A 57,671-nucleotide genomic window follows, 5' to 3' on the forward strand; every position below is an offset into this window, starting at 1 on the left:
AGCACGGCCCGGTCGGCCCACCCGTGTACGTGCGTGAACGTGCCTGTACGTGTGGGGCGCACGGAGGACACCCACACCGCTCACCGCCCGCGAGCACTTGCCCGCCGCTGCCCACTCCCGCCACCGCCGAAACCTAGGCTGCCGGGGTTGAGCAAACCTGCGCCGGGGCGAACGTCCGAGGTACTCATGATTTCGACATCGAGCCGTGAAACCGTGCGGGACAGTCTGCCTCTCGTCGGACATTCCATTCACGAGATAGCGAAAGTCTTCTACACCACGCTCTTCGACGAGAATCCCGTTCTGATCGAACGACTCTTCAACCGGGCGAATCAGAGAACAGGCGAACAGCAGGCCGCCCTGGCCAACGGTCTCGCGGGATTCGCCGCGCTGGTCGTCCACCGTCCGTACATCGAGATCAACACGGTACTGGCGCGCATCGCCCACAAGCACGCCTCGGTCGGCGTCCGGCCCGACCAGTACCAACTGGTCCACGACCACCTGATGTCGGCGTTCTCCAAGGTGCTCGGGCCGGCCGCGTCCGAGAAACTGCTCGCGGGATGGAGCGAGCTCTACTGGCTCGTCGCACGCGCCCTCATCGCGAAAGAGGCCGAACTCTACCGGCGGTTCGACATCGAGCCCGGGAAGAACTGGCGCAAGTGGCTGGTCGTCCAGCGGGTGCAGGAGACCAGGAACGTCGTCTCCCTGCTGCTGGAACCGGCCGACACATGGCCCGCGGACCCGTTCCAGGCCGGCCAGTACGTGAGCGTCGCCGTCCCCGTGGGCGAATGGTCCTTCCAGATCCGGCAGTTCAGCATCTCCTCCGCCCCCGGAGGCGACCGACTGCGCATCACGGTCGAACGCGCCGGGGTCCCCGGCCGGCCCGCGGGGCAGGTGTCGGCCCACCTCCACGATGACGTCACCCTCGGCAGCGTCCTGCTGCTCTCACCGCCGTTCGGTGAAGTCGTCCTCGACGACTCGACCAGCCCCCTCCTGTTCATGTCCTCCGGAGTGGGCGTGGCGCCGTTGATCGGCATGCTGCGCCACCTCGTCAACACCGGCGACCAACGGCAGGTCACCTACGTCCACTTGGACTCACGTACCGAAGATCATCCTCTCCGGTTCGAGCTCGAGGAACTGATCGCCGCACTGCCGCACGCTCGCCGCGTGCTGGCCTACCACGACACGACACGAGCCCCCGCGGGCTCCCTCCCGCTCCCGCTGGACTTCGAGTCCCTCGCCCTGCCGCGCAACGCGCGCGCCTACCTGTGCGGACCCTCCTCCCGCATGCGCCAGTGGCGGGCCTCCCTCGTCAAGGCGGGCCTCGACCCCGTCGCGATCCGCTACGAGGTGTTCGGCCCGGACCTCTGGCGTACCTACAGCTAGAGATCCGGGCCGGGGCGCACCGCGGTCAGGCCGGGTGCAGTTCCAGCACGGTGATGCTGTGGGCGGGGAAGTTCCAGGTGAAGTTCCCGGTGCCCACGGAGGTGCTCGCCTGGTCGATCTGGACGGCGTTCGGCGACGTCCGGGTGTTGTACGACTGGTAGCTGGATCCGGCCAGCGTCCAGGAGTCCACCGAACCGGTGTGGGCGTACGCGCTGCCGGCGGTGACGGTGGCGGACACGTCGTTCGTGGGGTCGCGGTTGATGACGGTGATGAGCACGTTGCCGGCGGCGTCCTTGGAGCCGAGCGGCACCAGCGAGGTGAGGGTCGCGCCGTTGGACAGAGTCCGGGACGGGTTGTTCGTCACGGAGTTCTTGATCCGGTCCTGGCCGGCCATCTTCGACATGAGCTGGATCGCCAGGGCCGCCGGCTCGGTGACCGGGCCCTGGGTCGCGGTCACCGGACCGCCGAACAGAACGTTGTTCAGGTGCGAGACCTGCAAGTCCTTTGGCGGCGCGGAGAACGTGTAGTCGATCAGGGCATGCCGCTCCGCCCCCACCACGTGAGACGCCGTCTGGGCCAGGATCCAGTTGCGCAACTGCTGGGCGTTCAGCAGGGCCTGGGACATCCACATCAGCGAGTTGGGGTACTGGGTGTTGCCGCCGAAGCTCCCGTACTCGCTCAGCAGCAGCGAGACCTGGGCGGCCCGGGAACCCGCGTACGTGGCCATGTCGGAGTGGACGGTCGAGACCGTCGTCGCCTGCGCGGCCGGCGTGTTCATCAGCTGGCCCATGTAGTCGTCGGCGTCGGTGTAGGTCTTCGGGTCCGACACGTACGGGTGGACGACCACGCAGTCGTACGGGTGGCTGGATCCCATGACCTGGAAGAACGGCTTGGTGTCCAGGGAGGAGCAGACCGGCAGGCCGAGTGCCACCTGCTTGATGGCCGCGTAGAAGTCGACGAAGCCCTCGTGCGGCCCCGACTGGTAGGTGGAGGTGAGCACGGCCCCGGACGGCGGCTTGTTCCCGTGGGTTCCGTCGCCGAAGGTCACCTTGCCGGTGGCGGGGTTCAGTGCGTACGCGTTGACGGCGCCCACCGAGGACAGGTCGCCGACCTGTGTCCAGGCGACACCGTTGACGTACACGGTCGTGGCCGAGCCGACCACGGGGGCGTACCGGATGACGTACGACTGGTCCGCCGCTCCCGTGCCGACCCCCGCGGAGTCGCGCCAGTCGTCGGGCTGGGACAGCCGCTGCCCGGTGAACGACGTCGTCCCGCCGAACGCGTACAGGCAGGCCACCTTGTCCACGGACGCGCAAGAGGAGTCGGTGTACGAGACGGGAGTGCCGCCCATCCAGTAGGTCTGGCCCTGGTAGTAGGGCTCGTTGCTGATCTCCGCGTAGGAGATCGGATAGGGCGCGGTGTGCCCGTTGTCGGCGCGGGTCTGCGCCCAGTCGGTGCCGCCGTCCGTGTTCACGCCCGGGGTGCCGGTCATGTACGACACGAAGTCGGCCGCCTTCTGAGCGGTCTCGGTGACGAAGTTCAGCATGAGGTCGCCGGTGGTGCCGGTATCGTCGAGCAGCTTGCCGTACTCGTCCGGGCCGAACGTGCTGTCCAGCGGAAGGGGGGCGCTCGTCTGCCCGTTGACCTGGTTGGAGCGGGTGGACTGGGCGCCGATCGCCTTGTCGAACTGGAAGGTGTTGGCCATCGTGCCGCCCGGATAGCGGATCATGGACAGCTTGTTCTGCTCGATGGCGCTCTCGACACTGGGGTACGTCAGTCCCGTCGCCGGGTCCGAGGCGCCGCTGCCGTTCAGGCCGTACCGGTGGTTCGCGCCGAACAGCAGCGGGCTGATGTCCTGGCCGGTGATGTTCGACGGGTCGACGGCGACCGTCACGGTGGTCGCCGACGCGGGCGGCGTGGCGGCGGCGAACGCCATGAGCGCCAGCACGGGCACCATGACACCGAGCCGCCACCCTCTCCTTCTCCTGGCCATGCTCACTCCTTCTTCCCTGTGCCTCGCGCGGCGGGACCGGCGAGAGTGTGGTCACCGGACGGAATGCCGGCCGGTGCGGCGCCGGGGGACGCGGCGATCTGGTAGAGGCCGCCGCTGCGCAGACCCGTGAGGTCGAGACAGACCAGGGGGAAACCGGCGGCGCGGACGGCTTCGAGTACCTCGTCGCGGCAGGCCATGAGGTCCGCGAAACGGCTCTCGGGCACCTCCACCCGGGCGACGGTCCCGTGATGGCGGACCCGCACCGCCGTGAACCCCAGGTCGTGCAGGGCGGCTTCGGCCGTCTCCACCTGGCGGAGCTTGTCCGCGGTGACCTCCGAACCGTGCGGGATGCGGGACGCGAGGCAGGGCGCTGCGGGCTTGAGCGCGTTGGGCAGTCCCAGCGCGGCAGCGAGCCCGCGGACGTCCGCCTTGCGGAAGCCGGCGTCGGCCAGCGGGCGCAGGACGCCGTGCCGGGCCGCCGCCGCACTGCCGGGGCGGTCGCCGCGGGCGACGTCGTCGGCGGTCTCGCCGTAGGCGACGGCGTCCAGCCGGTACCGCGTGAGGAGGGTGTCGTCGACGGTCTGGAACAGGGTGTCCTTGCAGTGGAAGCAGCGGTCCAGCCCGTTGCGGCGGTAGGCGGGGCGGTCCATCTCGCCGGTGGCGATCTCCACCAGTTCGACACCGAGGGAGGCGGCCAGTTCGCGGGCCCCGGTGAGTTCGCGGGCCGCGAGACTCGCCGACACACCGGTGACGGCCACGACGTGGGAGGGGCCGAGCGCCCGCGCGGCCACGGCGAGCAGCACGGTGGAGTCGACCCCGCCGGAGAAGGCGACGCCGACGCGCCGCGCACCCGCGAACACGCGGGCCGCATCCGACTCCAGGCGCCGCAGGCGCGCGTCGCCCGGCTCGGCGGTGAGCACGCCGCTCAGGGTCTTCGTAGCGGTGGTGGCGGTGGCGGTCGCCATGTGCGCCTCCCTCTGTGGTGTCGGGCGGGTCAGGTGGTGGCGCGGCGGGCGCGCAGCGTGTCGATGAGGACCGAGGTGTCCAGGGCGCCCGTCTCCGCGGTGTGGGCCGCCGCGGTCAACGCGAGGACGGTGTGCGTGACTTCGGCGGGAGCGGACAGCGCCGTGGCCAGGGCGGCGCCGAGCCGGACGTCCTTGTGCAGCAGGGCCAGGGAGAAGGTGGGCTCGTGCTCACCGCGGACCATGCGCGGGCCGACGTCGTTGAACAGCGGCGACACGGTGGCCGCGCCGGATCCCCTGACCACGTCGACGAAGCGGTCCGCGGGCATCCCGGCCCGCTCGGCGAGATCGATCACTTCGGCGGTCACGGTGTTGATCGCGCCGAACATCAGGTTGTTGAGGATCTTGACGAGGGAACCGGTGCCGACCGGCCCGACCGGCTCCACCGCCTTCGCGATCGTCCCTACGGCAAGGCCGGCGACGGCGGCCACGTCCTCGTCCGAGCCACCCGCCGGGAGGGTCCAGCCCCCGCATCCCGACGGCCGGCCGAGCACGGGGGCGTCGACGAACCGGGCCCCCGCCGCGGCCAGTTGTGCACCGGCCCGACGGGAGGTGGCCGGCTCGACGGTGGACAGGTCGACGACGAGCCGGCCCGCGGCGGCCGGCACCAGTTCGGCCACGACCGACAGCACGTCCGCGGGTTCGGGCAGCGACAGCAGGACGATGTCGGCCGCGCGGGCGACGGCGGCCGAGCCGCTCACCACCGTGACGCGGTCGCCCGCGGCCCGCGAGCGGGCGGCCTCGTCGATGTCGTGGCCGACGACGGCGATACCGGAGGCCGTGAGCGCCGCGGCGGCACGGCCTCCCATGGTGCCGAGACCGATCACTCCGACGGTCACGTTCGGCGGGGCGGTCGCGGGCGCTACGGGCGTGCTCATGAGAGGGGCTCCACTTCGCTGGCAGGGTCAGGACGGTTCTCGGTGGCCCAGTAGGCCGCGGCGGCGCGGGCCAGGACGTGCTTGGCGGGCTGTCCCGTGGCGCGTGCGACGGCCGCCACGTCCTCCCATTCCGGCTGGGCGTTCACGGTCCGGCCCTCCCAGCGGGCGGTCTTGATCCGCACGGGCCGTCCGTCGACGTGGACCTCCGTGAACCCGCGGTCCAGCGCGTGCTTGGCGACCGGATGCTCCCGGACGCCGATCGCCGAGGTCTGCGTGAAGATCACCCGGCGGACCGCGTCGGCGTGCCCGGCCGGTGTCAGGACGCGCAGCGTGTGCGCGGGCCGGCCCTTCTTCATGAGGATCGGGACGGTCCAGGCGTCGTCGGCGCCGACGGCGAGCAGCGCGGCCAGCACGCCGGGCCACAGGCGCGGATCGAGGTCGTCGACGTTCGTCTCGACCACGACGTCGGGACCACCGTCGCCGGCGACCGCCGCCGTGACGCCGGCCGGTTCGCCGAGCAGCAGCCGTACGAAGTTCGGCCCGCCGGGCAGATCCCGGTCCCCGGCACCGCTGCCGCAGGTGGCGACGCGCATCGCGGGCTGCGGGCCCCAGCCGGTGCCGAGCGTGGCGGCCAGGGCCGCGCCGGTCGGCGTGGTGAGTTCCACCTCCGCGGGGCCGCCGTGGGTGGGACGTCCGGCGAGCAGGGCGACCACCGCGGGGCCGGGCACGGGCAGGCGGCCGTGCGCGGCCGGTACGGAGCCACCGCCCAGCGCCACCGGCGAGACGGTGAGCCCGGTGAGGTCCAGGTGGGCGAAGCCGGCGCAGACGCCGACGATGTCGGCGATGGCGTCGAGGGCGCCGACCTCGTGGAAGTGGACGTCCTCCGGGCGGGTGCCGTGCGCGGACGCCTCGGCGTCCGCGAGTGCGGCGAACGTGCGCAGCGCCGTCTCCCGGCCCGCGAAACGGGCCCCCTCCAGCAGCGACCTGATGTCGCGCCAGGTGCGGTGGGTTGCCGCCTCCACGCCGTCGACGTGCACCTTCGTCGCGGCGAGACCCGCGCGGGTGACGTGTTCCGCGCGCAGCACCACCGGTGCGGGCGCCACCTCGTCGACCGCGGCCTGAAGCCGGGCGAGCGGAACACCGGCGTCCACGAGCGCCCCGAGGAGCATGTCGCCGCTGACACCGCTCGCGCAGTGCAGCCACCCGATCATCTCCGGCTCCCGGCGGCCCGCCGGGCCACGCGCGCGGCGTGCACGCCCGCCCCGTAGCCGTTGTCGACGTTGACCACGACGATCCCCGGGGCGCAGGAGTTGAGCATCGCGAGCAGCGCGGCCTTCCCGCCGGCGCCGCTGCCGTACCCGGTCGACGTCGGAACGGCGACCAGCGGCACCCCGGTGAGTCCGCCGACGACACTCGGCAGGGCGCCCTCCATGCCGGCGACGACGACCAGCGCGTCGGCGGCCTCCAGGCGATCCGTGACGGCCAGCAGCCGGTGCAGTCCGGCGACCCCGACGTCCCGGATCACCTCGACACCGGCGCCGTGCACCGCGGCGGGTCCGTCGGCGGTGCCTGCCGAGACCACCACGACCCGGCCGTGCGGCTCGGGCAGCGGGCCGAGCCGGGCGCACCGCGCCTCCCGGTCCAGCACGGCGTCCGGCAGTTCCGCCTCGACCCGGGCCAGCGCGGCGGCGTCGAGGCGGGTCGCCAGTACGGCCCGGTCGGCGTGGTGGGCGGCGAGCGCGCGCAGCGCGCCCGTCACCTGCTCGGGAGTCTTGCCCTGCCCGTAGACCACCTCCGGGTCCCCGGTACGGCGCCTGCGGTCCAGGTCGAGGCGTGCGTAGCCGAGGTCGAGGGCCGGCGCCCCGCCGTCCGGCACGGCCTCGTGCGCGTTCCCGGTCATCGTCCGGCCGCCGACACGTGGTAGGCGGGCCTGGACAGTTCGGGTACGACGAGGACGCGGGCGTCCCGGCCGGCGCGTTCGCGGGCCTCGGCGAGCGCGTGCTCGACGGACGCGGCCGGTATGCCGCCCATACCGCGGGCGTATCCGGGTTTGCGCGCGCCGGCGATGTAGACGGCGTCGGCCGACGTGCGGGTCAGCCCTCCGACGTACAGCATCGAGAACGCGTGGAAGGGATGGTAGGCGTGGTGCCGGCGGTACCGGGTCGATCCACTCGTGGTCGGTGCACAGCTCCTCTTCGAGCCGGACCATGTCGGAGGGGTGGTGCACGGTCTGCAGACCCTCGTAGGCGGCCCGGTACGAGGGGAACTCCCGCTCGTTGAACCAGCCGTCGCACACCGCGGCGGCGACGACGACCGGGCGGGGCACGAGCGCGTTCTTGGCGCGGGCTATGGACGAGCCGATCGCCTGCATCATCAGCACCGGGTTGGAACCCATGCCCGGGCCGTAGTGGAAGTCGCGCGGCATGCCCAGCAGCAGGATGTCCGCGGGCGGTCCGGGCAGGGTCACCTGGGTGCGTTCGGTGGCCAGCGGCCAGGCCGCGCCCTCGACCGCCGAGATGGCGCCCGCGTAGACGCCGAGCTGGCGCGACTCGCTGTCCAGGACGGCGTCGACCGCGAAGAACGGGCGGGGCATCGCCCACTCCATGCGCTTGCCGATGGAGGCCAGTTGGTGCCGGAAGTGGCTGTGGGTCGAGATCGGCAGGAAGTCCTCGCGGTACAGGCTGCTCGGTGAGTGGTGCCCGCGGATGGAACGCCAGGTCGTCAGGCCCGTGGCGGGCATCTTGTAGCCGCCGCTGAAACCGCCGTACGGGTTCCCCGCGGTGTGCCCGATCAGGACGGTGAGGTCGGACTCCACGAGCCGGCGGTTCATCTGGACGACGTCGCCGAGGCTGGAGTCGTCCAGGGTGACGATGCCGTCGGGGTCCTCCGCGTCGTGGTTGACGACCTGGCCGGGCCGCAGCCGGGCGAGGTTCTCGGCGCCGAGGTACGCCTCGAACTCCGCGCGGTGGTTCTTGCGGTGCAGGCCGATCGCGCACACCAGGGTGATGTCGCCGAGCGCGACCCCCGCGTGGGTCAGCTCCTCCAGCAGGACCCGCAGGGCGACCCTGCGGTGGGCCGTCGCGTGCGCCCCGCCCTTGACCCGGTCGGGGAAGGCGATGGTGACGGTCGAACCGGGTCCCACCTGCTCGCCGAGGGGCGGGCAGCCCAGCGGTGCGCGGATCGCGTCGCGGGTGGCCCCCAACGGGTCCGCCAGCGGCGGTGGTTCGTGGTGAGCACGGCCGGCGCGGACGACGACCGAGTTCTCCGGCAGGTCGACGTCGACATGGCCGTCACCGTATTCGAGGGACACCGCGGGCATGGGCCTGCTCCTTTCCGGCGGTCGCGGGCGTCAGCACGCGGAAGACGGGGGTGACTCGGGAGGTGGAGGTGGAGGTGACCTGGGAGGCGGGGGGCCGGCCGAGGACACCGGGGGCGCCGCGCACACCGGGTTCGCAGGCCAGGAGGCGGCCGGCCCAGGGCTGTGCGCGGCGGCCCGCCTCGTCCAGCCGGTTGCTCGCGGTGGTGACGAACAGCGTCCGCAACCCCTCCCCGCCGAACGCGCAGCTCGTCGGGTACTGGACGGGCAGGCGGAGTTCACCGGTCCGGCTGCCGTCGGGGCCGTAGCGGCGAACGGCCCAGCCACCGAACAGACACACCCACACGTGCCCTTCGGCGTCGACGGTGATGCCGTCCGGGTTGCCCGCACCGGCCTCGATCCGCGCCAGTACCGACTCGGCGGTGATGTCGCCGTGCGCGTCGACCTCGTACCCGCGCACCTGCCGTGTCGATGTGTCGACGTGGTAGAAGCGGGTCCCCTCGGGGCTCCACGCGATCCCGTTCGACAGTCCCAGCCCGCGGACCAGTTCCACGGGCTCGCCACCCGCCGGATCGACCCGCCACAGTCCGGCCGGGCCGCCCTCGTGACCGGGCAGCACCATCGTGCCGATCAGCAGGCGGCCCTGCTGGTCCCAGGCGCCGTCGTTCAGGCGCATGTTCGCGCGGTGCGGGAACGACACCCACGGCCGGGGCGGTGCGCCGTCCGCCGGCAGGAACAGCAGGTCGTCACCGCGGGCGAGTACGGCACCCGAGGGCAGGGGCAGGTACAGGGCGAGCGGCGCCCCGAGGTCGCGGCTGACGGTCCGGCCCGTTCCCGGCGTGGTGCGGTGCAGGACGCCGCGCGGGATGTCCACCCAGGAGACGGTGTCCGTCTCCGGGTCCCAGACGGGCCCTTCGCCGAGGCCGGCGACGACGTGCGAGACCGGTGTGACGATCATGCCGGTGCCTGCGCCCTCCGGACGGCGGCGATCCAGGCCCGGGCCGAGACGCGCAACGCGCCGAGGTCACCGGTCTCCAGGGTGTCCGCGTGCAGGGGAGCGCCGATGCCGAGCGCCGCCGCACCGGCGGCGAGCCACGGCCCGACGTCGGCGAGCCGCACACCGCCCACCGGGACCAGCCGCAGCGACGGCAGCGGCACCGTCAGCGAGGCGAGGTAGCGGGGGCCGAGGGCGTCGGCCGGGAACAGCTTGAGCAGCCGGGCACCCAGGGCGACGGCGTGCAGGGCCTCGGTCGGGGTGGACACGCCGGGCAGGACCGGAAGGCCGTGCGCGCGTCCGTGACGCAGCGCGTCCGGGCAGAGCGCCGGGCTGACCAGCAGCCGGGCGCCGGCGTCGATGGCACGACGGGCGTCGCCCGCGTCCAGGACGGTGCCCGCGCCGACCACCACCGAGTCGCCGAGGCGCGTTGCGGCCTCGGTCACGGCGGACAGGACCCCGGGCGTGGTCAGCGGGAACTCGATCGCGCGTATCCCCTCCTCCGCGAGGACCTCGGCGGCGTCCGCCAGGTGCGCGGGGGTCGTGGCCCGCAGGATCGCGACCACCGGCAGGTCGGCCAGCGCCGCCTCGAACGCGCTCTCGTCGGGACTCACAGGTGCTCCTTGCTCAATGCCGGTATGGGCAGCGGCACGGGGCCGCCCGCCGTGAGTTCGCCGGCGAAGTGGCACGCGGCCGCGTGACCGGCGGCCGTGAGGGACAGCGCCGGCCGCTGTTCGCGGCAGACGGTCCGCTCGGGGTGGACCGCGGGCCCGATCGGGCAGCGGGTGTGGAACCGGCACCCTGGGGGCGGTGCGGTCGGGGCCGACACGTCGCCGGTCAGGACGATCCGCTCCCGGCTGCGTTCCACGGCCGGGTCGGGTTCCGGGACCGCCGACAGCAGGCTGACGGTGTAGGGGTGCTGGGGGCGTGCGGTCACCTGCTCGGCGGGGCCCTCCTCGACGATCTGGCCGAGGTACATCACCGCGATGCGGTCGGAGAGGTGACGGACCGTCGCCAGGTCGTGGCCGATGAACAGGTACGTCAGACCGAGGCGTCGCTGCAGATCGGCGAGCAGGTTCACGACCTGGGCCTGGAGCGACACGTCCAGGGCGCTGACCGCCTCGTCGCAGACGATCAGCTCGGGCCCCACCGCGAGGGCGCGGGCGATGACGACGCGCTGACGCTGTCCGCCGGAGAACTCGTGCGGGTAGCGTTCCGCGACCGAGGGGTCCAGGCCGACGAGGTCCAGCAGTTCGGCCACCGCCGCGTCCAGTCCGCTCGCGTCGGCCCGGTGGTGCAGCCGCAGGGGCTCGGCCAGCGCCTGACCGACCGTCATGCGCGGATTCAGCGAACTGTAGGGGTCCTGGAACACGATCTGGACCTTGCGGCGCAGCGTACGCAGTTCCGCCCGACCGGCCCGGCTCTCGTCGCGGTCCGCGTAGCGCAGGGTTCCGGCGGTCGGGCGCTCGATGCCGAGCACGACCTTTCCGAGGGTGGACTTGCCGCAGCCGGACTCGCCGACCAGGCCGACCGTCTCACCGCGCCTGAGCCGGAGATCGATGCCGTCCAGCGCGCCGACGGCGGGGCTGCGGCGGGTCCGTCCGGGGAAGGTCTTCCCGACGCCTGCCAGGCTCAACAGCACCTCACCGCCATGGCTGTCGCCGTCGCCGTCCGTGCGGGCCGGGACGGGGTGGCGCTCCGCGGCCGGCGCGTGCCCCCCGTCCCCGTCGCCGTCGACGCCGTCGCGGGGGACCAGCCTGCCGCCGGTGCTGCGCCAGCAGTCCCAGGTCCGGTCCTGGCCGCTGGACCGGGGCGGGCGCTGGGTGGCGCAGATGTCGTCGGCGTGCGCGCAGCGGTCCGCGAACGCGCAGCCGGGAGACGGCAGGAGCAGGTCCGGCGGCCGGCCCGGGATCGGGACGAGCGGGATGTCGCGCCGGGCGCGCAGCCGGGGCGTGGCGGCGAGCAGGTCCCGGGTGTACGGGTGCCGCGGCTCGGCGAACAGCGCGTCGACCGGGCCCTGTTCGACGATCCGGCCGCCGTACATGACGGCGGCACGGTCGCAGATCCGGGCGACGACACCGAGGTTGTGGGTGATCAGGACGATCGCCGTGCCCAGTTCCCGGTTGAGGGAGGCGAGCAGGTCCAGCACCTGGGCCTGGACCGTGACGTCCAGCGCGGTGGTCGGTTCGTCGGCGATCAGCACGTCGGGCTCGTTGGCGATGGCCATGGCGATCACCACGCGCTGCCGCATGCCCCCGGAGAACGCGTGCGGATAGTCCGCGAGCCGGGCGTCCGGATCGGGGATGCCGACCATCGCCATCAGGTCGCGGGCCCGCGCGGTGGCCTGCGCGCCGGTGAACTTGCCGTGCGCGAGCATGCCCTCGACGAGCTGGTCGCGGATGCGCATCACCGGGTTGAGGCTCGACATGGGGTCCTGGAACACCATGCCGATGCCGGCGCCGCGGACCTGCCGCATCGCGGCCTCGTCCAGCGAGGTCAGGTCCCTGCCGTGGTAGAGCACCTGGCCGGACTCGACGCGGCCCGGCCGGCGGACCATCCCCATCAGGCTCATGGCGGTGACGCTCTTGCCCGAACCGGACTCGCCCACGATGGCGAGGGTCTCGCCGGCGTCGACGCGGAAGCTGACGTCCTCGACGGCGTGGACCACGCCGCGGTCGGTGTGGAAGCGGGTGACGAGGTTGCGGACGTCCAGGACGGGCGCGGGGCGGCCGCTCTCGGGGTTCGGGGGCGGTGGTGCGGACACGGGGACTCCTTGGAAGGGCGTGGTCAGCGACGCAGGAGGCTCGCGGTGAGCCCGTCGGCGATGAGCTGGAACCCCAGGACGAGCAAGGTGACGGCGGCCATGGGGCCGATGGCGTACCACGGGTTCTGGGCGAGGAAGTTCACGCTGCCCTGGAGCAGGGAACCCAGGGACGGATCGGGCGGGCGGATGCCGATGCCGACGTAGCTCATGCCGCCCTCGATGAACACCGCCGTGGACATCGACAGGGTGAACTGGACGATGAGCGGGGCCAGGCTGTTGGGCAGGATGTGACGGACCAGCACCCGGGCCGGCGAGGCGCCGACGACGGCGGCGGCGATGACGTACTCCCGTTGCCGCTGGCCCATCACCGCGGTGCGGATCAGCCGGCCGAAGAGGGGGATGTTCACCAGCGCGATCGTCAGCATGACCGCGGTGCGGCCCGAGCCGATGATCGAGGCGACCGTGATGCCGGCGATGAGCGCGGTGAACGACAGCATCACGTCGAACAGCCGCTGTACGGCGGTCTCCAGCCAGCGGGCCAGGCCGCTGGCCAGCCCGATCGCGATCCCGGCCAGCGCTCCGGCCGGGACCGCCACGGCGGCGGCGAACACGTCCTGGCGCAGTCCGTACAGGACCCGGGAGAGCAGGTCCCGGCCGTATTCGTCGGTGCCGAGCAGATGCGCGGCGGACGGCCCGGCCAGCGCGTCCGGGCCCTGGAGGGTGGGCGAGGAGGGTGCCAGCAGCGGCGCCAGGAGCCCCGCGGACAGCAGCAGGATCACCAGGGCCAGCCCGATGGTCAGGCCGGGGCGGCGCAGCAGCGGCCCGCGGGCCCGCACGGGGGGTGTGGCGGTGGCCACGGGGGCGGGGGCGGCGACGGTCATGCGCGGTCCAATCTCAGGCGCGGGTCGATGGCCGCGTGCACCAGGTCGGTGAGGGTCTGCAGGACCACGAAGACACCGACGGCGATCAGGAGCAGGTCCTGTACGACGATCAGGTCGCTGCTCTTGACCGAGTCCACGATCAGCTGACCCACGCCGGGCCAGGCGAAGATCGCCTCCACGACGATGGCGCCGCCGAGCATCTGCCCGATCTGGATGCCGAGGACGGTGACGACCGGGGGCAGGGCGTTGGGCAGCGCGTGGCGGAGCACGATCCGGCGTTCGCTGAGGCCCTTGGCCGTGCCGGTCCGGATGAACTCCTCGTCGTAGACCTGCCGGACGGAGGTGGCCAGGAACCGGGCGATCACGGCGGCGGCGGGGAGCGCCAGGGTGAGCGCCGGCATGGCGAGGTACTGCAGGCCGATCACCGGATCGCTGAGCAGGGACTGGTGGCCGCCGGCCGGGAGGAGACGGACGGTGACGGCGAACAGCAGGATCATCAGCACGCCGCTCACGTACGGCGGGACGGCGAACGCCAGCGCGGTCAGCGCACCGGTGACGGTCCGCGCCCTCTTGCTGCGCGAGGTGCCGAGGACCAGTCCGGCGCCGGCGCCCAGGAGCACGGCCAGGACGACCGCTCCGACGGCCAGGGCCACGGTGTTGCCCAGGCCGTTGCCGATCAGTGTCGCGATCGGCAGCCCGCGGACGTAGGAGTTGCCGAGGTCACCGCTGAGCACACCGCCGAGCCAGGTCAGGTACTGCTGCGGCAGCGGGGCGTCGAGGCCGAGCTGCTGCCGCACGGCCGCGATCGTGGCGGGCGAGGCGTCGGGGCCCGCCGCGACGGCCGCGGGATCGCCGGGAGCCAGGTGCAGCACTCCGAAGACGACGATCGACGCGATGCAGAGCACCAGGACCGCGGAGGGGACCCGGCGCAGCGCGTAGCGCAGCATCAGTTCTCCTCAGGCCAGGTAGGCGTTGTCGAGGTCGAGGTAGTCGTACATCGTCCAGGCGACGCCCTTGAGCTTGTCGGCGACCGCGTACGTGTGCGTGCTGTTGACCAGGTCGATGACGAACTGCTCCTCCAGCAGCAGCTCGGTGAGCTGCTTGTAGGTGCCGGGGAGGCTGCCGGGGCCGCCGGTCCAGGCGGCGTCGGCCAGGCGGGTGTAGGTGTGGCTGCTGAAGTTCGAGGCGTTCTGCTGCGCGTTGAACGGGAACGCGCCCTTGGCGAGGGTCGCGGGCGAGAGCTGGCCGAAGCCGTGCCCGTTGACGAACAGGCCGGGGAGCTTTCCGCTGACGAACAGCTTCTGGTAGTCGGCGGCCAGCTTGGGCTGCAGCGTGGCCTTGAGCCCCGCGTCGGCGAGGTTCGACTGGACGATCTGGGCGACGGCCGTGTTCGTGGCCAGGGAGTTGCTGTAGTAGACGTCGATCTTCGTGCCGGTCGCGCCGGCCGAGCGCAGCATCCGCTTGGCCTTGGCCGGGTCGTAGCTGTAGGTGGCGGCCTGCTTCTTGTCCCAGGCCGGGGATCCGAACGACCACGGCACGCTGGAGGTGCGGCCGATGCCGCCGAGCGCCTGCTTCAGGATGCGGTCGCGGTCGATGGCCCAGGCGATCGCCAGGCGGACCTCGGGCTGGTCCAGCGGCTTGACCTGGACGTTGGCGCCGACGTAGTAGGTGAGGTCGTAGGCGTCGGACTGCAGGAGCCGGAAGCCCGCGTGGTCCCGGATGCCCGCGGCGTCCAGCGGCGAGAGGTCGAGGGCGAGCTGTGCCTGCCCGGAGCGCAGCGCCGCGACGGCGGAGGACGACTGGCTGACGATGCTGATCTCGATGCCGTCGAGGTAGGGCCGGGACGGCTTCCAGTACTTGTCGTTGCGCTTGAGGGAGATGGCGGAGCCGGGCGTGTAGGACGCCACCTTGAAGGGACCGGTGCCGATGATCTTCTGGCCCGTGGCCAGGTCGTCGATCGTCTCCTTGTCGAGGATGATCATCATCTCGAGCATGTCCCAGACGTTGTTCACCGCCTTGCCGAACACGACGGTGACCTCGTGGTCGCCCGTCTTCGTGGCGGAGGTGACCTGCATGGCGGTCGCCTTCATCTGCGTCGCCGTCGTGTCCTTCGCGTAGTACTTCAGGACGAAGACGACGTCCTCCGGCGTGAAGGGACGTCCGGTGTGGAAGGTGACGTCGTCCCTCAGCTGGAAGACGTACGTCTTCCTGTCCGCCGACACCGTCCAGCTCTTGGCCAGCTGCGGCTGCGGCTGCAGCGACGTGTGGTCGAGCGAGACCAGGGTGTTGAAGACCGTCCGGTTGACGGAGAAGTTCGGGTTGTTCTGGGACGGCAGGGACAGGGGCAGGATGTCCGCGCTCTGCACCATGTGCAGGGTGCCGCCGGATCTTGGCCGCCCGCTGCCGGTGGAGGTGCTGTCTCCGGCCGCGCTGCGGCAGGCCGGCAGGAAGACGCCCGCGCCGACGACCAGACCGCCCCCGAGGAGGGCGCGGCGGGAGGGGCGGGGCAGCCGGGACGGTTGCTGATCGTTCACTGTGACTCCAAGGGGGTGGTGGACCATACGAGCCGTGCGCTGGTTCGGGAGAAGTCGAGGCTGATGCCTAAACCCGGGCCCTCCGGGACAGTGAGGTGCGCGTCCTCGACCCACTCTGCGGGACGCACGGTGGAGGGTCGCCAGGGAACTTCCCCAGTCGCGACCTCCAAGCTGATCGCGCTGGGGCAGGCGAGGAAGAGGTGGGCGCCGGCGGCGGTGCCGACCGGCCCGGTGGGGTTGTGCGGCGCGACGCGGACGTCCGGCACCGCGGCGAGCATGGCCGCCGCGCGGGTGATGCCGCCGGCGTGCTTGACGTCGGGCATGACCACGTCGATCACGCCGGCCGTGACGGCCGGGTGGATCTGGCGGGCGTCGTGGGCGAACTCCCCGCCCGCCAGGATCATGTCGCCCGCCGAGCGGCGCAGCCAGGACAGGCCCTCGACGTCCTCGATGTCCGTGGCGTCCTCCAGCCAGCAGACGTTCAGGTCCCGCAGGGCGGGGAGGATCCGCCCGACCTCCTCCAGCGGCAGCCGCTCGTGGCAGTCGACCATGAGGGAGATTCCCTCACCGACCGCCTCGCGCAGCGCCGTGAGACGGGCCAGACCCACCTCGGCGAGCGGCCGTCCTTCGGCCGGTACGTCGAACGGTGCGAACTTGATCGCGGTGTGGCCGTTCTTTACGGCTTCGAGCGCCGCGCGGGCCACGTCGCCCGGTTCGCGGCCGCCGACGAACCTGTTGATGTTGGCGTACACCGGGACGCGCCGGCGGGCCCGGCCACCGAGCCACCGCCACACCGGCATGCCGTGGCCGCGGGCGGCGAGGTCGCACAGGGCCTGTTCGACGCCGCCCACGACCGTGCGTCCCCAACGCGTCGGGGGCACGAGCCCCAGGGCCTTGTCGGCCCAGCGCCGTACGTCGTCGGGCTCGGTGAGCGGTTCGGCGACCGCGGTGCCGATGAAGTCCTCCAGCATGTCCAGCGCCGCGACGGCCTCCGGCAGCGGCCCGCTGTCCGACATCTCACCCAGGCCGGTCCGGCCATTCGGGGTGGTGATCCGGACCACGCGCCACTGCGTGCGGTCGCTGACCGCATAGGTGAACAGCTCGAGCGCGGTGCCCATTTGTCCTGCCGTTTCCGTTTGGCTAATTGGTTTTCACACAGTAGAAACTAACTAGGTCCAGGCGTCAACCCCGGACGGGGATGAACTTCACCGGCCGCGCGAGGCGGTCGCGCTCAGGGCGCGACCACCTCGCGGTGGCCCCGGCTCAGGTACCGCCGAGGTTGATCTCGTCGGCCGTGGTGAACTGCTGTCCCAGGACCTCGGACAGGGCCCTGAGGCGTACGTAGCGGCCGGTGGTGGGCGGGAAGGACGCCGTCTTCTCCGCCGTCGAGTTGCCCCAGGTCCCGGTGGCGACCGGGCTGCCCCAGTTCACGCCGTCGGTACTGACGTAGACCTCGTAGTTCGCGATCATGCCGTTGCTGTTGCCGTCCTGACGCGGCAGGTAGGACAGGGACGTCAGGGTGTGGCTCGTGCCGAGGTCGAGCTGGATCTCGTGCGGCAGCGGGTCGGCGCCGCCGCTCCACTTGGTGATCCAGCGGGTGTTGAGGTCGCCGTCGAGGACGTTGCTGCCGGCCCCGTTCGCGGCCACGGTCTCGGTGCTGTCGACGTACTTCACGCTCCACCCGGTGCGGTCGAGCCGGTGGGTCTCGGTCCCGGTCAGCTGGAAGGCGGTGACCGAGTGGGCTGGGAAGGTGTACGTGAGTCCGCCGGGGCCCACCGGCGTGGTGCTCTTGGTCAGGGTGACGGCGTCGGGGTCGGCGGGGGTGTTGACCGAGGTGGTGGCGGCTCCGTCGACCGTCCACACGGCGGCCGTGCCGGTGGAGGCGAAGTGAGCCGGAGTGACCTGTGCCTGCCGGTCGACGGTGTCACGGTTGATGACCGTGAGGAACAGATGACCGGAGCCGTCCTTGGTGGCGATGGTCTTCAGGCTGCCGTAGTTGCCGGCGTAGCCCGCCTTCACCGGGTTGCCGGTGATGCTGCTGGAGACCACGGTGGAGCCCGTCATATGGGTGAACAGCGTGAGGACGTGGGCGGAGGCGGAGTTGACGAAGTCGGGACTGCCGCCGCCGAACAGCGACTGGGCGGCGCCGCCGAGCCCGCCGACCCCCGGTGGCCCGGCGGTGAACTGGTAGTCGACCAGGCAGTGCCGCTCGGCCACCGGGATCCCGAGGCGTATCCAGTTCGCCATGTCGTTCGCCTCGACCAGCCCCTGGTCCAGTGAGGCGAGGTAGTTCCCGTCGTCCCCGGTGTAACCGCCGAGATACATGCCGTACTCGGACAGCATGACCGTCGGGTTGCCCGGGTAGCCGGCGATGGTGTTCTGCAGGGTGGCGACGGAGTTCTGCGTGTCGGACTGGGACATGGCGATGTCGTGGGCCTGGTTGGCGTTCGCGGTGTCGTCGAATTGCACGTACGGGTGGTCCTGGACGCAGTCCGTGGTCACCGTGGGAAGGACGAAGTCCGAGCAGACCTTGATGGTCGGGTCGACCGCACGCATCGCGTCGCGGAAGGCCGTGTAGCCGTCGTGCGGGCCGGAGGTGTAAGTGAGGGTGATCGCCTTGCCGTTCGGCGGAACGGCCCCGTGCACGCCGTCGCCGAACGTGACCTTTCCGGTGGCCGGATCGATGGTGTACACCGTGTCGGTGGCCCCCGCCGAGCTCAGGCCGGAGACCTGGGTCCAGGCCGTGCCGCCGACGTACACCGTCTGGCCGGGGGCCACCGCCGGATAGTAGGCGTAGAACGACTGGTTCGCCGCGCCGGTGCTCAGGCTGCCGGCGGTCGTACGGTCGCACTTGCCGCCCATGGGCTGCTTGGTGAAGCTGACGGTGCCGCCGGTCGCGTACTTGTCGTTGCCGCCGCCCGCCCCGCTCAGCCAGTAGTCGCCGTTCGCGTACCCGTTGAGCTCGTTGCCGACCTCCCAGTACTTCACGTGGTAGGGAGCGGCGTGCCCGTTGGCCTTTCGCAGGGAGCCCCAGTAATTGCTGCCGTCCGACGGGGCGTTCATGTACGCCACCCAGTCGGCGGCCTCCTGCGCCGAGCCGTCCCCGAAGTTGACCACGATGCTCGTGCTCGCGCCGATCGACTCGGCGAACCGGGCGGCCTCGTCGACGCCGTAGTGGCTGTCCAGGACCATCCCCGAGCCGCCGTGGGTCTGGCAACCGCGGCTGCCGATGGGGCCGATGGCGTCCTTCCAGTGGAACAGGGAACCGATGATGCCGCCGGGATACCTGAGCATGCTGATCCCGGCGTCCTGGGCCAGCGAGGACAGCGCGGGGTAGACCTGGCCGGTGCTCGGGTCGGACCCGCCGAACTGGTCAAATCCGAACCGGGTGTTGGCACCGAACAGCGAGGGGCTGACCGAACCCGAGGTGGTGGTGGGATCCACCGTGATGGTGGCCATCGAGGCCGCGCGTGCCGGTCCGGCCGGAGCGAGCAGAGCCGTCATCGCGGCGACTGCCATGGCCACCACGAAGGCCACGACGGTACGTGGGCACAGGCGCCCGGGGGGAGAAGAAGTCACGCGGATACCTCCGTCCAGCCCCCACGAAGACGATCACCATGGGGCTGAGGATGTCTAAATTCCCAGTGGGAACTATTGGGCGGCCAGACGCTAGCGCCGTGCTTCCTTGCATGACAAGCGTTCTACGGCTTCTTTCGCGAGACACGGGGTGGCGGGGGAAGGTCTTGTGTGCACTGTCCCCGGAGGGTTAACTTGCAATAGGTAACAAAGTCGACAGCCCGCCCCGCCCCGCGACGAAAGTGTGAGATGACCCCGACCCGCGAGCGCCCGGACAACGGCGCCGACCTGGTCTGCGTCGGCGAGACGCTCGCCGTCATGGACGCCACTGACCCGGGCCCCCTACGGCATTCCCGCTCCTTCTGCCTGCGTCTCGCGGGCGCCGAGTTCAACGTGGCGATCGGCGCGGCCAGGCTGGGCACGCGCACCGCCTACATCGGCCGGATCGGCGACGACGAACCCGGCCGGCTCGTACGCGAGGTGCTGCTCGCCGAAGGCGTCGACGCACGCGGCCTGACCGTCCACCCCGACCTTCCCACCAGCCTGATGGTCAAGGAACACCGGATGCCGGGCGTCGTCGGGGTCACGTACTACCGGCGCGGCAACGCGGGATCGACTCTGACCCCGGCGGACCTCGACCCCGCGCTGCTGCGCGATGCCGCCGTCCTGCACCTGTCCGGCATCACTCCGGCGTTGTCGGCGAGCGCCCGCGCCACGGTCTTCGCGGCCGCGGAAGAAGCCCGGGCGGCCCGTACGCTCGTGTCCCTCGACCTCAACTACCGCGGCCGGCTGTGGCCCCAGGACGAGGCCGCCGCGGTCCTGCGCGACCTCGCCGCCCACGCGGACGTGGTGTTCTCCACCACGGAGGAGGCCGCCCTGCTGTGCCCCGCGACCACCCCCCGGGACGCCGCCCACCGACTCGCCGCCCTGGGGCCCCGCGAGGTCGTGGTGAAGAGGGGCGCCGAGGGAGCCGTCGCCCTGGTGGACGGAGTCTGCCTGGACCAGGGCGCCTTCCCTGTCCGGGAGGTCGACCCCACCGGCGCCGGTGACGCCTTCGTGGCCGGATACCTGGCCGAACGCATCGCGGGAGGCGGGGCCGCGGACCGCCTCGACCTGGCCGCCCGCCTCGGAGCCTTCGCCGTGACCCAGCCGGGTGACTGGGAGGGCCTGCCGCGGCGAAGCGACCTCGGCCTGGTCGAGCACCGGGCCGGCACGGTCCTGCGGTAGGCCCGACGCCGTCCGATCCGGCGGCCGGGCCAAGTTACGATCGGGAAACAAGGGATGGCGCCCCGCAGGCCGAGCGGTCCGCCCGGTGCGGGAGAGGGCGGAGGCACATGAACGGCGGCGGAGCGGCCAGGACCTTCGACGTCTCCCGGCAGAACGTCGCGTTCATCGTGCGCGCGGTTCTGGAGGGCGGCCCGCTGCCCCGCGCCCGTATCTCGGAGCGCACGGGCCTCTCGGCGGCGGCCGTGACCCGGCTGTCGGCGCGGCTGGTGCAGGCGGGCCTGCTGCGGGAGCTGCCGTCCGTCCTGGGGGCGGCCGACGCGGGCCGGCCCAGGGTGCCGCTGGACCTGGACGTCGCGACCCGTCTCACCGTCGGTGTGCACGTCGGTCTGCTCCGCACGTCGGTCGGTCTGGTCAACCTGCGCGGGAACGTGGTGGCCCGGACGGTGCTGCCGCACGGTTCCACCGACCCGGAGGTGATGGCGGACCAGGCCGTGTCCGGTGTCGAGGAGCTCATCGCGGCCGAGGCGAAGGGCCGTACCGTACTCGGCGTCGGCGCGAGCATGGGCGGCTGGATCGACACCGACGGGGGCCGGGTGGTGGAGCACGCCGCCCTCGGCTGGCGGGACGTGCCGTTCCGGGACCTGCTGGCCCGACGGCTGGACGTGCCCCTGCTGTTCGACGACACGGTCCGCGGCATGGCGGTGGCCGAATGCACCTTCGGTGCGGGCACGTCCGTCCACAGCGTCGCCCAGCTGTTCGTCGGCAACGTGGTCGGGGCGGCGATCATGATCGACCGCCGCGTCCACCGCGGCCCCCGGTCGGCCGCGGGCTGGCTGACGCACCTGCCGCTGTACGGCGCCACGGGCGGCGCCTGCACCTGCGGCCGCCGTGGGTGCGTGCAGAGCGTCGTCAGCGACGCGGGCATGCTCGACCGGGCCCGGGAGCGCGGGGTCGCCGCGCCCGGCGAGCAACTGGAAGACCTCATCGACCGCTCGCGCGGCGGCGACAAGGCGGCGGCACGGGTGCTCCGAGAGCGCTCCCGGCACGTGGGACAGGTCGCGGCCCTGCTCCTCGACGTGATCAACCCCGACATCGTGGTCCTCGCCGGAGGCCCGCTGGCCACCCCCGAACACCTGCCCGCCGCCCAGCGCGAGCTCGGCAAATGGAGCCGCCTGGAAGCCGGCGCCGCACCGCGGCTCGTGCCCTCGGCGCTCGGCGAGCACGCCCAGGTCCTGGCGTCGGCGGCGGTCTTCCTGGAGGCCTACTTCGCGGACCCGCTGTCCTACGAGGACACCGACGCCATTTTGCAGGGGCCGCCCGGGTGACCGAGGGGTGACGAACCGGACCATACGGCCCCGCCCCCTTGCCTAGTTGGTTTTCGCACAGTAGAAATTAACTAGTGCCATCGGTCCCACCAGAACCGGCGGCCACCCGATCACACACCTGGACTCAGAGATGACTACGCAGCCGAACGGCGGCCCCCGCAGCGGTCAGCAGCTGGAGAGCCTGCGCCGACGCAACGCGGCGGCCGTCCTGGGCGCGGTGCGGACCCGCGGGCCACTGGCCCGGTCGGAGATCGCCGACACGACCGGACTCAGCCCCACCGCCGTCACCAAGATCAGCGCGGCCCTGGTGCAGGCGGGCTACATCACCGAGTCCACCAGGCCCGCCGAAGGGGAGCGCGAACCCGGCAGGCCCCGGGTGCCGGTCGAACTCGACCTGTCCCGGCACCGGTTCATCGGCGTCCACATCGGCCTGCAACGCGTCACCGTGGGCCTGCTGAACCTCGCCGGCGAGGTCGTGGACCTCAAGGCCCGCGACCACCTCGCCGCACCGCCCGCCGGCGTCCTCGATCTGGCCAGGAGACTCGTGGCCGACGTCCTGACCGGGACCGGCGGCACACCAGTGCTCGGGTACAGCGCCTGCTGCGGCGGCTGGGTGTCCCCGGACGACGGCGTCGTCCGCGAGTTCACCGGCCTCGGCTGGCACGACGTACCCCTCCGCAAGGCCCTCACCATCCCCGGCCTCCCCGTACCGTCGGTCGACTCCTCGGTGCGCGCCCTGGCCCTCGCGGAAAGCAGACTCGGCGCGGCCCGGGACGCCGGCAACGTGCTCTACCTCTTCGCCGGCAACGTCATGGGCTCGGCGCACGTCCTGCACGGCCAGATCGCCCGGGGCCGCGACTCCGCGGCCGGCGCCATCGACCACCTGACCGTCGGCGGCGCGCACGGAATCACCTGCGTCTGCGGCCGCACGGACTGCCTCGCCGCGACCGGGAGCGACCTGGCGGTCACCACCGCCGCCACGGACCTGGACCTGCTGCCCCCCGACGCCCACATCGAGGACGTCGTCGCCCTCTCGCAGGGCAGCGGCGAACGCGCCGCACAGGCAGCCCGCCTCCTGGCACGGCGGGCCGCGCACGTGGGCACGGCACTCGGCATGCTCCTCGACCTCTACGACCCCGACATCGCCGTGGTCGGCGGCGGCGTCCGGCTCGCCATCGAGCACTTCCCGGAAGTCGTCACCGCCGCCCGCGCCCGCTGCGCCTCCCCGCACACGGAGACCCCCGTGGTGCCCTCCGCGCTGGTCGGGCCCTCCGCACTGGCGCAGGGCGCCGCGGTGCCGGCACTGGACGCCTTCTTCGACGACCCACTCGGCGCCGCGGCTGTGGCGCCATGAGCGGCATCACCCTGGGAGCAGCCACGGGAGCCGGGCACCGTGCCGCCGACACCCCGCCCGAGACCGGCACGGGGACCGACCACGGGACCGAACCGGACTACCGGTTCTCCCTGGCCAACGAACGAACCGCCCTGGCATGGTTCCGCACCGCGCTGGCACTCCTGGCAGGCTGCGTGGGCCTGTTCCAGTTCTCCCCGGAGGGCGCCGTCCCCGCCCTGCGCACCGCGCTGAGCACCCTCCTGGCAGCACTGAGCATGGCCGCCTCGACGGGCGGCATGCTCAGGTGGCGCCAGGTCCAGGCGGCCATGCGCCGAGGCGGCCCGCTACCGCCGTCCGGCGCTCTCCTCCTGCTGATCCAGGCCACGGGACTCATCGCGGTCGCCCTCGCCGTCGTTCTGCTCACGGTGACCGCTTGACGCCGCCGGGCCTGCAACACGAGCGGACCTCACTGGCCTGGCGGCGCACCGCGCTGGCGGCGCTGGTGAACGGCCTGCTGCTGTTCCTCCACCCCGCCGCCACCACCGCCCTCTCCCAGTGGCGCGTCCTGCCGGCCGCGCTGGCGGCGACGGCCTTCGGTATCAGCCGCTGCCGGGCCCGCGCCCTGCGCGACCGGCCCGAGCACGCCGCCGCCGTCCCGGCCCGGACCGTGATCGCGGTGGGCACCGCGCACACGGTCCTCGCCGCGACGGTCCTGACCCTGCTCCTGCTCGGCTGACCCACACATCCGTCCTGTGAACAAGGACCAGAAGAACGACCTGAAGAAGGAGACGACCATGAGCGTTCGCCGGACAGTCGGCCTGGTGCTCGGCGGCGGAAACGGCATCGGCCGCGCGTGCTGCGAGCGGTTCGCGGCGGCGGGAGGTGCCGTTGCGGTGGCCGACCTCGACGGCACGGCGGCCGCGGAGACCGCCCGGCGCGTCGAGGCGGCCGGCGGCGAGGCGATGGTACTCACCGTCGACGCGACCGACCCCGAGGCCGTACGGCACGCAGTCGACGAGACGGAGGGCCGCTTCGGCGCCCTGACCGCCGCCGTCCACACCGTCTACCGCGACTCTCCCGCCCCGGTGACCGAACTGACCCCGGCCGCCTGGGAATCCACCCTCGCCGTCGGCCTGACCTCCGCCTACGCACTCGCCCGTGCCGCGGTGCCCGCCCTGTCCGCGACCGGCGGCTCCCTCACGTTCGTCTCCTCCATCCAGGCGTCGTTCGGGTTCCCCGCCATGTCGGCCTACTCGGCGGCCAAGGCAGGCGTCCTCGGCCTCACCCGCCAACTGGCCGTCGAGTACGGCCCCTCCGGCGTCCGGGTGAACGCCGTCCTGCCGGCCCTCGTCCTCAACGACCGCAACCGCGCCTCCTGGACGGCCGAACCGGGTCTGCTGGACCGCCAGGCCAGACTCTTCCCGCTGCGCAGGGTCGGCGAACCGGACGACGTCGCCCGGGTCGTGGCCTTCCTCGCCTCCGACGACGCCCGCTTCGTCACCGGCGTCGCCCTCCCCGTCGACGGCGGCATGTCCGCCCTCTCACCGGCCGCCGCCCACTTCGAGGAGGCACTGGAACACCGCACGACGACCTGACACCTCACCACGCGCCGTCACGCCGGCGAGGACAGCCCGTCGAGCAGGCTGCGGCGGGCGGAGTCGACGTGCTCCTCGGCACGCCGGGCGAGCGTCTCGCGGTCGTCGGAGCGCAGGAGCGCCGCCAGTTCGCGGTGCTCGTCCACGACGCGGGCGCGGTAGTGCTCGTGTCCGAGGGCGATACGGCGCAGCTGGAACAGGTGGACCTGCGAGCGCACGGCGTGCCAGGCGGCGGTGAGTCTGCGGTTGCCCGCGGCGTCGTAGATCCGGTCGTGGAAGGCGAGGTCCAGGGCGAGCAGCCGGGCGCCGGAAACGTCGTCGGCCGCGGCGCCGCCGATCTCGTCCGCCATCGCGCCGACGAGGGAGTCGAGTTCGTCCAACTGGCTCTCGGCAGAGCTCCGTTGGGCGCTGGTCGCGGCAAGGCGGTCCAGTGCGGCGCGCAGGGTGTAGACCTCCTCGATGTCCTCGACGGTGACGTCGATGACGGTGGTGCCGCGGTGCCAGACGCTGCGGACGAGCCCCTCGCGCTGGAGGAGCGCGAGCCCTTCCCGCACCGATCCGCGGCTGACCCCCAGCGAGCCGGCGAGTTCCACCTCCCGCAACTGCGAGCCGGGCGGGAAGTGGCCGCTGAAGATCGCCTCGCGCAGGAGATCGGCGGCTTCCTGCGCCAGCCCTCGGCGGCTGGCCTTCGGGAGCGGGGGCGGGTGCAGCACTGGATCGGCACTCATGTCTCAATGTTGACATTCGACATCGCAGGCGGCAAGGTCGGAAACGCCCCAGCCGAAGGAGCGCCCCCCATGTCCGTGCGTCCCGCCGTGCACCTGGCCGTACCGGTCGACGACCTCGCCACCGCACGCCACTTCTACGGAACCGTCCTCGGACTGAGCGAGGGACGCTCCACCGACCACTGGGTCGACTGGGACCTGCACGGTCACCAGCTGGTCACCCACGTGGTCCCCGGCGGCCCCGTACCCGCCGGAACCAGCGAGGTCGACGGACACGCGGTACCCGTCCCGCACTTCGGCCTGCTGCTGTCGACCGAGGACTTCCACACCCTCGCCGGCCGACTCCGCGCGGCGGGCGCCGAGTTCGTCGTAGAGCCGTACCGCCGTTTCCCCGGCGAGCCGGCGGAGCAGTGGACGATGTTCCTCCACGACCCGGCCGGCAACGCGCTGGAGTTCAAGGCGTTCCGTGACGAGTCCCAGGTGTTCGCGCGATGAGGCGCGTGCTGGTCACCGGGGCGTCGCGCGGCATCGGCCGGGCCGTGGCCCTGGCGTTCGCCGAGCGCGGCGACCGTGTGGGAGTGCACTACGCGGCCGGCCGCGCCGACGCCGAGGAGACCCTGCGGCGCCTGCCCGGCTCCGGCCACGCCCTGCTCGCCGCCGACCTCGCCGACCCGCGGGCGGCCCAGGACCTCGTCGAAGGCGCCGTACAGCGGCTCGGCGGGATCGACGTCCTGGTCAACAACGCGGCCACCGCACCGTCCGACGGCACCCGACACCGCGTGACCGACGTGTCCTACGCGGACTGGCAGCGCCACTGGCACCGCATGGTCGACGTCAACCTGCTCGGCGCGGCGAACGTGACCTACTGCGTCGCCCGGCACATCGTCGAGCGCGGCGGCACCGGCAGCATCGTCAACATCGGCTCCCGCGGCGCCTTCCGGGGCGAGCCCGACTTCCCGGCCTACGGCGCCACCAAGGCGGCCCTGCACGCCTTCGGGCAGTCCATGGCCGTCGCCCTGGCACCGCACGGCATCGCGGTGACCTCCGTGGCACCCGGCTTCATCGCGACCGAACGACAGGCACCCAAGCTGGCCGGCCGGGACGGCGGGACCCTGCGCGGCCAAAGCCCCTTCGGCCGCGTCGGCACCCCCGAGGAAGTCGCCGCCGCCGTCCTCTACCTGGCCTCACCGGAAGCCGCCTGGTCCTCCGGAACGGTCCTCGACCTCAACGGCGCCTCCCACCTGCGCACCTGACGGACGACACACACATCTCCGGCACACCGCTCACCATCCGCGATCACTCGCCCGGCCCCTCTCGCTCCTGCCCGGACCGGTACCTAGGCTGCCGGAAACGACGAAGACGAGGCCCACGTCGTACGACCGTGGGCCACTTCCGCGCGCGGGTGCCCCGGCACCGTCGGCGCGTCGTCGTCCCTTCCCGGGAGTTCCCTCCCGAACCGATCGTCCCCGTCACCATCCCCGCATCCCTGGAGCACCACCATGTCCCGTCACGCCGAAGCGCCGTACGGATTCGACCCGCAGGGCCGCCCGTACTCCGACAAGTCGAAGATCGTCGCAGGGGTCCTGCAGATCCTGCTCGGATTCCTTGGCGCGGGCCGCTTCTACGTCGGCTCCGTGGGCGTCGGCATCGCCCAGCTCCTCACCTTCGGCGGCCTGGGCGTATGGGCCCTGATCGACGGCATCCTCTTCCTGGTCAGCAAGGACCGCACCGACAGGTCGGGCCGCATCCTGCACGGCTGAGGCCACGGCCGAATCCCCTTGGGGCGCACCGCCACGAGCCGGTCACCGGGCAGGGCTGATGGGCCACTCCCGGGTGATGACCGGAAAGACGACGCGCTTCCGCAGCCGGATGCCGAGCACTTTCGCGGGCGACCCGGCGAAGACGGAGGTCTCCAGCGTCACGCCGCCGTACAGCCGTGGGTCTCCGGTCGGTTGGCCGCCGTCCTTGGTGGCCGGCCGGAGGCCGGCGGCCGTGATGCGCAGATACGGCCCGGCGAACGCGTCGACGCCCACGGCGTCGTAGAGCGCGACACTCAGCTCGGGGCCGAGCATCAGCCGAAGCGCTCCCTCACCGGAGACCTTGGCCGTGCCGCCCGGCAGGGGCCCGGCGTCGACGCCGTTGTCGGGCTGCCAGCCGGCCGCCCTCGTGTACCGGGTGCCGGCGCGCACGGTCCCCCCGCCGGCCTCCTGGACGTCCATCGTCATCCGGCCGTCCACCCGCACCTCCAGGACCAGCCTCAGTTTCAGCGCGATGACCACCGGGACCGTGCCGGCTATGACGACGGGGTAGGCCGCCAGCATCGCGATGGGGACACGGAAGCGCAGACGAGGGCCGGCCACGGGCCCCTTGACGTGCCAGCCCGCCTTGTACCGGCCGGTCACCCTGACGGCGGCGGTGGCGGCAGCCGGGTCGGCCGATCCGTGCCCGTCGTAGGAGAAGGCCACCTCGGGGGCCATGTCCAGGAAGCCCTCGACCTTCGTCTCCCGGGCGAGGCCCCGTCTGCCGCCGAACATGGGCAGGTCGGCGGCGAAACCGATGTGCAGCCTGCGTCCGCTGTTCCGGCGGTCGAGGGAGAGGGAGCCGACCGAGGGGCGCGCGTCCGGAAGCGGCTTCACCCGCCACGACGCCGCCGTCACCGCACTCTTGCCGCCGGCCTTCGAACCACCGAACCGATCGTGGAGGCCGGCCGGAGCCGTGTGGATCGCGGCTTTGCCCGTATTGCAGGATCGGGTGTGGACCTTCGGCATGCCAGGGGTTTGGACCGTCGGCGGGCCGGCGCCGTGCGCACTGATGCTCAGGACCGCGCGTCCGGTCTTAGTGTCGTGGGCGGCCCCCTGGGCGCAGCTCGTGAGGAACAGGACGGAAACGCAGACGGTCAGGAGCCGGCTGCGGCGTGGGGCCCGCTTCAAGGGAAACCTCGTCGGTTGGGCGAAGGAGACGTCCGTCGGTACCGGGCGTCCGTCGCTCTCGTGGTCGGCCGGGACCGAGCCTGACAGAGGCGGGGAAGGCGATCCTGCCTGGATGTTCCGGCCAAGGGGCAGCCATGTCTGCCCCCGCGGAACGCGGCGCCCCCCGTCCGGCCCGCGAACGAACGGACCGGACGGGGGGCGCGTCGGCCTACGGAAGCTACCGAACTACGGAAGCTACCGAAGCTACGGAAGCCACGGGAAAGCTACGGAAGAACCCACATCTGGTTCTTGCCGCCGTTGCAGTCCCAGATGTCCGCCTGCCGGCCGTTGGTGGCGAACGCCGGGTCGTCGAGGCAGCGGCCGGAGCCGACGCCGACCACCTGCTGCTTGCCGGAGTCGTACGTCCACTTCTGGTTGGAACCGCCGTTGCAGCTGTACACCTCCACCAGGCTGCCGTTGGCGGTGCCCCTCTTGGCGACGTCCAGACACAGACCCTGGTTCTTGATCGTCTGGCCGGCCGAGTCGTAGGTCCACCGCTGCTGCGACGACGACGCGTCACACGGGACGAGCGCCACCTTCGGACCGGAGCCGGACACACCGAGGCAGTAGTCCGCGGAGTACCCGTTCGCCACGGACAGACCGGAGGTGATGAGACCACCCGAACCGCCGCCGGACGTCGTCGCCTTGCTGACCGTGTCCGACGCCGCCGACGTGTTCCCGGCCGCGTCCCGTGCCTTCACGTAGTACTGGTACGTCGTGGACGCCGTGAGTCCCCCGTCGGTGTACGAGGTCCCCGCGGCCGTGCCCACCTTCTGACCGCCGCGGTAGACGTCGTAGCCGGTCACCGCGACGTTGTCCGTCGACGCCTGCCACGCCAGGGAGACGCTGCTGCCCGTCGCGCCCGTCGCCTTCAGCCCCGTCGGCGTGCTCGGTGCCTGCGTGTCGTTGCCGTTGCCACCGGGGCAGGTCCTGCGGACGTAGCCGCTCGTGCCGGGCGTGACGACGTCGGTGTCGCGCTCGACGATGCTGGCCTGACCGTTGTACTGGCAGTCGTAGTCCAGTCCTCCGTCGGTGTACTCGATGAAGATGACGTGGTTGCCGAAGTACTGGATGTACTGGTCGCATTCGGGCGGGCTCTGGACGCCGCACTCCTCCGCGATGGCGAAGTCGAGGCCGTTCGCGACCCGGTTGGGGGCCAGTTCGACGGTGTTCTTCTGTGCGACGGCGAGGCCCTTGCCGTGGCCGTAGGCCGACAGCATCTTGATGTACGTCTGGGCCTGACTGTCCGTCAGGTGACCGTTGCTGCGGGTGTAGCTGTCGTAGTTGTCGAGTTCGAGGGCGTCGAACCCCTTCGTCGCGCACTGGTCGATGTGCTTCTCGATCCTGGTGGCGATCGCGGTGCGGTTCGCCGCGGTGCTGATGTCCAGGAGCGCCTCGTTCCAGTCGGGGTCCATCAGCACGGAGCCGCCGTCATGGACCAGGAGGTCCTGCGGCCAGCTGCTCGGGGTGTCCTCGGCCGCGCTGGGGTCCTGCGTCTGGAACGCGTTGATGTAGCAGATGTTGTACGCGCCGTTCGCCGGCGAGTCGTTGTGGTCGCGGCTGACGACGGTGACACCGGCCGGCAGTGTGTAGCCGCCGCCGATCTGGTAGTCGAACCCCGCTGCCGCCGGCGGCGGAACGGGGGAGGCAGCGGCCTGTGCGGTAGGACCGAGGAGGGCGAGAGGGAGGGCCGCGGCCGCGGCGGCCACCATGGCGAGGCCGGTACGGAACCGGCCTCTGGGCAGACAGCTCATGGATGAGCTCCTTGCTACGGGGGCACGTCTCCGCCTCGGCTCCTTCAGGGCCTGGCGACTTGGTCCGGGCTGGGACAACAGCGGTCTGATACCGGCTGAGCGTGCCTCTCACGCGGGTGCACCGACCTCGCGTGCCACCGGAGTAAACCGGTGAGATCAAGCCACGTCAAGGTGATGGTTCTTCCTCGTTCTTCCCGCCCTTTCCCGCGAAGCGCTGAAGTCATCTGGTCCAACCAGTTGACCAGTTGCTCGGCGCGGTCCACCCTCATCACCATGACCGGGCGACCACAACTGCGGCGTGCGGCGGTCTCCGACCAGCTCTTCGCGCTGCTGCGGGACCGCATCCTCGGCGGCGAACTGCCGCCGGGCTCCGCGCTCACCGCCGAACGGGACCTGTCCACCGAGTTCGGAGTGAACCGTCACGCCGTAAGGGAGGCCGTGAAACGGCTCCAGCAGGCCCGGCTGGTCGACGTCAGCCACGGCGGCCGCACGCTCGTCCTGGACTGGCGGCGCACCGCCGGTCTCGATCTGGCCGTGGGCATCGCCACCGCGGACACCGGACCCTCGCCGAAGGACCTCGCCCGGGACGCCCTGGAGATGCGGGCCTGCGTCGGTGCGGACGCGGCCCGCCTGTGCGCGGTGCGCTGTTCCGAGGAGGACGCCGAGGACATCGTCAGGGCCGCGGAGAGGTACGCGGACAGCGGGCCCGACCTGACCGGCCTCGACGCCGCGGACGTCGCCTGGTGGCGGCTGATCGTGGAGGGCTCGGGGAACCTGGCCTATCTGCTCGCGTTCAACAGCCTGGTGGGCGGAGCCCTTCCTGTCGCCGACGTCCCCGACGACCTGCGGGCCGCCGAACTCCTCGACGTCGAGGCCCATGTGCGGCTCGCGGCGCACATCGCGGCCCGCGAGGCTCGCGCCGCCGAGGACCTGGCACGCGAGCTGCTGTCACGCAGCGTACCGGCGACGGCGACATCCCCGGCGGCGCCGACGACGGCGACTTCGACGACGCCGCCGACTTCGACGGCAAAGACGACCGAGAGGACGGTGCGCTGACGTGCTCCCCGCCGTGTTCTACGCGATACCCGCGTTCGTGCTCCTGGTCGTCGTCGAGGCGCTGTCGTACCGCTTCCTGCCGGACGACGACGAGCGCGGCTACGAACTGCGCGACACCGCGACCAGCATGTCCATGGGCGCCGGCAGCCAGGTCATCGCCCTGCCGTGGAAGGCGGTGACGATCCTGCTGTACGCGGCCCTGTTCGCCGTCGCCCCCTGGCAGCTGTCGCCGTCCTCACCGTGGACGTGGGTGCTGCTGTTCTTCGCCGACGACCTGGCGTACTACGCCTTCCACCGCGCCCACCACCGGGTACGGGTGCTGTGGGCGAGCCACGTCGTGCATCACTCCAGCGTCCGCTTCAACCTCTCCACCGCGCTGCGCCAGAGCTGGACACCGATGACGGGCCTGCCGTTCTGGCTGCCGCTGGCCCTGCTCGGCGTCCCGCCGTGGATGATCCTGCTGGAGCAGTCGGTCAGCCTGGTCTACCAGTTCTTCCTGCACACCGAACGGGTCGACAAGCTGTGGCGGCCGGTGGAGTGGGTCTTCAACACGCCCTCCCACCACCGCGTCCACCACGGCTCCAACAACGTGTACCTGGACCGCAACTACGGCGGCATCCTCATCGTCTGGGACCGGCTGTTCGGCACGTTCCAGCCCGAGGGGGAGCGGGTGGTCTTCGGGCTGACGAAGAACATCGGCACCTACAACCCGCTGCGCGTCGCCTTCCACGAGTACGCGGCCGCCTGGTGCGACGTCCGCGCGGCCCGCCGCTGGCGCGACCGCGCCGGGTACGTGTTCGGACCGCCGGGCTGGTCGCCGGGCACGGAGGGCTGACCAGCCGAGACTGGAGCAGCACACCGAACCATGGCCGCCGGACCTAACGAGCCGGCGGCCGCCCCGTGCTCTCGCGTTCGACGAGCACCGTCGCCAGCTCGATGCGGCGCATACCGCCGGTCAGGACGTTGTCCACGCCCTGCATCACGATGCGGGCGGCCATGGCGGCCATGTCACTCAGCGGCTGGCGGACGGTGGTCAGCGGCGGCGACGCCCAGGAGGCGATGGGAAGGTCGTCGAAACCGACGATGCTGAGGTCCCGCCCGACCTGCAACTCGGCGCTGCGTGCGGCGTCGTACGCGCCCAGTGCCTGCAGGTCGCTGCTGGCGAAGACGGCGGTGGGCGGCTCGGGCAGCGCGAACAGGTGGCGGGCGCCGTCGAAACCGGTCCCGTGGTGGAAGTCGCCGCGAACCTCCAGCACCGGGTCGACGTCGATCCCGGCGCTCTCCAGCGCCGCGCGGTAGCCGTCGAGGCGGGCGCGGGCGCTGAGCACGTCCTCGGGGCCGGTGATGATCCCGATCCTGCGGTGGCCGAGTTCGATCAGGTGCTGGGTCGCGGCCAGCCCGCCGTGCCAGTTGGTCGCGCCGACGGAGGGGATCGTGGGGTCGGGGTTGCCCACGGGATCGACGACGACCAGCGGGACGCCGAGTTCCTGGACCTTGCGCCGCTGGCCCTTGGTCAGGGCGGTCACGGCGAGGATCACTCCGTCGCTGCCGCGCCGGGTGAGGTTGTCCAGCCAGCGCAGGGTGTCGGCGGGCCGGCCGTGCACGGCGGAGACGACGAGGCCGCTGCCGTGCTGGGCGGCGGTCTCCTCCGCCCCGCGGATCACCTCCACCGCCCAGGGACTGTCGAGTTCGTTGAGGACGAGGTCGACCAGTCCGACGGTGCGGGTGGGGCGGCTGCGCCGGCGCAGGTAGTTGTGGCTCTCCAGCAGCGCCTCGACCTTCTGGCGCGTGCCGTCGGCGACATGGGCGTGGCCGTTGAGGACCTTGGAGACGGTGGCCACCGACACTCCCGCCTCGCGGGCGATCTCCGCGATCGTCACGCGGCCACGGGCGTCGGCCCGCTCGGACACTGTGGGGCGGTCGCTGTCGACCACGGTCACCTCGCTGCTGTCGGACGGTCGCGGACAGCGTAAAGGACGCCGCCGGAGCGCTTTCTGTTTCCGGCCCCTCTCACCCCGGTTCCCAGGGCTCCGCCAGGCCCGCCCTCCGAAGCCACGCCCGGTCCAGCGCCCGTGACCGCACCGTTACCTGCTGCCGCGTTGACGTCGATGAGGTTAAACCCTACGTTCCTCCACCAGAAACTATCGAAACTTTCGGTCAATCGGAGCCGTGGACTTTCGGCTCCCGGAGGAGCGTGTTCCACGATGAACCGTGCCCTGACCCTCAGATTCACCACCGCGCTGGCGACCGCGACCGCCCTGGCGGCCACGGCCACCGCCTGCGGCAGCAGCGGCCCCGGCGCCAGCGGCGGCGGCTCCGGCAAGGTGACGGTGTGGGCCTTGCAGGACACCGCGCTGAACCCGGTGCAGCGGAAGACCGTCAGCGCCTTCAACGCCTCCTCCGAGGACGCCGAGGCGTCGATCCAGTTCTTCGTCAACGACCCCTACAAGCAGAAACTGCAGACCGCACTCGGCTCGCCCAACGCCCCGGACGTCTTCCTCAACTGGGGCGGCGGCAACCTGACGACCTACGTCAGGTCCGGCAACGTCGCCGATCTCGGCACCGACCTCGACGCGTCCTTCAAGAACAAGTTCCTGCCCAGCGTCATGGCCGGGGGCACCATCGACGGCAAGACCTACGGCGTGCCGATGGAGGGCGTCCAGCCGGTCGCTCTCTTCTACAACAAGGACGTCTTCGCCAGGGCCGGCATCACCGAACCCCCCGCCACCTGGCCGGACCTGCTCCACGACATCGACAGGATGAAGGCCGAGCACATCACGCCGATCGCACTCGCCGGCTCACAGGCCTGGACCGAGCTGATGTGGCTCGAATACCTGCTGGACCGGGTGGGCGGCCCGCAGGTATTCGCCGGCATCCAGGCCGGCAAGCCCGGCGCCTGGAAGGACCCGGCGGTGACCACCGCCCTCACCATGATCCGCGCCCTGGTCGACCGCGGCGCCTTCGGCACCAACTACGGCTCCGTCGGCCAGGACTCGGGCGGCGCGGACGCCCTGCTGTCGAAGGGCAGGGCCGGCATGGAGCTGATGGGCTCGTGGGAGTACGCCGGCCAGCTCGCCACCGCCCCGGACTTCGTCAAGAAGGGCAAGCTCGGCTGGACCACGTTCCCCACCGTCCCGAAGGGCAAGGGCGACGCGAAAAACATCGTCGGCAACCCCTGCAACTTCTTCTCCGTCACCGCCAAGTCGAAGAACAGGGCCGCGGCCGTCGACTTCATCACCAGGACCGTCACCCAGCCGTCCTACGTCAGGAACCTGATCGACATCGGCCAGGTCCCGGCCATCGCCGGCATAGAGGACCAGCTGAAGTCCGGACCGAACGCGGACTACACCACCTTCGTCTACGGCCTGGTCGAGCACGCCCCGAACTTCACCCAGTCCTGGGACCAGGCACTGGCCCCCGCCACCGCGCAGAAGCTGCTCACCGAACTCCAGAAGGTCTTCAACAAGCAGGCCACCCCCCAGCAGTTCGTCTCCGCCATGGACGCCGAGTGAGCACCGCGCTCCGACGCGGCGACGGACGGCCCGGAGCCCTCTGGGCCGTCCCCGCCCTCCTCTACTTCACCCTGTTCGCCGTAGCCCCCATGGCCCTAGTCGTCGTCCTCAGCTTCTGCCGGTGGAACGGCCTGGGCAGCCCGCACTGGGCCGGTACGGCCAACTGGACGCGCCTGCTGCACGATCCGGACCTCGGCCAGTCCCTGCGCCTGTCCCTGCTCCTGACGGTGGTGAACTGGGCCGTGCAGAACCTGATCTGCCTGCCGCTGGGCGTCTGGTGCGCCGGCCACCAGCGCGGCCGGGCCGTACTGAGCACCCTGTTCTTCGTCCCCCTGCTGATGTCCAGCGCCGCGGTCGCGCTGCTGTTCGCCGCGCTGCTGGACCCCAACTTCGGTCTCGCGCACACCATCGGCCCCTGGCTCGGCGTCGACGACGGCAACTTCATCGGCGACCCCCACCTGGCGCTGTGGACCGTCACCGCCGTAGTCACCTGGCAGTTCGTGCCGTTCCACACCCTGCTCTACCAGGCAGCGGCCCGCCAGGTACCCGCCCAGCTCTACGAGGCCGCCACCATCGACGGCGCCGGACGATGGAGGCAGTTCCTCTCCGTCACCCTGCCCCAGCTGCGCCACACCGTCGTCACCTCCTCGGTGCTCATGCTGGTCGGCTCCCTCACCTACTTCGACATCGTGCTGATCCTCACCAACGGCGGCCCCGGAACCTCCACCCGCATCCTGCCCCTGCACATGTACCTGACCGGCTTCAGCAGCTTCGACATGGGCTACGCGGCCGTCCTCGCCGTCCTCCTGCTCGTCGCCGGCACCACCCTGTCCCTGCTGGTCGTCCGCGTCACCGGCTTTTGGCGCATGACCAGCCGGCGGGAAGGACTGTGATGAGCGCCAAGACCCTCGCCGCCACCGGACAGGCCACCGGGACCGGCTCCCGAGGCGGCCCGCGCGCAGCGGCACCCCGACCGCGCCTCCCGCTCGCCCGCCCCCCCGGCCGCAGCCGCCTGCACGGGCGCCCGGACTGGCTCGGCGGCCTCGGAGCCGCCGCCTGGCTGGTGATCGTGGCGGTGCCCCTGTACTACGTCCTGGCCTCCAGCCTGCGCGAGAAGAGCGACTACCTGGACGCGGGACCGCTGTCCGTACCGCACCACGTGGTGCTGTCCAACTACCGCACGGTCCTGGACTCCGGCTTCGCCGGCTACCTGTGGAACAGCGTCCTGGTCACGGCGGCCACCGTCGCGCTGGTGCTCGCCCTGGCGCTCCCGGCGGCGTACGCCGTCGTCCGCAGCCGCAGCCGGTTCGTCACGGCCGGCTTCTCAGTGATGCTGATGGGCCTGGCGATCCCCGCGCAGGCCACCATCGTGCCGGTCTACCTGCTGATCACCCGGCTGCACGCCTACGACACGCTCACCGCGGTCGTCCTGCCGACCGCCGCGTTCTCCCTGCCGATGGCGATCCTCGTCCTCACCTCCACCATGCGGGACATCCCCGGCGAGCTGTACGAGGCGATGACCGTGGACGGCGCGAACGCCACCCACGTCCTGCGCTCCCTGGTGCTGCCCCTGACCCGGCCCGGCCTGGTCACCGTCGGCATCTACACCGCGCTCGGTGCCTGGAACGGCTTCATCTTCCCGCTGGTCCTCACTCAGAGCGAGGCCCACCGCACCGTGACCCTGGGCCTGTGGAACTACCAGGGCCAGCAGGGAGGCATTAACGTCCCCGCCACCATGGCCGCCGTCGTCCTGTCCCTGCTGCCGCTGCTCGCCGCCTACCTCGTCGGCCGCCGCCACCTGCTCAGCGGACTGACCGCCGGCTTCGGCAAGTAACCCCCGCCACTCGGAAAGGCACCCATGACCACCGGAGCCACCACGGCCGCCACCGCCTCCTCAGTACCCCCGGCGCACCGGTCCGGGACGATCACCAACCCCGTCCTGCCCGGCTTCCACCCCGACCCGTCGATCCTGCGCGTCGGCGACGACTACTACCTCGCCACCTCCACCTTCGAATGGCACCCCGGCGTGCGCGTCCACCACTCACGCGACCTGGTCCACTGGCGCCCCCTGCCCGGAGCACTGGACGAACGCCGGCTGCTGGACCTGTCCGGCGTCCCGGACTCCGGCGGCGTGTGGGCGCCCTGCCTGTCGTCCGCACACGGCCTGTTCCACCTGGTCTTCACCCGCGTGGACAACCACCACGGCGGCTGGTGGGACGCCCAGAACTACGTCACCACCGCCCCCACCGCCTCCGGCCCCTGGTCCGACCCGGTGCCCGTGCACGCCCGCGGCTTCGACCCCTCCCTCTTCCACGACGAGGACGGCGTCTGCTGGATGCTGTCGCTGACCGGGGACTGGCGCCCGCGCCGCGACCCCTTCGCCGGCATCCAGGCCCAGCGCTGGGACTGCGCCGCGGGCCGGCTCACCGGCGAGGTCCACATGCTGTTCCACGGCACCGGCGCGGGCGTCACCGAGGGCCCCCACCTGTACCGCCGCCACGGCCACTACTACCTGATGACCGCGGAGGGCGGCACCTCCTGGGACCACCAGGTCACCGTCGCCCGCTCGCCCACCCTGCTCGGCCCCTACGAACCCGACCCCGACGGACCCACCCTCACCTCGCGCCACCATCCCGACCTGACCCTGCAGAAGGCGGGACACGGCAGCCTGGTCCGGACACAGACCGGCGAGTGGTACCTGGCCCACCTCACCGGCCGCCCCGACACCCCGCTCGGCCGGTGCGTCCTCGGCAGGGAGACCGCCCTCCAGCGCGTGGAATGGTCCGAGGACGGCTGGCCCCGGGTGGCGGGCGGCATCCCCGCCGAGCAGACACCCGCGCCCCGGCTGCCCGCACACCCCTTCCCCGAGGAGCCCGCCCGCGACGACTTCGACGGCGACAGGCTCGGCCCCCACTGGGCCACCCTGCGCCGCCCCGCCACACCGGACTGGGCCGACCTCACCGCCCGCCCCTCCCACCTGCGCGTCCACGGCGGCCAGTCACCACGCGGCCTGCGCACCCCCAGCCTGGTCGCCCGCCGCGCCGGCTCCTTCCACTGCTCCCTTCAAGCGCCGGTCGACTTCGACCCCACCGACACGCAGCAACTCGCCGGCCTCACCGCCTACTACGACACCCGCAACTGGCACTACGCCTACATCAGCCGAGACGACGACGGCAGCAGAGTGCTGTCGGTCCTCACCTGCGACGATGGCAACCGGGTGGAGGGCGCCACGGTCCAACTGCCCGACACCGGGCCCGTCGAACTGCGGGTGACCCTCGACCTGCCGTACGTCGTCTTCCACCACCGCCCGCCAGGAGGCGAGTGGACGGCACTCGGGGCACCGCTGGACGCGACGATCCTGTCCGACGAGCACGCCGGCGAGAAGCAGCCCCCCGAAGGCCGCGCCGCCAGCCCCGCCTTCACCGGGACCTTCCTCGGCCTCTGGGTCCAGGACATCGCCGCCGACGGCGCCTATGCCGACTTCGACCACGCCACCTACCGCGAGCACTGACCCGCCGTCAGGAGACGCCGAGCTCCACCGCCTGCCGGTAGTAGTCGGCGAGGCGGTGCCGCCCGGTGGCCGGGGAGACCACGTCGTGGGTGAGCACGGTGAGCGGGAACTCGATGACCGCGTGGACGCGGGACGGCGTCAGCAGACGCATCAGGGCCAGCCCCGCTGTGAGAAGCCCAGCCGGAACGTGGGTGATACGCGGGGCGGTGCCCAGGGCCCGGAAGGCCTCCTGGGCGATCTGCTCGTGCGTGAGGACGTCGGGACCGCCGACCTCGACCTCGCCCTCACCGCCGTCGCCGGTGAGGGCGTCGGCCGCCGCCGCGGCGACATCGGCGCCGTCGACGGGGTTGATACGGAAGCCGCCGTCACCGAACACGAAGACGCGGCCCTTGCGCGCCATGTCGAGGTACTCGTCGAAGTCGGAGAAGAACCCGTTCGGGAACAGGATGGTGTGCGCCACACCGGACCTGCGCAGCTCCTGCTCGAATGCCCGCTTGGCACGCACGAGTTGCAGCTTCTCCAGAGCCGGTGCGCGGACCACGGAGGAGTACACGAACGCGTCGGCCCCGGCCCGCTCGGCCTCCTCCAGGAGGTTGCAGTTGGCGCCGTAGTCCACGTCCCAGCAGCTCTGCCCGCTCTTCTTCCCCACGAGCCCGATGGTGCTCACGACCGCGTCCATGCCGTCGCAGCAGCCCGAGAGCGCGGCCCGGTCGGTCGCATCGGCGGTGAACACGTCGTCCACGGCGTCGCGGACCGGCTCCAGCCGGCCGGGGTCGCGGACCAGCGCCCGCACGTGGTGTCCGCGGTTCTTCAGTTCCCGGACGACGTGCCGTCCCAGATAGCCGGTCGAACCGGCGACGAGAACCCTCATTGTCCCGTGCCCTTCGTGTCGTTGGACGATGGATGCCGCAGCCGCCGCGGGTCGGGACTCGTGCTCACGTACGCTCGCCGAGCAGCTCGCCGACCGCGGCCAGCGCCTCGTCGACGGGCAGCGACGCGTCCAGCACCTGGTGCAGCACGATCCCGTCCAGCAGCGCGGTGACGACGACGGCCGCGCCGGTACGCCTCGCCCCGGACCACGACGGGTAGAGCTCCGCGAGCCGCTCACCGATCCGCACCCGCGCCTGACGGAGCCCGTCTCGCAGGACCTCGCCCAGCACGGGGTCGCGCAGGGCGCCCGCCATCAGTTCCACCGCCAGGCGCAGCGTGCGGCCCTCGCCCGTCGTGGCCGGCACCAGCTCGCGGAGCGTCTCCAGGGCGGCGTGCGGCTCCGGCGCCTCCAGCAGGGCGTCGAGGACCGGCGTGATGACCTCGTCCCCGGCCTTCCGCGCGATGGCCTCATGCAGGCCGGCCAGGCCGCCGAAGTGGTAGTGGATCAGCCCGACCTGTGCCCCGGCCCGCTCCGCCACCGCCCGCGTGGTCACCGCGGGCCACCCACCCTCGGCCAGCAGCGCGACGCCCGCATCCGTCAACTGCTCACGGCGGCGCAGCCCACGCCCCGAAGTTGCACGACCGACCAAATTAGTCACACGACCAAAATAGCGCCCGTTCCTCGGAAGCTCAATGATTCGGAAGCTCAGTGAGCTCTTTCAGAGTGGCCACTGATCGGGTGGCTGGCCGGCGTCCCGCAACGCACGAAGCTCCTGTGCCGTTGAGAGAGGTGTTCGACGTCTCAACTCATCAGCGCAGGAGCCTCGTTGGTTCCCTATCCTGCCTCACTCGACGTGCCTCACGCCCTGGTCGAGTGGGTAACCATGCTCATCGTCACCCGTGAGGGTGACCGCCGCTGCAAGCTCCGGCCGCACCAGCGTGCTCTCGTCGCCCTGATCTACCTCCGCCGACACGACCCGCTCACGCAGATCGCCGCCGGGTTCGGAATATCCGTCGGCACCGCCCACGCCTACGTCACCGCCTTCGTCGGCCACCTCGCACGCCGGGCGCCCGGCCTACTGCGGGTCCTGCGGGAAGCCGATCCCGATCACGTCCTGCTCGACGGAACGCTCGCCGAGTGCGACCGGGTCGGCGACAGCCGGGCCGACTTCTCCCAAAAGCACCGCCGACACGGCGTGAACGTGCAGGTCATCGCCGATCCCGCGGGCAACCTGCTGTGGATCTCGCCCGCTCTGCCCGGCCGCACCCACGACCTGACCGCAGCCCGCACCCACCGCATCATCCGGATCTGCGAACGCCAAGGCGTGCCCGTCCTCGCCGACCGCGCCTACATCGGCGCCGGCTCCTGGGTGACCACACCGATCAGACGCCTTCCGCACCAAGACCTCACCGCGACCCAGCGAACGATCAACCGGGCCCTGTCGGCGGCACGCGCACCCGTCGAACGAAGCATCGCGCGACTGAAGTCATGGCGCATCTTCCGCAGAGCTCGCTGAGTCCCAACCGGATGACCGCCATCGCAGCCGCCGTCCTCACCCTGGAGAGGCAACGCTGAAAGAGCTCAGTGATTCTCAAAAGCTCAGCGATCAGGTGGGAGGGCTGCCGCCCGGCGCGGGTGGAACCACAGGCGTCTGCGTCCTGTGCACGTGATCCCGCAGCTGTCTGCGGTTGGCCAGGCCGAGCTTGGCGTAGACGTGGCCGAGGTGGTACTCGACCGTCTTCGAGCTCACGAAGAGTTCGCCCGCGATCTCCCTGTTGGTGAGCCCGCGGGCGACGAGCAGGGCGATGTCACGCTCCCGTTGGGTCAGCGTCACCTGAATGATCTCCTTGTCCGGCTGCTGGCTGCTCGAAGCCGCGGGGAGATCGCGAGCACATCGTTCGAGGAAGGGTGCCGCCTGCAGGCCTTCGAGCCGGGCCCGGGCACGGTCGAGCCACGGCCCCGGGTCCACCATCGAGTTCTGGGCGATCAGGCATCTGCCGTAAGCGTGGTCCAGCATGGCCCGGTGGAGGGGGATTTCATCAGGAGGCGGACCCGAGTCGAGTCCTTGCTCGTAGGTGGAGCGCGCGAGGGTGAGGTCGCCTCTCTTCTCGGCGAAGAGACCGGTGAGCCAGTACACCGCGGTGCGGAGGCTGGCATCCTCCTGGGAGGCGGCCCGCAGGCGGGTAAGGGCGTCCTCCGCCTCGTCAGGTGAAGCGGCATGAATGCTCGCTTCGGCGTACAGAGGAAGCCAGAACGATTCCGTGTAGCGGGGCCAGCCCTTCGACGATTGCGTCAAAGACCTGACAGAGGCGAGCATTTCATGGTGGTCACCTCGCGCCTGGGCGAGGACGGCGCGACTGATCGCACAGAACGTGGGCCCCTGTTCACCTCCCACGAAGAGAGCCCACTTTTCCCCGGCCCGCAGACTCTCCTGCGCCTTGGCCCACTCACCGCGCCCGGCGGCCAGCCACGTGGCGACCGCGTACTCCACGGGGTACACGAAGACCTGCCCTTCGTCGCTCATGGTGACGTCCAGGCCACGTTCCACGTGGATGAGCGCACTGTCCCAGTCACCCAGCAGGTAATGCGCCAGGGCCATCACCACATAGGCGGTGTCAGGGAAGACGGATTCTCCGGAACGAGCGAACGCCAAGGCGGTGCGACTGTCCTCGATGGCCGCCCTGAGCGCGCCCGCCTGCAGATCGAAGAGGCCGCGGAAGGTGTAGAAGAAGCCGTGAACAGGACGGCCCGGCTCCGCGGTCAGGAGGACTGGAGGGACAACACCCTCGATTTCCCGCAGCCCTGCCTTCGGGCCATGGCTGAGCGCCAGACTCACACTCAGGTGTGCCCGCGCGATGGCCACGTCGGGGGCATGGGCCACGACCTCTCGCGCGGCTTCGGCACCCTCCTCGGGTCGTCCCAGCAGGTAGTGCACAGGACTGTGCGCGGTCCGCGCACCCAACCTGGCCCACATGTCCTGCTCTACGACACTGAGCGCGACCGCCTCCGCGAGGTGGGCGTCCGCCTCAGCGAGCGGCCCGCGCAACAGCGCATCCAGTCCGAGCGCCAGGCTACGCCGTGCGGACGGTGCGCATGCTCGAACGCGCGGCATGAGGGAAGTCGCCAGATGGTGTTGCAGGGACATCTCCAGACGCGCCGCCGCGTCAATGACATAGCGCTCGCGGCCGGCAGGGGATTCCTCGAGATCCGACGCCCACAAGAGGAGCGTCGCGGCTCGATGGGCCGCCCCGGCCGCATATTCCTCCTCAGCGGCCGCAGCCAGTTCCGCGGCCAGAGCTGAATCGGTTGTCTCGGCGGCTGCGACTCGGTGACTCCAGGCTGATCTTCTGTCGAGCAGACGCGCGGCCGCGGTATGGAGTTTCCAGAGTTCCTCCGGTGATGTCGCCTCGATCACCGCATGCCTTTTGAGGGCGTGCGGGATCTCGACCGGCTGTGAGGGGGCGTTGGGGCGCCAGCGCAGTAGTCCGCTTTCCAGGGCGGGTCCGATGTCGGAGGTCTCCACCTGCGCGATCCGGCCCACCAGCAGGAGGGGAGCGGAGGTCTCAAGGATGGCTGCTGCCTGAACCAGCAACCGGGATGGCTCCGGGAGCGCATGGAGTTGCGACCGGACCGCCGCGGCGAAGGAAGGGGGCACGGGAAGGGCTGCGCCGGCATATCCCGTCAGTTCGGTCTCGGACATCTCCGCCACAACAGTGCGTACATACAGGGGATTTCCACCGGTGTGCTGGTGCAGTCGGTCCGCGACAGCGCGTTGGACACGGCGCCCGCTGACCTGCTCGACGAGTTCGGCGACCTGCGTGGCGTCCAGTCCACGCAGGGCCAGCCGAGAGTGGTTGGGGCCGCTCTTGATGATCCGCTGCAGCCGGTCTTCGGAGTACGAAGTGGGCTCGGTGCCGGGCGGGCGCATGGTGAGCACGGTCAGCAGACAGTCCACTTCGATGCGGCGCAGAACGAATCCCCACGCCTGAAGGGAAGCCGCGTCCACCCAGTGCAGGTCCTCGATGACCACGACAAGGGGGCCGGCGGCCTGGAGAACACTCACCATTTCCAGCAATTGCTGGCCCACCTGGTACGGCGGAGCCGTCGCCGGGGTGGGCTCCTTGAGCAGAGGAAAATCCTCCAGAATATCCGCGGAAATGGATGAGATAAGCTGCTGAACAACTCCGAAGGGAATGTCCTGCTCGGACAGGTCCGACTGGGCCCGCATAATCGTAAAACGGTCTGCATCCAACCCGCACAACCAGTTCCGCACCAGCGTGGTCTTGCCGACGCCGGCTTCCCCCTCGATCGTCACCACCCAGGGGTGTCCGTCTCGGGCTTCCCGGGCACAGGTTTGCAGGTGAGCGACCTCCGGCTCACGCCCCACAAACGCATCCTGATCACGCATTGTAATCATCCTACCGGTCAGCCCTGAATTGCTGCTCACGATATACCGAATGTGCGGCAGAAGTCCCCACGACTGCACTGAACATGCCTATTTTCACTGCTGTTCATACACGAGGGGCGGCAGGCTGCGTAACTCAGTGCCGGCGGGAAATGCAGGGGGGCTCACCATTCACCGTGCAGGAGCCCGTCGGCCGGACGCCGGAAACGCCGGAGGGGCGCCGCCCCCAGGGGGAGGGACGGCGCCCCGGATCGGGCCCGGCGTCAGTGCGTGTAGGTGACGGCCGTGCTGTAGGTGGTGCCGCCGTTGAACTCGGCCTGCTGGGTGGAGGCCGAGCTGCCGAGGGCGGAGAGCGGAATGGTCCAGGTGAACGTCAGACCGTTCGCCGACTGGTTCGGGCTGGTGCTCTGCAAATCCCAGCCCCAGCCGCTGCTGTTGCTCTTCCAGAGCGTGTTGTTCTCGATCATGTAGTCGGCGCCCAGCGGGGTCGCGGAGCCCGACGGGAGCTGGTAGCCGGTCGAGGCGTTGTTGTCGCTGTTGATGAACACGTGGTAGAAGCTCTGCGAGCTGCTGAAGGTGGCCTTGTAGACGACGTTGCTGCCGCTCACGCAGGCCGAGTAGTTGGTGATGCCGCCGGAGCCGGCCACCGTGGTGCAGCCGCCCCCACCGCCGCCTCCGCCGCCGGCCGCCGCCTTGGCCAGCTCGTCGGTCCAGTAGCTGCCGGTGGGCAGCGTGTCCCAGGGGTTGTCGGTGCTCGGGTTGTTGTAGATGTCGTTCGTCACGTACACGTAGCCCGCGTTGCGCTGCTTGCTGAGCGCTATCGCGTTCTCCATCTGCGACTGGCTGCCGGTGGAGTACACCAGGTGCAGGAACTTGTTCGGGTTGGAGTACGACTGCTCCCACGACGGCGGCGAGTAGGAGAGGTAGCTGGAGTAGCTGCCCTCGAAGGTGACGAGGACGTCGGCGGCCGAGGCGTAGCACTGGTCGGCGCCCACGCCGGGGTTGTCCACCGTGGTGGCGCTCGGGTGGGCGTTCTTCACGTAGCTGTTGATCGTGGAGTACAGGTTGACGTGGGCGTTGTTGGTGCCGCAGTCGTTGAGGGCGTCGTCGAAGAAGATGCCCGACAGGCCGTAGCTGCCGTAGTACGAGTACCAGCTCGACACGTCGGCCTCGATCTGCGAGGTCCAGGCGCTGGAACTGGTGGAGCCGCTGCGGGTGGTGTTGCCGTTGACGCCGAAATAGCCGGTGTCCACGTAGCCGATGACCTTCTGGCCGGCGTTCGCGGCGGCCTGGATGGCCGACGCGTAGCTGGAGTCGAAGGCGGTGCCGGGGCCGTTGGACGGGTTGGCGATGATGAGGTTGCCGGGACTGGCCGCGTTGATCTCGTTCCAGTACTGGGTCTGTCCGGGGGAGAAATAGGCGGGCACCCCGAGGTGCTGGGTACCGGCGGTGTTGGCGGCGGCCGGGACGGCGGACATGCCGAGCGCGGTGGCCACCAGGGAGAGCAGGGCCGCCGCCGCGCCCACGAGGCGGGCGCGCGGGGCGGGTCTGCTGAACGGGTTGCGTGGTGATGCGTGCAGGGGAGGCACGTGGAGCCCCTTTCGGGCGGGGATGTGGGGACGTGCGGTGGTGCGGGTACTGCGGGTGGTGCGGTGCCGGGCCGTCGAAGAGCCCGGCACGTCGGGGGATGTGCGGCGACGGCCGGCGGGGCGGGTGGGGTCAGCCCTTGACGCCGCTCTGGGCGATGCCCTGGATGAACTGCCGCTGAAGGAAGACGAAGACGGCGATGACGGGGAGCGAGGCGAGCAGCGAACCGGCCATCAGCACGGGGTAGTTGGTCTGGAACTGGCCCTGAAGGGAGGCCAGTCCGGCCGAGAGCGTCATCTTGTCGGGCGCGGTGTTGACCACCAGCGGCCAGAACAGGTCGTTCCACGACCAGAGGAGCACCAGCACGGCGAGCGCCACCAGGCCCGGCCGGGCCAGCGGCAGCATGATCGACCAGTAGACCCGCCAGGGTCCGGCGCCGTCCAGCCGGGCGGCCTCCTCCAGTTCGCGGGGCAGCCCGAGGAAGAACTGCCGGAGCAGGAAGACCCCGAACGCGCTGAACATGCCGGGCAGGACGAGCGCCTGGAGGGTGTTCAGCCAGCCCAGGTCGGCCATGATCTGGTACTGCGGGATGATGAACAGCTGCGGCGGCACCATCAGCACCGACAGGAACAGCCCGAACAGCACCTTGCGGCCGGGGAAGCGCAGCCGGGCGAAGGCGTACGCGGCCATCGGGCACAGCAGCACCTGGCCGAGGGTGCGGCCGAGCGCCATCAGCACCGTGTTGAGGAACTGGTGGCCGAACGGCAGCAGCCCGAAGACCTGGTGGTAGTTGTCCCACTGCCCCTCCGGCAGCGGGTCCGGCGGGATGTGCGTGACGCTGGTGAGGGTCTGCAGCGAGGTGATGATCTGCCAGACGAACGGGGCGACCATCGCCAGCGAGGACGCGATCAGCACGCCATGCACGACACGGTTGGACGAGCGCCCGCGGGCGCGGCGGGGAGAGCGGAGGGAGCCGGGGGAACTGGGGGAGCCGGGGGAACTGGGGGAGCCGGGGGAACTGGGGGAGCCGGGGGAGCCCTCACGCATAGTGGACCCACCTCTTCTGGAGCCGGAACTGGAGCGCGGTCAGCGCGATGATCAGCAGGAGCAGCACCATCACGATGGCCGCCGCGTAGCCGCGGTCGTTGGTGACGAAGGCGCGGTCGTAGAAGAGCGAGACGACGGTCTCCAGCCGGGGGAACGCGGGGTTGGAGCGGGCGCCCGTCCCGGAGCCGGCCATGATGTAGACCAGGTCGAACAGTTGCAGCGAGCCGATCACCGAGATCACCGAGACGAAGAACGCGGTGGGCGACAGCAGCGGGATGGTGATCCGGAAGAACTGCCGGACGGGTCCGGCGCCGTCCACCGAGGCGGCCTCGTAGTACTCCTTGGGGATGGCCTGCATCCCCGCCAGGAAGATGATCAGGTTGTAGCCCAGGCTGCTCCAGATGCCGACGACGACCAGTGCGTACATCGCGACCCGGGGGTCGGAGACCCAGTTGGGCCCGTGCACGCCGATCAGCGACAGCAGGTAGTTGATCAGGCCGTAGTTCCCGTTGTAGAGCCACCGCCAGACCATCGCGACGGCCACCGGCATGGTGACCACCGGGAGGAAGAACAGCGTGCGGTAGAAGCCGGTGCCGCGCATGCCCTCCCGGTTCAGCAGCGCCGCGAAGACGACGGCGAGCGGGATGGAGAGCAGCCCGAGCCCGGTGTAGAGCAGGGTGTTGAGCATCGCCCGGCCGAACTCCGAGTCGTGCAGCAGCCGCGAGTAGTTCGCGAGTCCGGTCCAGGTGTGGCCGCCGAACGGACCCCAGGCGGTGAACGAGAAGTACGCGGTCTGCACGACCGGCCAGAGGTAGAAGACCACGAGTCCGAGCCCGGTCGGGGCGATGAAGGCGTAGCCCCACAGGGCCTCGGTGACGCGGTCCCGGCGCAGGCGGGGGCGGGGTGCTGGTACCGGGCGCCGGCCCGCCCCGCCCGGGCCGGAGGCCGTGCCACCGTGCTCGGCGTGCGGGACGGCCCCCGGGTCGGTGGTGGTGATCATGTCACTCCTTGGCGAGCTTGGCGTTCATCGCCGCCGCGAGGCCGGCGGCGGCCTTGTCGAGCGACTCGTCGCCGTTCCACGCCTTGGTGAGGTACGTCAGCTCGTCCTCGTTCCAGGCCGCGGTGTTCTTGGACACCGGGTAGGGGACGCCGTAGGGGACCTCGTCCAGGAAGGCCTGGAGGTTGAACTGCGGGTGCGCCTTGACCCAGTTGGCCTGGGTGTTGTTGTAGGCCGGGATGGGCCCGTTCTTGCCGAGGATGTCGGCGGCCTGCTCGGAGCCGAGGAAGCGGACGAACTGCCATGCCTGGTCGGCGTGGCTGGTCTTGGAGGAGACCACGTTGGCCACACCGTGGATGACGGTGGCCTTCTTCTCGCCCTTGGGCAGCGCGGCGACGTCCACCCGGGACTTGGTGTAGGCGTTGCCGCCGAACTCGGCGGCGTCCCACGAACCGCCCCAGTACATGGCGATCTTGCCGGCCTCGAAGAGCTGGAGCGGAGTGGTGTCCGTCATCGTCTTGAGGTCCGGGGACTGCTTCTTCTTGATCAGGTCGGTCCAGAAGCGCAGGCCTTTGATGGTCTTGGGGTTGTCGTAGCCGGACTTCTTGCCGTCCTTGGAGATGACGTACCCGCCGGCCTGGGCGATGGTGTTGTACTGGTACTCCTGGAAGCTGGTCAGCTCGGCGTCGGCGCCGTAGATCCCCTTGGAGCGGTCGGTCAGCTTCGCCGCGTCCCGCTGGAAGTCCGCCCAGGTCCAGCCGTCCTTGGGGTACGGGATCTTCTTCTGGTCGAAGAGCGTCTTGTTGTACCAGACGCCGATGGTGTCGAAGTCCTTGGGCAGGCCGTAGTGGTGGCCCTGGTAGCTGTAGAGGTCCACCAGCTGCTTGGGGTAGTTCGCCAGGCTGACCTTGTCCTTGGCGATCTGGGCGTCCAGCGGGCGGATCACGCCGTTGGACGCGTACAGCTGGAAGTTGGGCCCGTTCATCCAGAAGACGTCGGGGGCCGCGCCGCCGGTGGCGGCTGCCTTGAGTTTCGTCCAGTAGTCGGCCCACGGGGTGACCTGGACGTTCACATGGATGTTCGGGTGTGTTCTGGTGAAGGCGGCGGCCAACTGGTCCATGGCCTTCTTCTGGGTGGCGTCCCAGACGCCGTACGACAGCGTGACCTTGCCGCCGCTTGTGGAGGCCGAGTTGCCTCCGCCGCTCGAGCACGCCGAGGCGGTCAGGACCACCCCGAGCAGAACCGCACCCAACCGCGTCGACTTCCGCATCCTGGTCCTCCCGGTGTACGGGGCGCCGGTCGCCGGCGCCCACGTCTCAGGACGGCTCCCGGGCACGCTGGGCACCCGGGACCGTCAAGCTGAGAGATATGATGGAGTCCAGGCAAATTAAGTCAAGACACGCGACGGTTACGAACTTCTGGGACGGCTGCGCGGGAAGTGCTCCGCGGCGGCGATCCCATCCCCTTCGCGCAGCCCACGGTCGATGTGGTCCAGCGCCAGGCGCAACGCCCCTAGGGCCACCCCCTCGTCGCCGAACTCGGAGACCCGCACCTCGGGGGTGCGGATGCACCACCGGTCCAGCTCCCGGCGGAGCGGCTCCACGATCAGGTCGGCCGAGCGGGAGAAGCCCCCGCCCACCACGACCAGTTCGGGGTCGAGGGTGAGCACCAGGGCCGCGGCGCCCACCGCCAGGTCGCGGACGTAGCGCCGCACCACGGCGGCGGCCCGGCGGTCACCCGCCCGGGCTGCCCGGAAGACCTCCTCGACGGCCGCGTCGACATCCTCGACAGGCGGGGCGGTACGGTCCCCACGGCGAGCCCGGCCACGTCCTCCGCCCTGGTCGTCACCTTGGCCAACACCCTGGTCGGCGCCCTGCGGCCGGTTCGGAAGCCCGGCCGGGAGCCCGGCGGCCGCACCGGCGTCCCCGCCCGGCCCCCCGCCCTCCGCGCCGTCGGCGACACCGTTGTCCCCGCCCGCCGCGCCGCCGTTGTCCCCGGCCTCCGCGCCACCGACGACACCGTTGTCCCCGACCCCGGAACGACCCCCGGCACCGGTACCGCCCCCGGCCCGCGGCCCGGCACCGGAGTCCGCGCCGACCCCGGCGTCCACGCCAGCGCCCGCACCTGCCCCGGCGGCCGCCGGCGGCCAGGACTGCAGATGCTCCTGGGCCCTGATCCACCCGGAGGCCGGCAGTGCCCCGATCTCCCCGGCCGCGTTGCCGAAGCCGCGGTGCAGCTTGCCGTCGATGATCAGGCCGGTGCCGGTCCGGAGCCCGGCAAGCAGCACCACCACGTCCTTGGCGTAGCGGGCCACCCCGCACCAGGACTCGGCCAGCGCCGCCAGCTTGCTGTCGTTCTCCACCAGCACCGGTGCGGGCACCAGCCGTCCGAGGTGTGCGGCGACGTCCACCCCGGTCCATTCCGGAAGCGCCTCGGAGAGCATCACCTTCCCGGTGGCGTCCACCAGGCCGGTGGTGGCGGCGCCGACCGCCCACACCTCGCCGGCGGCGAGCCCGGCGCCGGCCAGTGCCTCGCGGACCGCCCGGTCCACGGCGGCGAGCCGCTGGCGGCGCCCCAGTCGCGGGGTGACGGCCACCCGGACGCTGTGCAGCACCGTGCCGTCCAGGTCGGCGACCAGGGCGAGCACCTTGTGGCCGCCGATGTCGACGCCCAGTACCCGTCCGGCGTCGGCCCGGAAGCGGTAGCGGCGGGCCGGCCTGCCCACCGTGCCGGCGGCGGCGGGAGCCTCGGCCACCCAGCCGCGTCCGAGCAGCTCGCGCACCACGTCCTCGGTGGAGGCGCGGGAGAGCCCGGTCCGTTTCGCCAGCTCGGTGAGCGTCAGGGCGGGTTCGCCGCGCAGCGCGTTGATCACCGCGAGCGAGTTGAGCTGCCGGAGGCGGGAAAGGTCGCCCCCGCTCAGGTCTTCGGTCACCGCTCCCCCTTGAGCTTGGCTACGTTGCCGCTAATAATGAGGGACTCCTGTGTTATTTCCGGAAGGAATGCCATGCCTCGGGTGACTCTAGCTCTCGTCGGCGCCGGGCTGCGCGGACAGTCGTACGCCCGCCACGCCGTGGCCGCAGGGACCGGCCAGGTGGTCGCGGTGGCCGAGCCCGACCCGTCCCGGCGCGTGGCGGCCGCGGCCGAATTCGGCATCCCGGAGGACCGGGTGTTCGCCGACTGGACCCAGTTGGCGGCGGCCGGCCGCCTCGCGGACGCCGCGATCATCGCGACCCAGGACCAGCAGCACACCGACCCGGCGGTGCTACTGGCCGACCTCGGCTACCACCTGCTCGTGGAGAAGCCGATGGCCACCAGCGAGACGGAGGCCGCCGCGATAGCCGAGGCCGCCGACCGCAACGGCATTCTGCTCGCCGTCTGCCACGTGCTGCGCTACACGCCCTACACCAGGGCGATCAAGCGGCTGCTCGCGGAGGACCGGATCGGCCGGCTGGTCAGTGTGCAGCACCTGGAGCCGGTGGGCTGGTGGCACCACGCCCACTCCTTCGTCCGCGGGCACTGGCGGCGCCAGGACACCTCCGCCCCGATGCTGCTGACGAAGGCGTGCCACGACATCGACTGGCTGGTCCACCTCTTCGGGCGGCTGCCGCGGAGCGTCAGCTCATTCGGCAGCCTGACGCACTTCCGGGCCGACCAGCGGCCCGCCGGGGCGGCGTCGCGCTGCACCCGGTGCCCGCTGGAGCCGACCTGCCCGTACTCCGCCAAGCGGCTCTACCTGGACTGCCTCGGCGACCCGGAGCGGGAGTTCTGGCCGCTGTCGGCCGTCACCGAGCAGCACACCGAGGAGGGCGTCCTCGCCGCGCTGGACAGCGGGCCCTACGGGCGGTGCGTGTACGAGTGCGACAACGACGTCGTGGACCACCAGGTGGTGACCATGGAGTTCGCGGACGGCGCGACCTGCTCGTTCACGATGAGCGCCTTCACCCCGATGGAACACCGCCGGACCCGCCTGATGGGCACGCACGGCTTCGTGGACGGGGACGGCCGCACCCTGCGGCTGGTCGACTTCCGGACCGGTACGGAGGAGGTCGTCGACACCCTGACGGAGGACGGCCCCTCCGCGGCGGACGGGCACGGAGGCGGCGACGAGGCGCTCACCGAGGCCTTCCTGGCCGCCGTGGCCACCGGCGACGCCTCACTGGTCCACTCGGATGCGGGCCAGAGCCTGGCGACACACCGAGTGGTGTGGGCGGCCGAACGCGCCAGGACGACCGGCAGCGTGGTCGACCTGTCCTCCCGCGAGGCGGCGGTCACCCCGTGACTGCCCCACCGGAAGGCCGCTCCGCCGGGCGGCCGAACCGGTCGGCCAGGAGCATCGCCACGTCGTCCGCCAGATCCCCGCCGGTGTGACGGCGCAGCGCCTGGTGCAGTCGCTCCAGAGATTCCGCCGGGCCGGGGCCGGCACCTATCCCCTCCATGGCCTCCGGCAGCGCGAAGAACGCACCGTCGGCATCGCGGGCCTCGATCACCCCGTCCGTATAGAGGAGCAGACGGTCACCGGGGTCGAACGGATGGCTCTCAGCCTTCTCCGGAAGATCGGTGACGAGGTCTTCGAGCCCGAGAGGCGGCGACGGCGAGCCCGCGTCGAGTAGCGCGGCCTTCCCCCCGTGCAGGAGGAGCGGCGGGGGATGACCGCGATTGACCAGTCGCACCCCGGGTTCGTCCGACACCTGCGCGATGAGCGCCGTGGTGAACCCCTCCAGCAGAGTCTCCTGACCATAGGCACCGGGCACGGTGAGTTCCCGGCGCAGCGCGGCCGCGCACCGGTTCATGACCTCGACCAGATCGTCCTCGTAGTGCACGGCTTCCCGGAACGCGCCCAGGATCACGGCGACGGCTCGCACCGCGGTCAGCCCCTTGCCCCGGACGTCCCCGACGATCATCCGGACGCCGTACCGCGTCTGCACCGCCTCGTACAGGTCACCGCCCACCCGCGCCCCGGTTCCGGCCGCGAGGCACAGACTGCCGACCCGCAGCGGCCCCAGACATGCGGGCACGGGCCGCAGTACCACGTCCTGAGCCGCCACGGCGATGCGCCGGACCTGGTCCAGCTCCCTCTGTCTGCGCTCTTGCATGGCGCGGCTGGTGACGAAACCGGCGACGGTGACCAGACCCAGAGCCAGGAAGTTGCTGTAGACCTGCAGCGTGCCCCATGCCTCGTTGTAGGTCGCGGTCGTCGCACTGATCGTCACCGCCAGACTCGCCGCCACAGTGGTACCCACGGGCCCCAGCGTCACCGCCGCCAGCGCCGGCACCGCGGTGAGGAAGGGCCCGGTGTAGATGAAGTGTGCAGGCGTGAGTTCGATGACCAGCACGGCCAGCGCGATCAGAAAGGGCACACACTGCATCAGCGTGAACAGGACCCGGTTGTGACCGCCCGGGCCCGGTATCGAGGGCGAACACAAGAGCGCTTTCATGCGCTCAGCCTGCCTTGCCGAAAGCCGAGGCTCCACCCCACCGACCGCTTCGGCCAACCCGGGCAACCGGCACACCTTGCCCGAACCAGACCTGATTCCCCCTAATACCTGCGGTTTCTCCGTTTTCATGCCTATAGCTGCCTTTACGAGCAGCGTGAGCGATCACGCATCCAACCTGACGGACGACCGGCGAAATACTTGACGTCCTCGCGCCGTCCACACATGCACGGTGCAGACCGTCACGGTCGTGGGACACGCGGTGGTCAGGACGATGCTCATCGGTTCTTCCTCGTTGTGCCGGTAGTGCTCGCCGCAGCCTTTCGGCGTCGCAGCCGTACGACGTGCCGCGGCCACGGAATGGGCGGCGTCAGCCGAGGAGGTCGCGTTCGACCAGGTAGGCGCGCATGCGCTGGTACTCGGTGAGCGTGCAGGACCGGATTCCTCCGGTGCATCGCCCGGCATGGCGCCGGCCGGCCAGCTCTCCCGCGGGTCCCTCAAGGGGCGTAGACGCGTACCACGTACCACCGCAACCTCTTCAACCGCATGATCGGACAGCTATACCACTGCCTCCAGAACCGCAAGCTGTTCGACGAACGCACCGCCTTCCCCATCGAACTCGCTGCCGCAGCTTGACGAGTTCAACCCTGAGGCATCTGGATACTCCCGTTCACCGGGCTCTCAGCGCGAGCACGTTCGGGAAGCTGGTGACGGTCTGCGGCGCGAGGGTGCGGACGCGGGTCCGCAGGGGCCGGCGGTGGAGCCTTCCGCTGGAGGACCGGGCTCTGCTGGTCGCGGCGTACTGGCGCAGGAACCTGACCATGTGGCAGCTCGCCCCACTGTTCGGGGTGTCCGGGTCGGCGGCCGACCGGATCATCGACCCGCTTGGGCCGATGATCGGTGGAGGTCCCGGCGGCCAGGACGGACGTCAACGCCCGCGCCCAGGAGGAGGCCGGCCCGTGGTGCGGCGGCACGGGCCGGGCGGCTGTGGATGGACAAGGCGCCCGAGCCGGTGCGACGACGGCCCCGCCCGGTCAAGAACTACCTGACCGGCATCGTCTCCCGGGTGTAGGCGGCGAACACGGTCCTCACGCAGAACAGGCGTCTCTACACGGTCCGGAACAAACCCGTGTTCCTGATGCGTGGCGTGCTGCCCGCCTGGCGTGAGTTCGAGCCCGGCATGTCCGAGACGACGTGCGCATGCTGGAACAGAACCTCGCCGAACTCGGCTCCACCGGCTTCACCGTGGAGCGGAGGCGGAGGACGACAAGCTCTCCGGCAGGACGCAGTACGCGGTCAAACGCCGGCAGAAGAACAACGGCCGGCCGGTGAACGGAAATTCGTGTATCAGACCCGCACGCCGGGCGAGCCGCCTGGCCGCGAGAGACTTGGAGCCACGGCACCAGTCACCGGCGGGTTGGGCTCGCATCCCTGCCCTCCGCGGCGAGCATGATCAGGCGTGGGCCATGGCGCGTCGGCGCAGCTCCTTCTTGTCCGGCTTGCCCACGTCGGTGAGAGGCAGCTCGGCGGGGAAGGTGATGCGGGCCGGCTCGTACATGGAGCCGCGTTCGGCGCGCACATAGGCGCGGAGCTCGTCGGCACTGGTCTCGGCGCCGGGGACGAGCAGTACGGCGGCGTGGACGCGCTCCATGCGGTCCTCGTCGCGGACGCCGTAGACAGCGCTCTGCCGGACCTGTGGGTGGCTGTTGAGCAGATCCTCCAGTTCGGTCGTGTACACATGGCCGCCGACGACGACGATCATGTCCTTGAGGCGGTCCACGACGGTCAGGTAGCTGTCGCTGCCCCGGAACCCGATGTCGCCGGTGTGCAGCCAGCCGTTCTGAAGGACCTGGGCGGTGAGCTGCGGTTGCTTCCAGTAGCCCTGCATGACCATGGCGGAACGCACGACGATCTCGCCGTGTTCGCCGTCGGGAAGCGCATTCCCGGCATCGTCCCGGATTTCGACCTCGACCCCGTCCAGGATCCTGCCCGCGCTACGCAGCCGCTCGGGGCGAGCGTGGTCGTCCGGGGTGAGGATGCTGATGAGTCCTGCCTCGTTCTGCCCGTATCCCTGCGTCAGCACGGGACCGAGGCGGCCCACGGCGTCGGAGAGGCGTGCGGGGGATGCCTGACAGCCGCCGTAGAGCACCTGGCGCAGCGTCGACGTGTCGGTGTGGTCCATGCGGGGATGGTCGAGCAGTTGGTAGAGGAGGGGCGGCAGCAGCCACAGGTGGGTGATGCGCTCACGCTCGATGGTCCCGAGCACCTGCCCCGCCTCGAAGTCGTCGAGCATGACCACGGCGCCGCCCGACTCCAGCACAGCGTCGGTGAGCATCCCGGCCGCGTGGGCGATGGTGGTGGCGACGAGCTGGCGGCGTGTGGAGGCCGCGTCGTTGCCGAGCGGGCGCGCGGCACGCTGCGCCTGCACCTGCCGGTAGGTGGTGCATATGCCCTTCGGATGGCCGGTGGTGCCGCCGGTGTGCCGGATGGCGCAAATGTCGTCGGGCTGCGCCTGGCTCACGAAGGACTCTTCGGACTGGTGCGCGGCGAGCGCCAACAGATCCTCGCCCGTTTCGGTCGGGCCAAGTACCAGCACCGACTTGACCGGCACGGACTCGGTGATCTCGGCGGCCCGGTCGGTCATCCGCGGGTCGACGACGAGTGCCCTGGTCTCCACATCACGCACGATCGCGGCCTGCACGTCGCAGGCGAGCCTGCTGTACAGGTGGTTGACCCGGGCGCCGATCAGATTGGCCGCATACCGCGTGGCCACAGACTCCGGCAGGTTGCCGCTGAGCAGTGTGACCGTCTGGCCGCGCTCGACCCCCTGCGCCTGCATGGCTCGCGCCATCCGGAGCGCCAAGGCACGCAACTGCCCCGCGGTGACCCGGTGATCGCCGTACACCAACGCCTCACGGTCGGGGTGTGCCCGCAGGGCGTCGAGGATGTGCTCCACATGGCTGCGGAAGTGGGGGGCGGCATTCGGCATGTGTGATCCTCCTGAGCCCGTACACGTGGGTGCGCGCGGGTGTGTTCGTTGTGCATGTGGGGGGCGGGAGCCGGATACTTCGTGACATCGGTCACGCCGGACCTGCTCCGCGTGGGGTGGCCGCCGCACGCCTGCAAAGGTTGCCTGGGCCAACCATGTATCGACTCTAGGACCTCATGCCGATCAGTACCAACTCCGGTGTGGGATCGGCACGGCAACCGTCCGCGGTACGCCTGCCGCATGGTCCGTGGCGGGAGCGCTTTACATCCTGTCTCCGGGTGGTACTTCCTCGGTAACGGTGCGATGTGGCCCCCGAAGCCGTGGCCTGTCGAAGGGGCTTCGCGGCCCTTGAGCGCGGGTGAGTCCGCGGGCCGGCCATGGGTGGTCGGACGGTCCCGACAGGCGCGACAGCCCGCTGGACCTTCGGCCTGACTATTGACCCCGTGATCATTTTGAGTGCGCGCGGGGTGCTCGCCGAGGACGACCGCCAGGGATGCCGCGCGGTGCCGCTGCGTCCCTGCTCCCCGGGGTGGTCGGCCTGACCGGACTCCGGACAACTCATCCGACCGCCGGTCGAGCAGCCGGCCATCACGAGTGAGGCCGCCCGCCGCCTACCGAGTTCGGCCTGCCGCCGGACCTGTAGGACGTCTGAGGGGCCGAGCCTGGACGCATCGTGGACGTGCCCCCGGCCATCTTCAGCGAACTGAGTCGCTGCCCGACCGTCCCGCCCTCGGCGGTGATCTCCCCGTGCGTGTCCTGCAGGCGCCGTCCTCGGCTGAGGACGGCGCCGGCCGGGGAAGGGAAGCGGCAGCGCTCAGAGCGCGGAGCCCTCGGCGGCGGACAGCATGTTCTCAATGAGGTCGGCAGCGTGCGAGGTGCCGCCCTCGGCCTGGGCGGCGGTCTGCAACTGCTGGGACCGGCCGACGCGTTCCGGATCCGTGAGCAGCTCGTTCAGCGCCGTGCGAAGCGTCTCGACGGTGGCGTCAGCGGTGTCCACACGGCGGGCGACGCCGAGTTCCACGAGCCGGTCGGCGTTCATGAACTGCTCGGCTCCCTGCGGCACGGCAATCATGGGAACGCCGGCGAGGAGCCCTTCGCCGCAGCTGCCCATGCCGGCGTGGGTGACGAAGGCGTCGGCCTGTTCCAGGATCGCCGGCTGCGGGACCCAGGAGTGCACTTCGACGTTGGGCGGGATGGTGCCGAGTTCCTCGGGGTCGGTGTACTTGCCGATCTGGAGTACGACGTGCCAGCCGGGCAGGTCGCCGAAGGCCGCGATGCACTGGCGGTAGAACGCCGGCTGCCGCGTGTACGCCGACCCGAGCGAGATCAGCAGCACGTTGTCCGCGGCCGCCGGGCGGGTCCACCCTTCCGTGTCCGCTCGGGTGTCGAAGCAGGGGCCTACGAAGGTCACCGTGTCGGTGTCGACTCGATCGGCGTGCGGCTGCATCGCTCTCGGGATCAGGGCGAGGGCCCGGGCGGGCGGCCCGGAGAAGGCGTCTACGTCCGTGGTGGTCGCACCGCAGCCGGCGAGCCACCGTGCGAACCTGTCCTGGTAGGCGTCGGCGCCCGGCAGCTTCCGCAGATGCGCCGCGACTTCCTCCTGGTAGCCGTCCCAGCCGACGAACGTCGGGGACAGCTGCACGAGGGTACGGCCCTGCGCTTCGGCGAGGGCGCGCGCGGCGTAGGCGCCGATGTCGTAGAGGTACAGGTCGGCCGGATCGTCGTCGTAGGCGGCTCGCAGTTGCGGGAGCGCCTGGACGGCGTCGTCGAGGAAGAGGCCGGCCGCGGCGATGGGATCGGCGGGCCAGTTGTTGTCCGCGAAGGGCAACGTGGAGGTGCAGGGGACCAGCTCCGCGCCGACGGACCCGATCCGGTCGGCGACGAACGGGTCGTTGGCGTAGGTGACCCGGTGCCCGCGGGTCACCAGCTCACGGATGAGCGCGAGGCTGGGCAGGACATGGCTGACGATGGGGACGCCGACCATCGCGATGTGGG

General features: G+C 71.1%; 45 protein-coding genes and 2 pseudogenes (1 of these 47 running past the window's edge). 19 read left to right on the plus strand and 28 right to left on the minus strand.

All coding sequences use genetic code 11. The annotated features are described in order from the left end of the window. The first annotated feature begins 213 nt into the window (after positions 1–213). Complete coding sequence (locus ABZ854_RS29725; RefSeq protein ID WP_361216733.1) at positions 214–1,383, plus strand: globin domain-containing protein; 1,170 nt, start codon at positions 214–216, stop codon at positions 1,381–1,383. A gap of 25 nt (positions 1,384–1,408) precedes the next feature. Here ABZ854_RS29725 and ABZ854_RS29730 read toward each other — a convergent pair whose 3' ends face one another. The 13 genes from ABZ854_RS29730 to ABZ854_RS29790 form a co-directional block, all read right to left on the minus strand. Next, complete coding sequence (locus ABZ854_RS29730; RefSeq protein ID WP_361216736.1) at positions 1,409–3,376, minus strand: hypothetical protein; 1,968 nt, start codon at positions 3,374–3,376, stop codon at positions 1,409–1,411. A 2-nt stretch (positions 3,377–3,378) separates the two neighbouring features. Beyond that, positions 3,379–4,341 (minus strand): ATP-dependent sacrificial sulfur transferase LarE, encoded by a 963-nt coding sequence (larE, locus tag ABZ854_RS29735; protein ID WP_361216739.1) that lies wholly within the window; start codon positions 4,339–4,341, stop codon positions 3,379–3,381. 29 nt (positions 4,342–4,370) lie between these two features. After that, complete coding sequence (locus ABZ854_RS29740) at positions 4,371–5,276, minus strand: NAD(P)-dependent oxidoreductase (RefSeq protein ID WP_361216742.1); 906 nt, start codon at positions 5,274–5,276, stop codon at positions 4,371–4,373. Next, on the minus strand, positions 5,273–6,487 hold the full coding sequence (gene larC / locus ABZ854_RS29745; protein ID WP_361216745.1) for a nickel pincer cofactor biosynthesis protein LarC: 1,215 nt from the start codon (positions 6,485–6,487) through the stop codon (positions 5,273–5,275). The genes ABZ854_RS29740 and larC overlap by 4 nt, the downstream gene beginning before the upstream one ends. After that, positions 6,484–8,595: a nickel pincer cofactor biosynthesis protein LarB gene (larB, locus tag ABZ854_RS29750; RefSeq protein WP_361216748.1), complete on the minus strand. Its 2,112-nt coding sequence runs from the start codon at positions 8,593–8,595 to the stop codon at positions 6,484–6,486. Before larB ends, larC begins: the two co-directional genes overlap by 4 nt. Beyond that, complete coding sequence (locus ABZ854_RS29755; protein ID WP_361216751.1) at positions 8,567–9,550, minus strand: SMP-30/gluconolactonase/LRE family protein; 984 nt, start codon at positions 9,548–9,550, stop codon at positions 8,567–8,569. Before ABZ854_RS29755 ends, larB begins: the two co-directional genes overlap by 29 nt. Continuing rightward, positions 9,547–10,200, minus strand: a complete 654-nt coding sequence (locus tag ABZ854_RS29760) for a bifunctional 4-hydroxy-2-oxoglutarate aldolase/2-dehydro-3-deoxy-phosphogluconate aldolase (RefSeq protein ID WP_361216755.1) — start codon at positions 10,198–10,200, stop codon at positions 9,547–9,549. Before ABZ854_RS29760 ends, ABZ854_RS29755 begins: the two co-directional genes overlap by 4 nt. Continuing rightward, positions 10,197–12,350: an ABC transporter ATP-binding protein gene (locus ABZ854_RS29765; RefSeq protein ID WP_361216758.1), complete on the minus strand. Its 2,154-nt coding sequence runs from the start codon at positions 12,348–12,350 to the stop codon at positions 10,197–10,199. Before ABZ854_RS29765 ends, ABZ854_RS29760 begins: the two co-directional genes overlap by 4 nt. A 23-nt stretch (positions 12,351–12,373) precedes the next feature. Beyond that, a complete protein-coding gene (locus tag ABZ854_RS29770; protein ID WP_361216761.1) occupies positions 12,374–13,231 on the minus strand; it encodes an ABC transporter permease in 858 nt (285 codons plus the stop codon). Further along, complete coding sequence (locus tag ABZ854_RS29775) at positions 13,228–14,178, minus strand: ABC transporter permease (protein ID WP_361216764.1); 951 nt, start codon at positions 14,176–14,178, stop codon at positions 13,228–13,230. The genes ABZ854_RS29770 and ABZ854_RS29775 overlap by 4 nt, the downstream gene beginning before the upstream one ends. A 9-nt stretch (positions 14,179–14,187) precedes the next feature. Continuing rightward, a complete protein-coding gene (locus tag ABZ854_RS29780; protein WP_361216767.1) occupies positions 14,188–15,765 on the minus strand; it encodes an ABC transporter substrate-binding protein in 1,578 nt (525 codons plus the stop codon). Continuing rightward, on the minus strand, positions 15,762–16,883 hold the full coding sequence (locus ABZ854_RS29785) for a mandelate racemase/muconate lactonizing enzyme family protein (RefSeq protein WP_361216770.1): 1,122 nt from the start codon (positions 16,881–16,883) through the stop codon (positions 15,762–15,764). Before ABZ854_RS29785 ends, ABZ854_RS29780 begins: the two co-directional genes overlap by 4 nt. Before the next feature lie 145 nt (positions 16,884–17,028). Further along, positions 17,029–19,344, minus strand: a complete 2,316-nt coding sequence (locus tag ABZ854_RS29790) for a discoidin domain-containing protein (protein WP_361216773.1) — start codon at positions 19,342–19,344, stop codon at positions 17,029–17,031. A 246-nt stretch (positions 19,345–19,590) separates the two neighbouring features. Here ABZ854_RS29790 and ABZ854_RS29795 point away from each other — a divergent pair, with 246 nt between their 5' ends. The 6 genes from ABZ854_RS29795 (at position 19,591) to ABZ854_RS29820 (ending at position 24,821) form a co-directional block, all read left to right on the plus strand. Beyond that, on the plus strand, positions 19,591–20,568 hold the full coding sequence (locus ABZ854_RS29795; protein WP_361216776.1) for a sugar kinase: 978 nt from the start codon (positions 19,591–19,593) through the stop codon (positions 20,566–20,568). A gap of 107 nt (positions 20,569–20,675) precedes the next feature. Beyond that, positions 20,676–21,893, plus strand: coding sequence for an ROK family transcriptional regulator (locus ABZ854_RS29800; protein WP_361216779.1), 1,218 nt, complete (start codon positions 20,676–20,678; stop codon positions 21,891–21,893). 130 nt (positions 21,894–22,023) lie between these two features. Continuing rightward, positions 22,024–23,247 carry an ROK family transcriptional regulator gene (locus ABZ854_RS29805; RefSeq protein ID WP_361216782.1) on the plus strand — a complete coding sequence of 408 codons (1,224 nt, stop codon included), beginning with the start codon at positions 22,024–22,026 and terminating at the stop codon, positions 23,245–23,247. Next, positions 23,244–23,663: a DUF202 domain-containing protein gene (locus ABZ854_RS29810; protein WP_361216785.1), complete on the plus strand. Its 420-nt coding sequence runs from the start codon at positions 23,244–23,246 to the stop codon at positions 23,661–23,663. Before ABZ854_RS29805 ends, ABZ854_RS29810 begins: the two co-directional genes overlap by 4 nt. Next, complete coding sequence (locus ABZ854_RS29815) at positions 23,660–23,962, plus strand: DUF202 domain-containing protein (RefSeq protein ID WP_361216788.1); 303 nt, start codon at positions 23,660–23,662, stop codon at positions 23,960–23,962. The genes ABZ854_RS29810 and ABZ854_RS29815 overlap by 4 nt, the downstream gene beginning before the upstream one ends. A gap of 16 nt (positions 23,963–23,978) precedes the next feature. Next, positions 23,979–24,821 (plus strand): SDR family NAD(P)-dependent oxidoreductase, encoded by an 843-nt coding sequence (locus tag ABZ854_RS29820; protein ID WP_361216790.1) that lies wholly within the window; start codon positions 23,979–23,981, stop codon positions 24,819–24,821. 17 nt (positions 24,822–24,838) lie between these two features. On the opposite strand, the gene ABZ854_RS29825 is transcribed toward ABZ854_RS29820, so the two are convergent. Beyond that, positions 24,839–25,549: a GntR family transcriptional regulator gene (locus ABZ854_RS29825; RefSeq protein ID WP_361216793.1), complete on the minus strand. Its 711-nt coding sequence runs from the start codon at positions 25,547–25,549 to the stop codon at positions 24,839–24,841. Positions 25,550–25,618: 69 nt separating this feature from the next. Between ABZ854_RS29825 and ABZ854_RS29830 the strand changes: the two genes are divergently transcribed. From ABZ854_RS29830 to ABZ854_RS29840, 3 genes are all read left to right on the plus strand, one after another. Beyond that, on the plus strand, positions 25,619–26,041 hold the full coding sequence (locus ABZ854_RS29830; protein WP_129311530.1) for a VOC family protein: 423 nt from the start codon (positions 25,619–25,621) through the stop codon (positions 26,039–26,041). Continuing rightward, complete coding sequence (locus tag ABZ854_RS29835; protein WP_361216797.1) at positions 26,038–26,799, plus strand: SDR family oxidoreductase; 762 nt, start codon at positions 26,038–26,040, stop codon at positions 26,797–26,799. Before ABZ854_RS29830 ends, ABZ854_RS29835 begins: the two co-directional genes overlap by 4 nt. Positions 26,800–27,045: 246 nt before the next feature. After that, the gene (locus tag ABZ854_RS29840; RefSeq protein WP_361216799.1) at positions 27,046–27,306 is read left to right on the plus strand and encodes a TM2 domain-containing protein; all 261 of its coding nucleotides are present in this window, start codon (positions 27,046–27,048) and stop codon (positions 27,304–27,306) included. 42 nt (positions 27,307–27,348) lie between these two features. On the opposite strand, the gene ABZ854_RS29845 is transcribed toward ABZ854_RS29840, so the two are convergent. Together ABZ854_RS29845 and ABZ854_RS29850 are read right to left on the minus strand one after the other, a co-directional pair. Further along, positions 27,349–28,314: a hypothetical protein gene (locus tag ABZ854_RS29845; protein WP_361216802.1), complete on the minus strand. Its 966-nt coding sequence runs from the start codon at positions 28,312–28,314 to the stop codon at positions 27,349–27,351. Positions 28,315–28,739: 425 nt separating this feature from the next. Continuing rightward, positions 28,740–30,269 (minus strand): endo alpha-1,4 polygalactosaminidase, encoded by a 1,530-nt coding sequence (locus ABZ854_RS29850; protein ID WP_361216805.1) that lies wholly within the window; start codon positions 30,267–30,269, stop codon positions 28,740–28,742. Positions 30,270–30,542: 273 nt separating this feature from the next. Between ABZ854_RS29850 and ABZ854_RS29855 the strand changes: the two genes are divergently transcribed. Continuing rightward, positions 30,543–31,325: a GntR family transcriptional regulator gene (locus ABZ854_RS29855; RefSeq protein ID WP_361216808.1), complete on the plus strand. Its 783-nt coding sequence runs from the start codon at positions 30,543–30,545 to the stop codon at positions 31,323–31,325. A 1-nt stretch (position 31,326) separates the two neighbouring features. Continuing rightward, a complete protein-coding gene (locus tag ABZ854_RS29860) occupies positions 31,327–32,160 on the plus strand; it encodes a sterol desaturase family protein (protein ID WP_361216811.1) in 834 nt (277 codons plus the stop codon). Positions 32,161–32,203: 43 nt separating this feature from the next. On the opposite strand, the gene ABZ854_RS29865 is transcribed toward ABZ854_RS29860, so the two are convergent. After that, the gene (locus tag ABZ854_RS29865) at positions 32,204–33,259 is read right to left on the minus strand and encodes a LacI family DNA-binding transcriptional regulator (RefSeq protein WP_361216813.1); all 1,056 of its coding nucleotides are present in this window, start codon (positions 33,257–33,259) and stop codon (positions 32,204–32,206) included. A gap of 270 nt (positions 33,260–33,529) precedes the next feature. Here ABZ854_RS29865 and ABZ854_RS29870 point away from each other — a divergent pair, with 270 nt between their 5' ends. Genes ABZ854_RS29870 through ABZ854_RS29885 form a run of 4 tightly spaced genes read left to right on the plus strand, consistent with a single transcriptional unit; the run spans position 33,530 to position 38,348 of the window. After that, on the plus strand, positions 33,530–34,837 hold the full coding sequence (locus ABZ854_RS29870) for an extracellular solute-binding protein (RefSeq protein ID WP_361216816.1): 1,308 nt from the start codon (positions 33,530–33,532) through the stop codon (positions 34,835–34,837). Then, the gene (locus ABZ854_RS29875; RefSeq protein ID WP_361216819.1) at positions 34,834–35,730 is read left to right on the plus strand and encodes a sugar ABC transporter permease; all 897 of its coding nucleotides are present in this window, start codon (positions 34,834–34,836) and stop codon (positions 35,728–35,730) included. Before ABZ854_RS29870 ends, ABZ854_RS29875 begins: the two co-directional genes overlap by 4 nt. Then, positions 35,730–36,671, plus strand: coding sequence for a carbohydrate ABC transporter permease (locus ABZ854_RS29880; protein ID WP_361216822.1), 942 nt, complete (start codon positions 35,730–35,732; stop codon positions 36,669–36,671). Before ABZ854_RS29875 ends, ABZ854_RS29880 begins: the two co-directional genes overlap by 1 nt. Before the next feature lie 24 nt (positions 36,672–36,695). After that, complete coding sequence (locus tag ABZ854_RS29885) at positions 36,696–38,348, plus strand: glycoside hydrolase family 43 protein (RefSeq protein ID WP_361216825.1); 1,653 nt, start codon at positions 36,696–36,698, stop codon at positions 38,346–38,348. A 7-nt stretch (positions 38,349–38,355) separates the two neighbouring features. On the opposite strand, the gene ABZ854_RS29890 is transcribed toward ABZ854_RS29885, so the two are convergent. After that, positions 38,356–39,219: an SDR family oxidoreductase gene (locus ABZ854_RS29890; protein ID WP_361216828.1), complete on the minus strand. Its 864-nt coding sequence runs from the start codon at positions 39,217–39,219 to the stop codon at positions 38,356–38,358. A gap of 64 nt (positions 39,220–39,283) precedes the next feature. Continuing rightward, on the minus strand, positions 39,284–39,877 hold the full coding sequence (locus tag ABZ854_RS29895; protein WP_361216831.1) for a TetR/AcrR family transcriptional regulator: 594 nt from the start codon (positions 39,875–39,877) through the stop codon (positions 39,284–39,286). A 168-nt stretch (positions 39,878–40,045) separates the two neighbouring features. Between ABZ854_RS29895 and ABZ854_RS29900 the strand changes: the two are divergent. Continuing rightward, positions 40,046–40,794, plus strand: a pseudogene (locus ABZ854_RS29900) (transposase family protein). A gap of 31 nt (positions 40,795–40,825) precedes the next feature. Here the strand turns inward: ABZ854_RS29900 and ABZ854_RS29905 are convergent. The 6 genes from ABZ854_RS29905 to ABZ854_RS29930 form a co-directional block, all read right to left on the minus strand. Then, a complete protein-coding gene (locus ABZ854_RS29905; RefSeq protein WP_361216834.1) occupies positions 40,826–43,627 on the minus strand; it encodes an AAA family ATPase in 2,802 nt (933 codons plus the stop codon). A 260-nt stretch (positions 43,628–43,887) separates the two neighbouring features. Beyond that, positions 43,888–45,213 carry a spherulation-specific family 4 protein gene (locus ABZ854_RS29910; RefSeq protein WP_361216836.1) on the minus strand — a complete coding sequence of 442 codons (1,326 nt, stop codon included), beginning with the start codon at positions 45,211–45,213 and terminating at the stop codon, positions 43,888–43,890. Positions 45,214–45,343: 130 nt separating this feature from the next. Continuing rightward, positions 45,344–46,126 carry a carbohydrate ABC transporter permease gene (locus ABZ854_RS29915; protein WP_361216839.1) on the minus strand — a complete coding sequence of 261 codons (783 nt, stop codon included), beginning with the start codon at positions 46,124–46,126 and terminating at the stop codon, positions 45,344–45,346. A 124-nt stretch (positions 46,127–46,250) separates the two neighbouring features. Continuing rightward, positions 46,251–47,258, minus strand: a complete 1,008-nt coding sequence (locus tag ABZ854_RS29920; RefSeq protein ID WP_361216842.1) for a sugar ABC transporter permease — start codon at positions 47,256–47,258, stop codon at positions 46,251–46,253. Between the two features lies 1 nt (position 47,259). After that, the gene (locus ABZ854_RS29925) at positions 47,260–48,525 is read right to left on the minus strand and encodes an extracellular solute-binding protein (RefSeq protein WP_361216845.1); all 1,266 of its coding nucleotides are present in this window, start codon (positions 48,523–48,525) and stop codon (positions 47,260–47,262) included. Positions 48,526–48,663: 138 nt separating this feature from the next. Further along, entirely contained in the window at positions 48,664–50,187 is a 1,524-nt protein-coding gene (locus tag ABZ854_RS29930; RefSeq protein WP_361216848.1) for an ROK family transcriptional regulator, read from the minus strand. 72 nt (positions 50,188–50,259) lie between these two features. Between ABZ854_RS29930 and ABZ854_RS29935 the strand changes: the two genes are divergently transcribed. Further along, a complete protein-coding gene (locus tag ABZ854_RS29935) occupies positions 50,260–51,534 on the plus strand; it encodes a Gfo/Idh/MocA family oxidoreductase (RefSeq protein WP_361216850.1) in 1,275 nt (424 codons plus the stop codon). Here the strand turns inward: ABZ854_RS29935 and ABZ854_RS29940 are convergent. Beyond that, positions 51,524–52,756, minus strand: coding sequence for a PP2C family protein-serine/threonine phosphatase (locus ABZ854_RS29940; RefSeq protein WP_361216853.1), 1,233 nt, complete (start codon positions 52,754–52,756; stop codon positions 51,524–51,526). The two genes, ABZ854_RS29935 and ABZ854_RS29940, sit on opposite strands and share 11 nt — an antisense overlap. Positions 52,757–53,341: 585 nt before the next feature. Here ABZ854_RS29940 and ABZ854_RS29945 point away from each other — a divergent pair. Further along, positions 53,342–53,586: pseudogene (locus tag ABZ854_RS29945) on the plus strand (transposase family protein); the annotation flags it as partial. Positions 53,587–54,140: 554 nt separating this feature from the next. On the opposite strand, the gene ABZ854_RS29950 reads toward ABZ854_RS29945, so the two are convergent. Together ABZ854_RS29950 and ABZ854_RS29955 are read right to left on the minus strand one after the other, a co-directional pair. Further along, positions 54,141–55,676, minus strand: coding sequence for an AMP-binding protein (locus ABZ854_RS29950; protein WP_361216856.1), 1,536 nt, complete (start codon positions 55,674–55,676; stop codon positions 54,141–54,143). Between the two features lie 814 nt (positions 55,677–56,490). After that, positions 56,491–57,671, minus strand: the 3' portion of a protein-coding gene (locus ABZ854_RS29955; RefSeq protein WP_361216859.1) for a macrolide family glycosyltransferase. The gene runs 16 nt beyond the window's last position; the window shows 1,181 of its 1,197 coding nt (coding positions 17–1,197); its start codon lies beyond the right edge, outside the window — the gene reads right to left on this strand; its stop codon occupies positions 56,491–56,493.

The sequence above is a fragment of the Streptomyces sp. NPDC047028 genome (assembly GCF_040644095.1).
Lineage (GTDB): Bacteria > Actinomycetota > Actinomycetes > Streptomycetales > Streptomycetaceae > Streptomyces.

Coding starts and splice junctions, on each gene's coding strand:
- ABZ854_RS29730 (WP_361216736.1), bottom strand. CDS start 3,376: ATGGCCAGGAGAAGGAGAGGGTGGCGGCTCGGTGTCATGGTGCCCGTG.
- ABZ854_RS29885 (WP_361216825.1), top strand. CDS start 36,696: ATGACCACCGGAGCCACCACGGCCGCCACCGCCTCCTCAGTACCCCCG.
- ABZ854_RS29880 (WP_361216822.1), top strand. CDS start 35,730: ATGAGCGCCAAGACCCTCGCCGCCACCGGACAGGCCACCGGGACCGGC.
- larC (WP_361216745.1), bottom strand. CDS start 6,487: ATGATCGGGTGGCTGCACTGCGCGAGCGGTGTCAGCGGCGACATGCTC.
- ABZ854_RS29740 (WP_361216742.1), bottom strand. CDS start 5,276: ATGAGCACGCCCGTAGCGCCCGCGACCGCCCCGCCGAACGTGACCGTC.
- ABZ854_RS29770 (WP_361216761.1), bottom strand. CDS start 13,231: ATGACCGTCGCCGCCCCCGCCCCCGTGGCCACCGCCACACCCCCCGTG.
- ABZ854_RS29950 (WP_361216856.1), bottom strand. CDS start 55,676: ATGCCGAATGCCGCCCCCCACTTCCGCAGCCATGTGGAGCACATCCTC.
- ABZ854_RS29855 (WP_361216808.1), top strand. CDS start 30,543: ATGACCGGGCGACCACAACTGCGGCGTGCGGCGGTCTCCGACCAGCTC.
- ABZ854_RS29840 (WP_361216799.1), top strand. CDS start 27,046: ATGTCCCGTCACGCCGAAGCGCCGTACGGATTCGACCCGCAGGGCCGC.
- larE (WP_361216739.1), bottom strand. CDS start 4,341: ATGGCGACCGCCACCGCCACCACCGCTACGAAGACCCTGAGCGGCGTG.
- ABZ854_RS29925 (WP_361216845.1), bottom strand. CDS start 48,525: ATGCGGAAGTCGACGCGGTTGGGTGCGGTTCTGCTCGGGGTGGTCCTG.
- ABZ854_RS29810 (WP_361216785.1), top strand. CDS start 23,244: ATGAGCGGCATCACCCTGGGAGCAGCCACGGGAGCCGGGCACCGTGCC.
- ABZ854_RS29795 (WP_361216776.1), top strand. CDS start 19,591: ATGACCCCGACCCGCGAGCGCCCGGACAACGGCGCCGACCTGGTCTGC.
- ABZ854_RS29850 (WP_361216805.1), bottom strand. CDS start 30,269: ATGAGCTGTCTGCCCAGAGGCCGGTTCCGTACCGGCCTCGCCATGGTG.
- ABZ854_RS29775 (WP_361216764.1), bottom strand. CDS start 14,178: ATGCTGCGCTACGCGCTGCGCCGGGTCCCCTCCGCGGTCCTGGTGCTC.
- ABZ854_RS29830 (WP_129311530.1), top strand. CDS start 25,619: ATGTCCGTGCGTCCCGCCGTGCACCTGGCCGTACCGGTCGACGACCTC.
- ABZ854_RS29920 (WP_361216842.1), bottom strand. CDS start 47,258: ATGATCACCACCACCGACCCGGGGGCCGTCCCGCACGCCGAGCACGGT.
- ABZ854_RS29890 (WP_361216828.1), bottom strand. CDS start 39,219: ATGAGGGTTCTCGTCGCCGGTTCGACCGGCTATCTGGGACGGCACGTC.
- ABZ854_RS29870 (WP_361216816.1), top strand. CDS start 33,530: ATGAACCGTGCCCTGACCCTCAGATTCACCACCGCGCTGGCGACCGCG.
- ABZ854_RS29825 (WP_361216793.1), bottom strand. CDS start 25,549: ATGAGTGCCGATCCAGTGCTGCACCCGCCCCCGCTCCCGAAGGCCAGC.
- ABZ854_RS29785 (WP_361216770.1), bottom strand. CDS start 16,883: ATGGGCACCGCGCTCGAGCTGTTCACCTATGCGGTCAGCGACCGCACG.
- ABZ854_RS29800 (WP_361216779.1), top strand. CDS start 20,676: ATGAACGGCGGCGGAGCGGCCAGGACCTTCGACGTCTCCCGGCAGAAC.
- ABZ854_RS29805 (WP_361216782.1), top strand. CDS start 22,024: ATGACTACGCAGCCGAACGGCGGCCCCCGCAGCGGTCAGCAGCTGGAG.
- ABZ854_RS29755 (WP_361216751.1), bottom strand. CDS start 9,550: ATGATCGTCACACCGGTCTCGCACGTCGTCGCCGGCCTCGGCGAAGGG.
- ABZ854_RS29905 (WP_361216834.1), bottom strand. CDS start 43,627: ATGCGTGATCAGGATGCGTTTGTGGGGCGTGAGCCGGAGGTCGCTCAC.
- larB (WP_361216748.1), bottom strand. CDS start 8,595: ATGCCCGCGGTGTCCCTCGAATACGGTGACGGCCATGTCGACGTCGAC.
- ABZ854_RS29935 (WP_361216850.1), top strand. CDS start 50,260: ATGCCTCGGGTGACTCTAGCTCTCGTCGGCGCCGGGCTGCGCGGACAG.
- ABZ854_RS29835 (WP_361216797.1), top strand. CDS start 26,038: ATGAGGCGCGTGCTGGTCACCGGGGCGTCGCGCGGCATCGGCCGGGCC.
- ABZ854_RS29845 (WP_361216802.1), bottom strand. CDS start 28,314: ATGCCGAAGGTCCACACCCGATCCTGCAATACGGGCAAAGCCGCGATC.